The sequence below is a fragment of the Bacillus sp. ok061 genome, assembly GCF_900108285.1.
In the GTDB taxonomy this organism is placed as follows: Bacteria; Bacillota; Bacilli; order Bacillales; family Bacillaceae_G; genus Bacillus_A; species Bacillus_A thuringiensis_S.
This window is the reverse complement of sequence record NZ_FNUW01000011.1, coordinates 57,672-115,342: the sequence shown is the minus strand read 5'-3', so window position 1 is coordinate 115,342 and position 57,671 is coordinate 57,672. Positions and strand designations below refer to the sequence as shown.

The window sequence follows — 57,671 nt, the reverse complement described above, 5'->3', positions numbered from 1 at the left end:
TTATTTTTACTGTCAAATATGATGGCTGTAACTAGTGTTGATGTAAATTATCCATTATTATTTTGTATTCAATTATTTGCGAATGTTTTTATATGTATGATAAGTGCTTTATTGCAATTATTTTTACCTAGTTTACTTGTAATAATATGTATGATCATTGCTGTTTTACTAGATAGATTTATATTACATGGATTTTTATTTACAAATGCTTTTTATATAAATGTCTTTGAAGATGGTACTGGTTTATTTATACGTTTATTTGGATGTTTTTCTATCTTTTTTATAAGTGTATGGATTTTAGCTAAAAAAAGTTATATTGCTATGAATGATGAGACAGAGGTGATCTAGTTTACATTATGATTTTATATTATTTGTTAAAAAGAGATTTACATGTACGGTTTCGAGATTCCATCAAGATAATGGCTTTTTTATTTTTAATTTACGCTATTATAGCAATTACTTTTTTATACAATCAGCCTCTTAGTAATGGTAAAGAATTTGTATTGGTAGATGTTACCTTTTATCGATTTTTTCATGGAGTAGACTTTGTGGATTTATCTTATTTTTATAAGGAGGGGCGATTTTCTATCCCTTTTTATTGGATATTTTTTCAAATCACTCCTTTGTTGCTTGTAGGGAATTTTGCTTTTTCAGATATTCAACAGAATGGTGTTTATTTATTTCCTCGTGTTAAGAAGAAGCATTTTCTGTGGTTAACGAAAATATTATCTTTGTTTTTTTATATAATTAGTATTTGGATTGTTATGTATTTTCTTTGGTTTAGTGCTTACTATGTGCTTTCTTTAGGCGAGTATACTTTTTTAAATTTATATAGTCAATTTCCTTATAAAATATTAGGTACTATGCTAATTCAAATAATTATAAGCTTTTTATTAGCTTTGATTTTTGAGTTTTTAACGCTTTATATACCAATAACTATTGTTTTTGTACTGATGTTGATGTACCTATTTTTGTCTATTTTCTTTCATAGTACTTATTTTTTAGGTTCTTTTGTTATGCCAAATCGTTGGTATTTTGTTGATCACAGTTCAATTCAATTGACTTTAGGTAATAATCAATCTATTCAATGTAATGATTTACTTTTAATAGGAATAGTAATTGTTATTGTAATGATTTTATTAGGTAGTTTTTGTTTTAAAAAACTAGATGTGATAGGTGAATAATTTATGGACAATTATATTAAATGTGAATGTATGACGAAAAGATTAAAGGGAAATATTGTGTTAGATAATATTAGTTTGTCAGTAAAAAAAGGAGAGTTTTTAGTTTTGAAGGGGCATAATGGTTCTGGTAAAACAATGATTTTACGTGCTATATCAGGATTAATGCGTTTAAATTCTGGAGTTGTTTATGTAGATAATGAAATGATTGGAAAACAAAAGCAATTTCCTGATTCTATGGGGATATTGATTGAATATCCAAGTTTTATTCCGGGGTATACTGGTTTTCAGAACTTGAAGTTTTTATCATTGATTAACAATAAAATTTCTGATGAGGAAATTTATAATATTATTCAAAGGGTTGGACTTGATAAAACAGATAAGAGAAAGTATAAAAGATACTCTTTAGGTATGAAGCAACGTTTAGGGATAGCGCAAGCTTTAATGGAACAACCAAAATTATTGTTATTAGACGAGCCAACTAATGCTTTAGATAGTGATGGAATAAAAGATGTTTTGGATATTTTGAAAGTAGAAAAATCTAAAGGAACGACTATTATAGTAGCTAGTCATGATGTGCATGTTCTAGATAATGAAATAGTAGATCGCATTGTACATGTTAATAATGGAAAGTTGGTAGATTAAGAGTGACAAGAAATCATGTCTTAATAATCATTGGATTGTGTCTGTTGCTATGTGTATTTGCTAGTTTCTTTAGATTTAAAACATTAAATCTAAAGAATGAATCTTATAAAGTGGTAAAAGGTGAGTTTTTATCTAATAGAATTTTTGAAGATGGACAAGGAATTACGTTTCATGCACTTGATCCTCTTGATCCTACAAAAGTTTATGATCCTTATGAAGACCGTGAAGTAGTGACGTATGTGTTACCTTTAGATATTACAAATACAACGAATCGGGATATTAATTTGCTTAGTAATAAGTCTATTTCTAATACAATGTTTTATTCTAAAATAGGAGAGTTTTATAATTTAATTCCGTATTCAATGGAATTACCTGAAAAATATCAGTTTGAGCCTGTAATACCTGCTGGTAAAACGGTACGAGGATATATTGGGACAAATTATTTTATAGGAGATGACCCTGGTAAGAATTATAAAAACTTTTCAAATGAATCAACTAAGGTGAAATTCATTTCTTTTATGAAGGATCAGAAAGGGAAATATCATGAATTAGAAATACCAATAAATTAATAAAATTCATGATTGATCCATATATATTTTAAAGGTGTTTTTTTGCTGTGGTTGAGTAGATCTTGCAACATAATAATATCTTTTAAAGTCGGAGTTGTTTCGCAGGTGTAAGTATCTATGGATGCTGCACCTGCGAAATTTCCGGCTTTTTGTAATTTTTGATTTAAAACTAATAGATTTCCTTCGATCATCCTCTTTTAAAAGGGGATATTTAATACAAAATGTGCAATAGAGGGATGGAGAAAAGACATGTTAGTTTGTTGGAACAAATGAAATAAAAACTTTTTTTGAATATAAGGCCTGACATTCGGTCGATTGTTGTCATAGTTATAAGACAAGTGTTACAATTATCATTAGGTATATACATTTTAGTTTTTTTAATTAGGAGAAAAATTGGCATAACATACATTTGATTTTTACAACGACTGATTGTAATAGAGAAAAAGAAAAACAATCGGAAGTTTTATTTTAATAAAAAGAGGAGCGTATTTCCTATGATCGGTATTTTAAAAAAGGTGTTTGATGTAAACCAACGCCAAATTAAACGTATGCAAAAGACAGTTGAGCAAATTGATGCATTAGAGTCATCTATTAAGCCACTAACTGATGAACAATTAAAAGGAAAGACGCTTGAATTTAAAGAACGTCTAACAAAAGGTGAAACAGTAGATGATCTATTACCTGAAGCTTTTGCGGTTGTTCGCGAAGCGGCAACTCGTGTTCTTGGAATGCGTCCATATGGCGTACAGTTAATGGGTGGTATTGCCTTACATGAAGGGAATATTTCTGAGATGAAAACGGGTGAAGGTAAAACGTTAACATCTACATTACCTGTATATTTAAATGCTTTAACAGGAAAAGGTGTTCACGTTGTTACAGTCAATGAATACTTAGCACAACGTGATGCGAATGAAATGGGACAACTTCATGAGTTCCTTGGCTTAACGGTAGGAATTAACTTAAATAGTATGTCACGCGAAGAAAAACAAGAGGCTTATGCTGCTGATATTACGTATAGCACAAATAATGAGCTTGGATTCGATTACTTACGTGACAACATGGTTTTATATAAAGAGCAGTGCGTTCAACGCCCGCTTCACTTTGCTATTATCGATGAAGTCGATTCTATTTTAGTCGATGAAGCGCGTACGCCGCTTATTATTTCAGGACAAGCTCAAAAATCAACAGAGCTATACATGTTTGCAAATGCATTTGTTCGTACGTTAGAAAATGAAAAAGATTATTCATTTGATGTGAAAACGAAAAATGTAATGTTAACAGAAGATGGTATTACGAAAGCAGAAAAAGCTTTCCATATTGAAAACTTATTCGATTTAAAACATGTAGCACTTCTTCACCATATTAATCAGGGGCTTCGTGCACACGTTGTTATGCACCGTGATACAGATTATGTTGTACAAGAAGGCGAAATCGTAATTGTAGACCAATTTACTGGTCGTCTTATGAAAGGTCGTCGTTATAGCGAAGGATTACACCAAGCGATTGAAGCAAAAGAAGGTGTAGAAATTCAAAATGAAAGTATGACGCTTGCAACAATTACATTCCAGAACTACTTCCGTATGTATGAAAAATTATCTGGTATGACTGGTACAGCAAAAACGGAAGAAGAAGAATTCCGTAGTATTTACAATATGAATGTTATCGTAATTCCAACGAACAAAGATATTATTCGTGATGATCGTGCTGATTTAATCTTCAAATCAATGGAAGGCAAATTCAATGCAGTTGTTGAGGATATTGTAAATCGTCATAAACAAGGGCAACCTATTCTTGTTGGTACAGTTGCAATTGAAACGTCAGAGCTTATTTCAAAAATGTTAACACGTAAAGGTGTACGCCATAACATTTTAAACGCGAAAAACCATGCGCGTGAAGCAGATATCATTGCAGAAGCTGGTATGAAAGGTGCTGTAACGATTGCGACGAATATGGCTGGTCGTGGTACGGATATTAAGCTTGGAGACGATATTAAAAACGTGGGTCTAGCAGTTATCGGTACAGAGCGTCACGAAAGCCGTCGTATTGATAATCAGTTACGTGGTCGTGCTGGTCGTCAAGGGGACCCTGGTGTAACGCAGTTCTACTTGTCTATGGAAGATGAATTAATGCGCCGCTTCGGTTCTGACAATATGAAAGCGATGATGGATCGTCTTGGTATGGATGATTCCCAGCCAATTGAAAGTAAAATGGTTTCTCGTGCGGTAGAGTCTGCACAAAAACGTGTTGAAGGAAATAACTATGATGCACGTAAGCAGTTATTACAATACGATGATGTACTTCGTCAGCAACGTGAAGTGATTTATAAGCAGCGTCAAGAAGTAATGGAATCGGAAAACTTACGTGGCATTATTGAAGGTATGATGAAATCTACAGTAGAACGTGCTGTTGCGCTTCATACACAAGAGGAAATTGAAGAAGATTGGAACATTAAAGGTCTTGTTGACTACTTAAATACAAACCTTCTTCAAGAAGGAGACGTAAAAGAAGAAGAATTACGTCGCCTTGCTCCTGAGGAAATGAGCGAACCGATTATCGCGAAATTAATAGAGCGTTACAATGACAAAGAAAAGCTTATGCCAGAAGAGCAAATGCGTGAGTTTGAGAAGGTTGTTGTATTCCGCGTTGTAGATACAAAATGGACAGAGCATATTGATGCGATGGATCATCTTCGTGAAGGTATTCATTTACGTGCTTACGGTCAAATTGATCCACTTCGTGAGTACCAAATGGAAGGATTTGCAATGTTCGAGTCAATGGTTGCTTCTATTGAAGAGGAAATTTCTCGTTACATTATGAAAGCTGAAATTGAACAAAACTTAGAACGTCAAGAAGTTGTTCAAGGTGAAGCTGTTCATCCATCTAGCGATGGCGAAGAAGCGAAGAAAAAGCCAGTTGTAAAAGGTGACCAAGTGGGCCGCAACGATTTATGTAAATGTGGTAGCGGTAAAAAATATAAAAACTGCTGTGGTATTGTTCAGTAATATAGGGCGATAGCTTTGGCTGTTTTGCAAACTTTTATATCAAAAATGTATAATTAAGAAGGGTTAAACTCTCTCCGTAATAAGTGGAGAGAGTTTCCCTTGTTTTCATACGAAAGTAACAGCAATTACATAGAGGTGAAGGAAATGGAATTAGTAGAAATTAGACAGGAATTAGAGAAAATGGCTAAGCGATTAGCGGCTTTTAGGGGGTCTCTTTGACCTTCCTACTAAGGAGAAACAAATTGCAGAATTAGAAGAAAAAATGATGAGCGCAGGATTTTGGGATGACCAACAAGGCGCGCAAGCTGTAATTAATGAAGCGAATGCGTTAAAAGATATGGTTGGAAGTTTCCGTCAATTAGATGAAACGTTCGAAAATTTAGAAGTAACGCATGAGCTTTTAAAAGAAGAATACGATGAAGATTTACATGAGGAATTAGAGTCAGAAGTAAAAGGCTTAATTCAAGAAATGAATGAGTATGAGCTTCAGTTACTATTAAGTGATCCTTATGATAAAAATAATGCAATTTTAGAATTACATCCAGGTGCAGGTGGAACTGAGTCACAAGACTGGGGTTCTATGTTATTACGTATGTATACACGTTGGGCTGAAAAACGTGGATTTAAAGTAGAAACGGTTGACTATTTACCGGGTGATGAAGCTGGTATTAAGAGTGTAACTTTATTAATTAAAGGTCATAACGCTTACGGTTACTTAAAAGCAGAGAAAGGTGTACATCGTCTTGTACGTATTTCACCATTTGATTCTTCAGGTCGTCGTCATACATCGTTCGTATCTTGTGAAGTTGTACCAGAGTTCAATGATGAAGTTGAAATCGAAGTACGTACAGAAGATTTAAAAATTGATACGTATCGCGCAAGTGGAGCGGGTGGGCAGCACGTTAATACGACAGATTCAGCAGTTCGTATTACACATACACCGACAAATACAGTTGTAACGTGTCAGTCGGAACGTTCTCAAATTAAAAACCGTGAGCATGCGATGAAGATGTTAAAAGCGAAATTATATCAAAAGAAACTAGAAGAACAACAGGCACAATTAGATGAAATCCGCGGGGAACAAAAAGAAATCGGATGGGGTAGCCAAATCCGTTCTTACGTATTCCACCCGTATTCTCTTGTAAAAGACCACCGTACAAATACGGAGGTTGGTAACGTACAAGCAGTTATGGATGGAGAGATTGATCCATTTATTGATGCTTACTTACGTTCTCGCATCTAATAAGTGAAAAAAAGCCAACTAAATTGTTGGCCCACGCTGAGGATATAGAGGATATAAAGAATTTGATTTTATTTTTATAGATGAAGTAAAGAGGAAGAGAAGTTGGAAACGACAACTTCTCTTTTTGATGGGATTATATGTAGATTACAATGGTGTATATTGTTTTGTAAAAAGTAGAGAATAGTAAAATAGAGCGATAATAGGGTAAAGATTTATATAGAACATTTCTAATTTTCCTTTTAAAAAGGATTCTTTATAGAAGTTTTTTAAGCTGTTCACAGAATTGAAACAACTTATGAAAGCTTTATTTTATCAAGGTTCTCACTGTATTTTTGAGGAATATGAAATACACCTTAGTTTTTCTATATAAAGATAATGCTTATAATGAAAATGAGTGTGTTAGGAATAAAAAGAATATCAACAATGGGGAGCGATAGAAGTGAAAAAGAAATTGTTGGCTATTGCGCTAGGGACATCGGTTGTTTTTGCTTTAGGAGCATGCGGAAATAAAGAAGAGAGTAAGTCTTCGAAACAGTCTGCAAGCACAGACAGCGCAGAACAAATTTTCCAAAGAAGTTGTGCTGGATGTCACGCGACAGATTTATCAGGGGCAACTGGACCTGATTTAAGAAAAGTAGGCGGTAAGTACGACGCTGCAGATATCGAAGAGATTATTAAAAAAGGCCGCGGTTCAATGTCACCAGGACTTATTCAAGGTGAAGATGCGAAAAAAGTATCTGAATGGTTAGCTGAACATAAATAAAAAAGGTGAACTGGACGAGTTGATAATATAGGTCAACTCGTTTTCCTTTTCATTTATGTAACATAACTGTAACAAAAATGTATCCGAACTGGAAACCGTTTGATGTTACAATGGGGTTTGTAGAATTTTGCTGAAATATATTACATAGAGTGGTATTGCTTATGAGAAAGCATAAGTAAACTACCTTCAACAAGGATGACTAAGTGAAAATGAAGGATGTCTTTTATTTTCAGATGTACAGAAAAGTATTTCGAAAAAAATCATTAAGTATTGGGTGATAAATAATGATAAAAATGACGAATGTTTATAAGGAGTACCCGAATGGTATGAAAGCCATTGCTGGTCTTACAGTTAACATTAAACAAGGTGAGTTCGTATACGTAGTTGGACCAAGTGGAGCCGGAAAATCTACATTTATTAAAATGATGTATCGTGAAGAGAAGCCATCTACAGGATCAATTAATGTAAATGGACTTGTTATTGAAACATTGGCAGAAAGAGATGTTCCATATTTTCGTCGTCAATTAGGCGTAATTTTCCAAGATTTTAAATTACTACCTAAATTAACGGTATATGAGAATGTTTCGTTTGCTTTAGAAGTAATTGAAGAAGAACCAGATGCAATTCGTGAGCGTGTAACAGAAGTTTTAGGTCTTGTAGGTCTTGAAGATCGTGCAGATGCAATTCCAAGTGAACTTTCAGGTGGAGAGCAACAACGTGTTGCGATTGCAAGAGCGATTGTAAATCGACCAAAGGTTGTAATTGCCGATGAGCCAACAGGTAACTTAGATATTGAAACAGCTCTTGATATTATGAAGATTTTTACTCGCATTAATGAGCGTGGTACAACAATTGTTATGGCGACGCATAATGCAGATATCGTAAATACAATCCGTCATCGTGTAATCGCGATTGAAGGCGGAAAAATTGTTCGAGACGAGATTGAGGGAGGATACGGATATGAAGGCTAAGACCCTTAGTCGACATTTGCGAGAAGGTGTAAAGAATCTATCACGTAACGGATGGATGACATTTGCTTCTGTTAGTGCAGTAACAGTTACATTATTACTTGTAGGTGTCTTTTTAACAGCGATTATGAATATGAACCATTTTGCGACGAAAGTAGAGCAAGATGTAGAGATTCGTGTACACATTGATCCAGCTGCAAAAGAAGCTGATCAAAAGAAATTAGAAGAAGATATGAGTAAGATTGCAAAAGTAGATTCTATTAAATATTCTTCTAAAGAAGAAGAGTTAAAACGTTTAATTAAAAGCTTAGGTGATAGCGGAAAAACGTTTGAGTTATTTGAACAAGATAACCCACTTAAAAACGTATTCGTTGTAAAAGCAAAAGAACCAACAGATACAGCGACAATCGCGAAGAAGGTTGAAAAAATGCAGTTTGTCAGTAATGTTCAGTACGGAAAAGGGCAAGTTGAACGATTATTTGATACTGTAAAAACTGGTCGTAACATTGGGATTGCGTTAATTGCTGGTCTTTTATTCACAGCAATGTTCTTAATCTCTAACACAATTAAAATTACAATTTATGCTCGTAGTACAGAAATTGAAATTATGAAACTTGTTGGTGCAACAAACTGGTTCATTCGTTGGCCATTCTTGCTAGAGGGATTATTCTTAGGAGTATTAGGATCAATTATTCCAATTGGCCTAATTCTAGTTACGTATAATTCGTTGCAAGGTGTGTTTAACGAAAAACTTGGCGGAACAATTTTCGAGCTTCTACCATACAGTCCTTTCGTATTCCAATTAGCTGGTTTACTAGTGTTAATCGGTGCGTTAATCGGTATGTGGGGAAGTGTAATGTCAATTCGTCGCTTCTTAAAAGTATAAAAAGTTGCAAACATAATTCGTACAAGCTTATCATATAGTAGAAATAGGTAAAGGCATCACACACTGTGTGATGCCTTTTGCTACACCACCTGTGTGTTTTGGAAAGGGGAATTCCGCATTGAAACGTAGAGTTGCAATTATTGGAATGGTTGTTGCATTTTTAATTGGTGCTGGCGGAATGTTTGCAGGCATGTCTGTATTTGGGGTTAACCCAGCAGAAGTAACGCAAACAATTTCGAGTGGGAATGCTAGCACTGCGCAAGGGAATTTGGCAAAAATTAATGAGGCGTATGCACTAATTGATTCACGTTATGTGGAAGACGTGAAAGATGAAAAGTTAGTTGAAGGTGCAATACAAGGCATGTTGTCTACGCTGAAGGACCCTTATTCCACGTATATGGATAAAGAAACAGCCAAACAGTTTAGTGAATCGCTTGATCCTGAATTAGAGGGGATTGGGGCTGAGGTGAACAAGACGGACGATAAGCTTATTATCGTATCGCCAATTAAAGGTTCACCAGCAGAAAAGATAGGAATTAAACCGAATGACCAAATTTTATCTGTAGATGGAAACAGTGTGAAAGACTTATCACGTGAAGAAGCAGTATTAAAGATCCGTGGTAAAAAAGGAACGACTGTCGCAATTGAAATTAAACGTGCGGGAGTAACTGATCCGATTGTATTTAAAATTAAGCGTGAAAAAATTCCGATTTTCACAGTGTTTAGTTCTGTGAAGCAAGAGAGCGGAAGAGATATCGGTTATATGCAAATCACTTCTTTTGCTGAAAATACAGCGAAGGAATTTAAGGATCAGTTAAAAGAGTTAGAGAAGAAAAATATAAAAGGCTTAGTTATTGACGTGCGTGGTAATCCTGGTGGCTATTTAAATAGTGTAGAAGATATACTAGGAGAAATTATGACGAATAAAAAGCCGATGCTACAAGTAGAGCAGCGAAATGGTGAGAAGAAGAAATTCTCTACGGAACTGAAAGAGAGAAAACCATATCCAATTTCAGTATTAATTGATAATGGAAGTGCTTCTGCTTCAGAGATTTTAGCTGGTGCGCTGAAAGAAGGAGAAGGATACGATTTAATTGGTGAAAAGACATTTGGTAAAGGTACTGTTCAGCAAGCTGTTCCATTTAAAGACGGCAGCAACATTAAATTAACGATGTTTAAATGGTTAACACCGGATGGGAACTGGATTCATAAAAAAGGAATCGCGCCAACAGTAGAAGTGAAGCAACCAAATTATTATCATGCGACACCAATTCAAATTGAAAAAACACTTTCATACAATTCAAATGATGTACAAGTAAAACATGCTCAAGAAATGCTTAAGAGCTTAGGGTATGTACCAGGTCGTGAAGATGGATACTTTAGTAAAGAGACAGAATCGGCGCTGAAAGCATTCCAAAATGCGAATGAAATGGAAGCGACAGGACAGCTTGATAAAAAGACAGCTGAAGCGATTCAAACTAAAATTATCGAAAAAATCCGTTCTGGAGAAAATGATCTACAATTACAGTCAGCATTAAAATTAATGGCAAAATAAGAAGAAATACAGGCAGTTTTCTGCCTGTATTTTTTTGTGTTAAACAAACGTTTGTTTAGTTATGATAATATAAAAAGAAAGAATGATATAAATGGTGGTGAATGAGTTCGTGGAGTCGTGGATTTTTGAAATAATGCGGGCAGTTGGACGTTTTTTCTTACACCCTGCTGTCTATATATTTGTAATAAGTAGTATCTTCGTTGGATACTTACGTATGTTAAGAGAACGAAAAGATTTTTCTTTTAAAGTTTATGATATTTGGTTTGAACTGCGAACCTCTCTATTTGCAGGGATGGGATACGGATTAGTAGTATCTATTATTACGATTGGGCTTGGACTTGTTGTTTCTAAAGCAAGCTTATGGGCCATTTTAATTTGGACATTACTATTTGGATTAACGGCTATGTATCGATATTTATCGGCGGCTTATACATTTAGCATTGCGATTGTATGTGTTCTATTATCTTCTAAGCTACCAATTTCCTTCTTACAGCTTCGAGAAGGTGAAGAGAATACCATTGTATCCCTTGCTATTTTGCTAGGCGTTATGCTTATTGTAGAAGGTTTATTGATTTCTAAAAACGCAGTAGGATACTCTACACCGAAGATTAGGAAGGGGAAGCGTGGATTAAAGATTGGTTTACACGAATCAAAGCGTTTATGGATCGTTCCTATTTTTATTCTTGTACCGGGTGATGCGGTAACGCAGTTTATTTCATGGTGGCCTGTCGTTTCAATAGGTTCAAATACATATTCTCTATTCCTTGTTCCATTTTTAATTGGATTTATGAGAAAGATTAAAAGTTATGAGCCGACGGAAGCTTTATTATTTACAGGAAGACGTGTTTATGGGTTAGCAGGACTTGTGCTCGTTTTAGGAATCGCAAGTTACTGGTGGCATGTACTTGCAATTATCGCGATGGGAGTCGCAATGCTTGGGCGTTTCACAATTTCGATGCAAGAGAAAATTACTGATGAAACAAGACCAGCGTATTTTGCTGCACGCAATGATGGGCTCGTTGTACTAGATACAATCCCAAATACAATTGGAGCAGAGCTAAAATTACTGCCTGGAGAAATTATTACGAAAGTAAATGGAGTCATTCCAAAAAGCGCCGAGGAATTTTATGATGCGCTTCAAACGAAGACGACAGGAGCATTTTGTAAATTAGAAGTATTAGATACAAATGGTGAGCTTCGTCTTGCGCAAACTGCATTATATGCTGGTGGACATCACGAATTAGGTATTGTATTTGTTGAGCAGGAGCATGAGTGGGATTCGGAAGCGATGTAATAGAAGGAAAGGTATCATCTTGTGGTGGTACCTTTTTTGTTTTTTGGAGGGAGGGTAGTTAGTAAATGAAATTTATATCGGCGATTATTCGAATATATCGACTTCCTGGAAAAAACGACAACTATCAAAAATCTTATTTTTAGTTTCATAGACGGATAACTTGAATAATTATTTGATAATGGTTATCATTTAGAGAGTCTTTTTAATTTTGGAAAATGGAGGTAAGATATGCTGCGTAAATTTTTTTCTTACTATAAACCGTATAAAGGTTTATTTATACTCGACTTTTCTTGTGCGGTTGTCGCAGGATTACTAGAACTTGGCTTCCCGCTTATCGTAAATCAATTTATTGATAAGTTATTGCCAGGACAAAACTGGACGCTTATTTTATGGGCTTGTTTCGGTTTACTTGCAGTGTATATATTAAATGCAGGCTTACAATATGTTGTTACATATTGGGGACATATGCTTGGTGTTAACATTGAAACGGATATGAGGCAGAAATTATTTGATCATATTCAAAAGCTATCATTTAGATTTTTTGACAATAATAAAACAGGTCATTTAATTTCACGTCTTACAAACGACTTAATGGAAATTGGGGAAATTGCTCACCATGGACCGGAAGATTTATTTATCGCTATTATGACTTTAGTTGGGGCATTCTCATTTATGATGATGATCAACTGGAAGTTAGCGCTATTAACGTTCTTCGTCATTCCATTCTTATTATGGTTAGCACTTTACTTCAACAAAAAAATGACAGGTACATTTAGACGTTTATTCTCAGACGTTGCTGATTTCAATGCATGTATTGAGAACAATGTTGGTGGTATTCGCGTAGTACAAGCATTCGGAAATGAAAAGTTTGAGAAAGAGCAATTTGCTGTTAACAACGCTCGTTTCCGTACAACGAAATTAATGGCGTATAAAATTATGGCATTAAATTCATCGATTAGTTATATGCTCATGCGTCTCGTAACACTCTTTGTGTTAATATGCGGTACATGGTTTGTTCTGCAAGGTGAATTAACGTACGGTGGATTTATTGGATTCGTTCTATTAACGAATATTTTCTTCCGCCCAATTGAAAAAATTAATGCGGTAATCGAAAGCTATCCGAAAGGGATCGCTGGTTTTAAGAGATATGTAGAGCTTCTGGAAACAGAGCCAGATATTGTAGACTCTAAAGGTGCGATGGAAGTTAAACATGTACATGGTGATATTCAATATAGCAACATTACGTTCGGATATGAAAATAAAGAACCGATTTTAAATGACATTAGTTTGAACATACATGCAGGTGAAACGGTTGCGTTCGTTGGACCATCAGGAGCTGGAAAAACAACGTTATGTAGTTTACTCCCACGTTTTTATGAACAATCGTCTGGTTCAATCCAAATTGATGGTATTGATACGAAAGATATGACATTATCTTCACTTCGTAAACAAATTGGAATTGTGCAGCAAGATGTGTTCTTATTCTCAGGAACGATTCGTGAAAATATTGCTTACGGAAATTTAAAAGCGTCAGAAGCTGAAATTTGGCAGGCGGTAAAACGTGCGCAGTTAGAAGACTTAATTTACTCACAACCAGACGGTTTAGATACCGTTATCGGTGAGCGTGGTGTGAAACTTTCTGGTGGACAGAAACAGCGTCTAGCGATTGCTCGTATGTTCTTGAAAAACCCACCAATTTTAATATTAGATGAAGCGACTTCTGCATTAGATACAGAGACGGAACTAGCGATTCAAAAATCGCTTGCAGAACTATCTGTCGGCCGTACAACATTAGTTATCGCTCACAGGCTTGCAACGATTAAAAATGCAGATCGTATCGTCGTTGTAAATAAAGATGGTATTGCAGAACAAGGTTCGCATGAGGAACTAATTGAGCAAGGCGGAGGATACAGCCGATTATACGAAGCTCAGTTCAGTTCATAAATATAATTTCTACTGAATTAGTGCACCATAAGTAAGTGAAAATCTTATATGGGAGGCTATAAAGCATGATTGTAACAACAACGTCTACAATTCAAGGAAAAGAAATTATTGAGTACATCGATATCGTCAATGGAGAAGCGATTATGGGCGCGAATATCGTTCGTGACCTTTTCGCTTCTGTTCGTGACGTTGTCGGCGGTCGCGCGGGTGCTTATGAAAGTAAATTAAAAGAAGCGCGCGACATCGCAATGGAGGAAATGAAAACTTTCGCAAGACAAAAAAATGCAAATGCTATTGTTGGTATCGACGTGGATTACGAAGTAGTTCGCGAAGGAATGCTAATGGTTGCAGTGAGCGGGACTGCTGTCCGTATATAAAAGTAAAAAGCCGTGCATCAGCACGGCTTTTTACTTTTATATGTCGAAGTTTCAATATTTCTTGGGAAATGCGGAAGGTCCCGTCGATATATAGGGAAGACATTAGAGTACTTCTTTACATTTTTGAATTTGAGTTAATAATTTTGCGTATTCTTGTTCGAGAGATGGGATGTTATCGTGATGATTTGGCATGGAAATTCGGCCGATGATTTCCGTTAATTTTGTTTGTAATCGTAACAATTCCTGTTCAGTAACATTGACAGAATCCCCGGTTGTTCTTTTTGTGTATTGCTCGTAATTACCGTGGAAGATTCTTGGTTCACTCTCATCTACTTGTAGAATATGGTCTGCAACAGAGCGAATAAAGGCACGGTCATGGCTAATGAAAAGTATTGTGCCAGGATATTCTTGTAACATGGTTTCTAATTCTTCTTGCGTTGCTAAGTCTAAATAGTTTGTCAAACTTATTTCTATTTGCTATTTTTGAATTCATTATTATACAATTGTGCTTTTGCCAGCGCCTCAGCATCGTTTTTAATTTCATCCAGTCCATTCGCATCCCCAATGATATATCCTTCAAATGATGAACCAACAAAATCGAAGATGTATTGAAACTGAGCGATAAGCGGCAATGCTTTCAGTTTAGGATTGTCTCCGCCAACGATGACAACATACATTTTTTTGCCTTTCATTTTTTCTTTGAAATGAAGAGATGTATCGCGCAAGCTTTGTGACCAACGATCGACGAAGTTTTTCATATGTCCGCTCATTCCGTACCAGTATAGCGGTGTAGCAAAGATAATTGTGTCGTGCTCTAACATGCGTTTGGTTAACTGCTCATAATCATCATTTACAGGTTGGAATCCTTCTGCATCATGACGTTGGTCTGTAATAGGATGGACTGTATGGTCTCGCAAGTAAATTTGTTCTGTTTCAATGCCCTCTATCATCATATGTGTTAAAGCTTCTGTATTTCCGTTTTGTCTTGAACTGCCATGTATAACGAACATGTAATCATCCCTTTTCTTTTGCTTGTTTTAGGAGTGAAACGTGTTTTTGCAAATTTGTTTGAATGTTGGAAAGCAATGAGATTTGCTTTGTTACTTCATTGAGTTTATCTTCATAAAGCATAAGGATACTACTGCACGGATTGTCGTACAGGTGCGGTTCAATTTCAAGGCAGCGTAGCATCCTTGCCGTCTCTTCTAAATTTAAGCCAATTTGTAAGTACATTTGAATAAGTTCTACTTTTTCGATGGCACTTTCATCAAAATCACGGTAGCCATTTGCGAGGCGCTTAGAAGGGAGTAGTCCCTTTTCTTCGTAATGTCTTAGTGATCTTTCACTAACGCCAGTTTCTTTTGATAATTCTCCAATTCGCAATGTGTTTCACTCCTTTTACATGTATTGTAAACCTTCACACTAATGTGAAGGTCAATGCTGTTTTTTCGCAAAAGAATCTAGATGATTTAAGAACACTTGAATGGCTTTAGATGGAATGAAATATTTGCCGCGCACGATGGAGAACGGACGGATTAGTTGTTCATTTGGAACTTCGACGTGGAATAGTTCTTTTGCTAGTAACTCTTTCCGTACCGTCCAATCAGAAAGTATAGCGATGCCAAGACCGGCACTAACAGCTTCCTTTACGCTTTGGATACTACTGAATGTAAAGAATCGTTTCATTTTTAAATGGTGTTGATGAATAAAGCGGTCACTATAAGCTCGTGTACCAGAACCACTTTCTCTTAGTACCCATACTTGATCTTGGAGTGTGCTTTCATTTATTTCATTTGTGCGGAGCAATGGATGATTTGGCGGAACGACGAGCTTCATTTCATCTTGCATAAACGTTTCAACGTCAACGTCAGCGTATACGACTTGCCCTTCCACTAAGCCGATATCAATTTGATTAGAGCGAAGACTTTGCAAAACTTCTTCTGTATTTGAGATAAAGGTATGCACTTCGACGCGTGGATTTTCATTCGCATAGTTAGCGAGTATTTTTGGAAGTAAGTATTCGCCAATTGTAAAACTAGCACCGATGCGAAGTGTTCCTGTTACAACGTTATGTAGTTCATTAATTTCTTGCTTAGCATCTTCGTAAAGAGAGAGCATTTGCTTAGCATGTATATATAATATGTTTCCAGCTTCCGTAACTTGGACGTGCTTCGGGGAGCGTTGAATAAGTGTAGTGCCAAATTCGTTTTCTAAGTTGCGTATATGCATACTTACTCCGGGCTGTGAAAGGTTTAATAATTCTGCTGCACGGGAGAAGTGTTTCTGTTCAACGACAGTAACAAAAATTTTTAAAATGTCTACGTTCATATAATGGGCTCCTTTCTTTTCTATCATCTTATCATAAGTATTTCTGATGATAGAGATTCGGTATTGGTATTAAACTTATTATAGAAACTCTCTTATAATGTAAGTAGAAAGAACATGCATGTTCCAATACGATTATTGGGGTGGTACAAGGTGGAACAAACACTTGTTATACAAAAGAAGAAGGGCTTTGGATTTTCGCAAGGAATTGGGATTACATTATTAATCGCAATTGCCGCGAAATATTTAGCAGAGCTTCCATTTTTAAATATTATGGGACAATTAGTAATTGCTATTCTAATTGGGATGGTTTGGCGCGCTGCAATTGGAGTTCCTCATGATGCGATTGCAGGAACGAACTTTGCGAGTAAGAAGTTACTGCGCTTTGGGATTATCTTACTTGGAATGCGATTAAATCTTGTTGATATTGCGAAGGCGGGGCCGAAAGTATTGGTCATCGCGGCGGTTGTTATTACATTTACTATTTTTGTTGTGTACGGACTAACGAAAGTATTTAAAGTAGAAAAGAAACTTGGGATTTTAACAGCATGCGGTACGGCAATTTGCGGCGCGGCCGCGGTTGTGGCAATTGCACCGCAAGTGAAAGCAAAAGATGACGAAACAGCAGTTGGAGCAGCGATCATCGCAATTTTAGGTACAATATTTACGCTTATTTATACGTTATTATATCCAGTGCTTGGTTTATCTCCGTACGGTTACGGTGTATTCTCAGGTGCGACGCTGCATGAAATCGCTCATGTCATCGCAGCTGCGGCACCAGGAGGAAGTACGGCTGTAGACATCGCAGTTATCGTGAAATTAACGCGCGTTGCAATGCTTGTGCCAGTAGCGATTTTAATTGGATTATGGTTTGGTAAGAGTGAAGGTAGCGAGGAAAAAAAATCGTGGCGCGACCTTCCAATTCCGTGGTTCATCTTCGGATTTTTAGCGATGAGTGCAGTACATTCGCTCGGGGTTATACCAGAAGTTGTTGCCGGCTACATTGTTGTCATTGCTTACATGCTTATTGCAATGGCGATGGCGGGGCTTGGTTTAAATGTAGAGTTTAAAACGTTCCGTAAGTTAGGAAGTAAGGCATTCGTGGCGGGGCTGATCGGTTCGGTTTGCCTTTCTATTCTTGGCTATGTTCTTGTATATGTATTAGGATTTATGTAGTAGGACGAAGAAGCTGTTCCAAAAGATATTTTGGGACAGCTTTTTTTCTTATGATTATAGTGCTACGGATGTCGATATATTTAAAAAATCGCTGATATAAATTGAATTACTCTTGTACTTAGTTAGAGAAGATGTTCAGTGAAATGTTTTACTAAAATTTGTAAAGATATCTTTACTTGTAACTGGAAAATATTTATAATTAAAGTAAAGATATCTTTACTTTCGAAGGTGGAGCCTATGGGTGTGAAAAATAAAATAAAAGAGTTAAGAAAGCAACATCATATAACGCAAGTTGAAATGGCAAAGGCGATGCAGGTGACGCGGCAGACGATTGTGGCGATTGAAAATCATCACTATAACCCGAGTCTAGAGTTATCCCTAAAAATCGCCAAATATTTTGGAGTGAAGGTGGAGGAAATCTTTACGCTGGAGTAAGGGGAGGAAAAATGAACGATACTAAAAAGTTATTAATCGGTGCGACTTTTGGATTGTTTTTGGGAGACATTATAGTTCATATTATGAATCCGGCTATACCAATTTTACCGCTCGTAGTGAGTAACGTTTTAGCAATTGTATTTTTGATAGTGTATGTGTATTACAAAAAACGTAAGTACAAAAAAGAAGAACTTCCCGATATAGATGAGCGAGTAAATGAAAATATAAAAAAGCATGTAAACGTCTCATTTGTATTCGCATTTCTGTTGCTTATTGTTTATATTGTTGCGAGTAAAGCAATAGGCAGGGCTGTTATACCAGTGCAAGAGATATTTATAATATGTAGTTCCTTATTTGCAGGTAGTCTCATTATAGGAGTTATGGTAGGAAAACGAGCATAGCGATAGGGGGAATAAAAAATGCAGGATGAGTTTGAGAGATTTCAGTCAGATAAAGCGTTTAAATATGTAGGGTTATTTTTTACGATTAGTTTAGCGATATGGAGTTTATATAATTTAATTGTTGATGGAAATGCTGGTATGCCGTTTGTTTTATTTGTACTAGGGCAGTGGGTGTATTTTCTTGTGAACTATTGGCCGAAGTGGAAATATAGAAATCGAAAAGAGGCTGATCATGTATGAGTAAGAGAGAGGTCATGAGATTCGTAGGGAGTTTGCTTGTAGCAGGAATTCTTTTAAATACGAGTTTAATGATTTTAAGTATTTCGTGGGGAACTATTTTTATATCGAATGTAGCGCTAGTCATTTTATATGGAATTTCGGAATATAAAGAGCAGAAGCGTTTGAAAGAAGAGGGAGTACCATCGATTGATGAGCGAGTTGTGAACAAGATGAAGTCATATTTTACGATTTGTATTACAAGCTTCGTTTTCTTGTTTATTATGTATCTTTGTGTAAATAAGTATTTAGATAGGCAAGCAGTACATGTAACTGAGCTATTATATATTGCTATTTTTGGTGTATTAATAAGTATCGCATCAACGAGCGTGTTAGCAACAAAGAATAATAGATAGAAAAAGGGGAACTGGGATGGAATTACCGGTGTTATGTGTCGCTACAGCTATATTTGCGCTTCTTTGGGGAATGCAAAACTTTTCTCGTAATCCAGTGCCAAGCATTTGTATTATGATTGGCACTGTAGGTTTATCATATTATTTATTAGTTTCAGCTCATTATCATAAAACAGCAACGAGTGTTGTCGTTGGGGCACTTATTTTATTTTGTGGGCGTGCTGTACAAAAAGGATTATTTCCGTAAAAGCTGTTTATACAAAGAGTATAAACAGCTTTTTGTATTTTTTTTACAAAAGACTTGAAAGTTACGTAACGTCATCTTTTATAATGAAGGGGAAGAGGTGATGGTAGTGATTTCAATACAAGAATTGACGAGAGAAACAGGGGTTACAGTACGTACATTACGTTATTATGATCAAATAGATTTATTAAAGCCGAGCGGGAAAACAGAAGGTGGGCATCGTTTATATAGTGAAGTTGACGTAATAAGGCTGCAACAAATTTTATTTTTAAAGGAAATGGGATTTTCATTAAAAGAGGCTGCGAATATGTTAGTAATAGGTGAGCTTAACTTAAAGGATTCTCTTGAAAAACAACTTCGGTTTGTACAGGAAGAACAAAAGAAATTTAATCGAATGGAGCGTGTTTTACAAGCTGTTGTTTATTCGGTAGATGTGGAGGGAGAACTTGATTGGAAAGTTATGTTTGAACTTATTCAGCTTTCTAAACAGTCTCCTCGTATACGTGAAATATTCCAAAATGAAGTGTTTTCAAAGGAAGAACAAAAGTTGCTTCACAATTTGCCGAATATGAGTGAAGAAGATCCGAATGTTTTAGAATGGGTAGATTTATTAAAGCAATTCCATACTTTTATGAAGGAAGGTAAAGAAGCTGCTAGTGATGAGGTACAAGGGGCAACGAAAAAATTAATGCAGAAGTGTTTAGAAATGACTAATGGTGACGAAGCGTTTTTAGATAAGTTATGGGAAGTTAGAAAATCGAAGGAAGATTCACAGAAAATGAGCATGTATCCAATTGAAGAAGAACTTTTAATATATATGGATGAAGCTTTTCGTATTTATGATGAAAAGGAGAAGGATAAATGAGTATACTCGCAGAATATCGTTGGTATTTTTTAATTGGGGCAGAAATTGTATTTTGGTTATCAGCTATCGGTTTCTTTTTACTCCGTTACGGATTCCGTTTGAAAAAGGCGAGCTTTATTATGGGAATTGTACTCCTCATAAATGAAGTGTTTATTTTAACTTTAGGGGTAGTGGACTATTATCAAACAGGAAAGTTCTCTAACTTTCAGATCATTACTGTAATTATTTTATTGTATGCAGTTTTCTACGGGAAAAAGGATTTGAAGAAGCTTGATATATTTGCGCAAAAGCTAGTTGCGAAATGGCGGAATGAACCAGCGCCAATTATGGAAGAGCACGTAGAATTAACAGGTATGGCCTATGCGAAGCAGGAAATAAAAAATTGGGTATTACATCTTGTTTTATTCGTTGGTGTGCACATATTCTTTTTCTTCGCGTATGGATTTATTCCATTTGAACAATGGGGTAATTGGTTAGAATCGGGAATCGTTTTAAATAAAGCTGCAAGCCGTGTGAGCCAAGTGTGGGCAATTATATTTTTAGTTGATACAGCGATTTCATTTTCATATGTGATTTTTCCGAAGAAGGAGAAAAGAAAAGAAAAGAAAAGCTACTTTCATAGTTGAAAGTAGCTTTTGGGTATACAAATAATTTTTATAGGAGAGGATGACAATAGGAAAAAGAACCAGTTTTATATGTCTATTTCTCTTTAGTTTAGTAGCATGTTCACCATCTAACACTACAATTAATAAGAAGAATGATGTCATCGTAAAGGGAACCAGGATTTCCAATCTAGATAAATTCGAGCAGTTCGTTTTGAATGTGGAACAAGGGAAAGTTGATGAAATAAGAATTGTACAGTATACCGATGAAGGTGACCCGGTTTTTCAAACGTTAGAACATAGTGGGAAAGATATACTTTATGTATTAGATAGTAGACAAGACAAATTTGCTGGTGAGGATAAAGGCTTATATAAAGATAGCTGTAAAAGGATTGTTAAAGAGCAGTGTGAATTGCAAACGGCTTATAGGTTAATAGACTGTGTGAATGAAAATGGGCGCAATGGATATGATTTATTATATGTCCCTGAAAAATAGAGTTAGTAGAGGAAGGAAGTTTTGACTCCTTCCTTTTTCTATGTATATATTGTCGAAAATTTTACCGAATATCTGTTCGTTTTTTTAGGTTTTTTATGGGTGTTCGTGGTAAAATAATAATACAGATTTTTATGAGGAGGTCGGATTTTACTTGGAACATCAATTTGAAATTATATCAGCGTATTCCCCGCAAGGTGATCAGCCGGTAGCTATAGAGAAGCTTGTAGAGGGAATTAATAGTGGAAAGAAAAAGCAAGTGTTACTTGGAGCAACAGGAACGGGTAAGACATTTACGATTTCAAATGTCATTAAAGAAGTGCAAAAGCCAACACTTGTCATGGCTCACAATAAAACGTTAGCAGGACAGCTATATAGTGAGTTGAAAGACTTTTTTCCGAATAATGCAGTTGAATATTTTGTTAGTTATTATGATTATTATCAGCCAGAAGCGTATGTGCCGCAAACAGATACGTTTATTGAAAAAGACGCGCAGATTAATGATGAAATCGATAAATTGCGTCACTCAGCAACGTCTGCATTATTTGAACGGGACGATGTAATTATCGTTGCGAGTGTTTCGTGTATATATGGTTTAGGTTCTCCTGAAGAGTACCGTGAGTTAGTTGTTTCACTTCGAGTTGGTATGGAAAAGGACCGCAATCAATTGCTTCGTGAACTTGTTGATGTGCAGTATGGACGTAATGATATTGATTTCAAGCGTGGTACATTCCGTGTGCGCGGAGATGTAGTTGAAATCTTCCCGGCATCACTTGATGAGCATTGTATCCGAATTGAGTTTTTCGGTGATGAAATCGATCGTATTCGCGAAGTAAATGCGTTAACAGGTGAAGTATTAGCAGAACGTGATCATGTAGCAATCTTCCCGGCATCTCACTTCGTTACACGTGAAGAGAAAATGAAGGTCGCTATTGAAAATATCGAAAAAGAATTAGAAGAGCGTTTAAAGGAGTTAAATGATAACGGTAAGTTGTTAGAAGCGCAGCGTATAGAGCAACGTACACGTTATGATTTAGAAATGATGCGCGAGATGGGCTTTTGTTCAGGGATTGAAAACTATTCCCGTCATTTAACACTTCGTCCAGCAGGTGCAACGCCGTATACGTTATTAGATTATTTCCCGAAAGATTTCTTAATCGTTATGGATGAATCGCACGTATCAGTGCCACAAGTAAGAGCGATGTATAACGGTGACCAAGCACGTAAACAAGTGCTTGTGGATCATGGATTCCGTCTGCCATCGGCTCTAGATAATAGACCGCTCATGTTTGATGAGTTTGAAGAGAAAACAAATCAAGTTATTTACGTTTCAGCAACGCCGGGACCGTATGAGTTAGAGCAGTCACCAGAAGTAATAGAACAAATTATTCGTCCAACAGGGCTTTTAGATCCACCAATCGATATACGACCTATTGAAGGTCAAATTGACGATCTATTAGGAGAAATTCAAGATCGTATTGCAAAAAATGAACGTGTACTAATTACGACTTTAACGAAGAAAATGTCAGAGGATTTAACGGATTACTTAAAAGATGTAGGAATTAAAGTGAACTATCTTCACTCTGAAATTAAAACGTTAGAACGTATTGAAATTATCCGTGACCTTCGCCTTGGTAAGTTTGATGTACTTGTCGGTATTAACTTATTACGAGAAGGATTAGATATTCCAGAAGTATCACTTGTAGCTATTTTAGATGCAGATAAGGAAGGGTTTTTGCGTTCAGAACGTTCGTTAATTCAAACGATTGGTCGTGCGGCGCGTAATGAAAACGGCCGCGTTATTATGTACGCAGATCGCATAACGAGATCGATGGGAATTGCAATTGAAGAAACGCAGCGTCGTCGTACTATACAAGAAGCTTACAATGAAGAGCATGGTATCACGCCGAAAACGATTCAAAAAGGTGTTCGTGATGTAATCCGTGCAACGACAGCGGCTGAAGAGACAGAAACATACGAAGCAACTCCTGCTAAGAAAATGACGAAAAAAGAGCGCGAAAAGACAATTGCGAAGATGGAAGCAGAGATGAAAGAAGCAGCAAAAGCGTTAGACTTCGAGCGTGCAGCTGAACTAAGAGATTTACTATTAGAATTAAAAGCGGAAGGGTGAAAAGAGTGAGTAAGAGCAAGGATTTTATCGTTGTAAAAGGTGCTAGAGCACATAACTTAAAAAATATTGATGTAACCATTCCGAGAAATCAGCTTGTCGTTGTAACGGGATTGTCTGGTTCGGGGAAATCATCATTAGCATTTGATACGATTTATGCAGAAGGACAGCGCAGATATGTAGAATCGTTATCTGCGTATGCGCGTCAATTTTTAGGACAAATGGATAAGCCGGATGTGGATACGATTGAAGGGTTGTCACCAGCGATTTCGATTGATCAAAAAACGACGAGTCGTAATCCACGTTCAACTGTCGGAACAGTGACGGAGATTTATGATTATTTACGTTTATTATTTGCACGAATTGGTACGCCAATTTGTCCGAATCATGGGATTGAAATTACATCACAAACAGTCGAGCAGATGGTAGACCGTGTTCTTGAATATCCTGAGCGTACGAAATTGCAAGTGTTAGCGCCTATCGTGTCTGGGCGTAAAGGAGCGCATGTGAAAGTACTTGAAGATATTAAGAAGCAAGGGTATGTTCGTGTACGTGTTGATGGTGAAATGCTTGATGTGTCTGAAGAGATTACGTTAGATAAAAATAAGAAGCATTCCATTGAAGTTGTAATTGACCGTATTGTTGTAAAAGAAGGAATCGCAAGCCGTCTTGCTGATTCACTTGAAAGTGCATTAAAGCTTGGCGGAGGCCGAGTGTTAATTGATGTAATGGGAGAAGAGGAACTTCTATTTAGTGAACATCATGCTTGTCCACATTGTGGTTTTTCAATCGGAGAATTAGAGCCGCGTATGTTCTCATTCAACAGTCCGTTCGGAGCGTGTCCTTCTTGTGATGGACTTGGTTCAAAGCTAGAGGTAGATTTAGAGCTTGTTATCCCAAACTGGGATTTATCATTAAATGAACATGCGATTGCACCTTGGGAACCGACAAGTTCACAATACTATCCACAACTTTTACAATCTGTATGTAATCACTACGGCGTTGATATGGATATGCCTGTGAAACATATACCGAAAGATTTATTTGATAAAGTGTTGTACGGAAGCGGGGAAGAGAAGGTTTATTTCCGCTATGTAAATGAATTTGGTCAAGTAAAGGAAAATGAGATTTTATTTGAAGGTGTTATTCCAAATATTGAACGTCGTTATCGTGAAACGAGTTCCGATTACATTCGTGAGCAAATGGAGAAATATATGGCAGAGCAAGCTTGTCCGAAGTGCAAAGGCGGACGCTTAAAGCCTGAGAGTTTAGCTGTTTTTGTTGGTGATAAAACGATTGCTGATGTAACGAAGTATTCTGTTCAAGAAGTACAGGAATTCTTCTCAAATGTGGAGCTAACGGAGAAGCAACAAAAAATTGCTCATTTAATTTTAAGAGAAATTCAGGAGCGCGTTGGGTTCTTAGTGAACGTTGGTTTAGATTATTTAACGTTAAGTCGTGCCGCAGGAACTTTATCAGGTGGTGAGGCACAACGTATTCGTTTAGCGACGCAAATTGGTTCTCGTCTAACGGGTGTACTTTATATTCTTGATGAGCCTTCAATTGGTTTACACCAGCGCGATAACGATCGTCTTATTCGTACATTGCAAGAAATGCGCGATTTAGGTAATACATTAATCGTTGTTGAGCATGATGAAGATACGATGATGGCTGCTGATTATTTACTTGATATCGGACCAGGTGCAGGTATTCACGGTGGGCAAGTTGTATCAGCAGGGACACCAGCTGAAGTGATGCAAGATGAGAATTCATTAACAGGGAAGTATTTAAGTGGTAAAGAGTTTATTCCAGTTCCACTTGAAAGACGTAAAGGTGATGGACGTAAAGTAGAGATTGTCGGCGCAAAAGAGAATAACTTAAAGAATGCGAAAATGTCATTCCCACTCGGTACGTTTGTAGCGGTAACAGGGGTATCTGGTTCTGGTAAAAGTACGATGATTAATGAAGTGCTATATAAATCGTTAGCGCAAAAGTTATATAAAGCGAAAGCGAAGCCAGGTACTCATAAAGAGATTAAAGGTCTTGAACATTTAGATAAAGTAATTGATATTGATCAATCGCCAATTGGTCGTACACCACGTTCTAATCCAGCGACGTACACAGGTGTATTCGATGATATTCGTGATGTGTTTGCACAAACGAATGAAGCGAAAGTGCGCGGATATCAAAAAGGACGTTTCAGCTTTAATGTAAAAGGTGGACGTTGTGAAGCGTGCCGTGGTGATGGAATTATTAAAATTGAAATGCACTTCTTACCAGATGTATACGTTCCGTGTGAAGTTTGTCACGGTAAACGTTACAACCGTGAAACGTTAGAAGTGAAGTATAAAGATAAGAACATTTCTGAAGTGTTAGGAATGACAATTGAAGATGGGGTAGAATTCTTCGCTAATATCCCAAAAATTAAGCGTAAACTTCAAACGCTTGTAGATGTAGGGCTTGGTTATATGAAATTAGGACAGCCAGCTACGACGTTATCTGGTGGTGAAGCGCAGCGTGTGAAGCTAGCTTCTGAATTACACCGTCGTTCTACAGGGCGTACGTTATATATTTTAGATGAGCCAACGACTGGTTTACATGCACATGATATCGCGCGTCTTCTAGAAGTGCTGCAGCGTCTTGTTGAGAGCGGTGAGACGGTACTTGTAATTGAACATAATTTAGATGTGATAAAAACAGCTGATTATATCGTTGACCTTGGACCAGAGGGCGGAGATAAAGGTGGACAAATCGTTGCTTCTGGCACGCCAGAGCAAGTAGTGAAAGAAGAGCGCTCGTACACAGGTAAGTATTTAAAAGAGATTTTAAATCGTGATAAAGCAAGAATGAAAGAGAAAATAAAAGAAGTAGAGTTATCGCAATAAGTGTATGAATAAAACCGGGTGGAAATGACACTCGGTTTTTATTGTATAGGGGGAGATGATGGAGTTTTTAGATGTGTTGCGAAAGAAGAATATGAAGGTAAGAAAGTTCCAAAAGTGGGGTGTATATTTTCGGAAGCGCTGGGAGAATAACTTTGCAAACCATTTAAGTGATGAAGAAAAAGAAGACATTTTCCTTTACGGAGATAAGTATGTATGTGGATATCTTTGGCACATATTTAGTTATGAGAAAAAGAAGTGCTTAGAAGGAACAGAAGCAGAGAGAGCGTTTCATAATGAAGTGAAAAAGGAGTGCTACATTTTCTACCAACACTGTGATGAGATACTATTAATAAAGGATGCGAGTTTATTACATATGGATGATATATTGTGTGAGACAGATGATGCGTATAAAGGTGATATCTATATTGTAGATAAAGATTTCACTTGGACTTTTGTAAAAACTCATGAACATAGATGGTGTGGTCCCTATTTCACAAAGAAATGTTGGTAGGTATACAAGCGTGAAGAGTAGAATAAGTTGATATAAGTGTTTGTATGATACTTGCGTTTCTTATCTATTAGCGTATGATGAAATATATATGTTTAAAAGGATGTGTAAGAAAATGAGATGGATTGTATCACTTCTTGTAAATAGCGTTGTGTTAATCGCTGTATCGGGACTTTTAAAAGGGATTGCACCAGACGCGTTTTACGTAGCAAATATACAAACTGCAATTATTGCGAGTATTATTTTGGCTGTTTTAAATGTGTTCGTAAAGCCGTTTTTAATTTTAATTACGCTACCAATTACTGTTGTAACTTTCGGCTTCTTCTTAATTGTTATTAATGCGATTACGTTAAAAATAGCAGATTCATTATTAGGAGATGCTTTTAATATATCAGGATTTGGTGTAGCGATTGTTGCGGCAATTTGTATTTCAATTTTTAATATGATTATTGAGAAGGCAATTGTGGAACCTCTATATGAAAAAAAGAGAAAATGACAAAAAGAAAAACATTTCATTATTCGTATGAAATGTTTTTTTCTATTTATTAGAAACCGTATTTCTTGTTTCCAGAAAAAAATGGTACAATATCCGGTAGAATGGAATTTTACATCAAACGAGACTGAACCCGCAGCGGAGTGGAGGTTTATACATATGCCAAAAGTAAGGACAAAAGATTTAATTGAACAATTTCAATTGGAGTTAATAAGTGGTGAGGAAGGAATTCATCGTCCGATTGATACAAGTGATTTATCACGACCTGGAATTGAAATGGCAGGATTCTTTACATATTATCCAGCTGATCGCGTGCAGCTTCTTGGAAAAACGGAGCTTACGTTCTTTGATACGTTAACGACAGAACAAAAACAAGAGAGAATGAAAGCGCTTTGTACCGAGGAGACGCCATGTATTATTATAACTCGTAATCAAGATGTACCAGATGAGTTATTACAAGCATCACGTGAATCAGGCATGCCTTTATTACGTTCTTCTCAAACGACAACGAGATTATCAAGTCGTTTAACCAATTATTTAGAAGGTAAGCTAGCACCAACAACTGCTGTTCATGGTGTGTTAGTGGATATTTACGGTGTTGGTGTTTTAATTACAGGTCAAAGTGGTGTTGGTAAAAGTGAGACAGCTCTTGAACTTGTGAAGCGTGGCCATCGCCTTGTTGCGGATGATAGTGTAGAAATTCGCCAAGAAGATGAAGACACATTAGTAGGAAGCTCACCAGATTTAATTGAGCATTTATTAGAAATTCGTGGTCTAGGTATCATTAACGTTATGACGTTATTCGGTGCAGGGGCAGTGCGAAATTATAAGCGTATTACACTTGTTATTAATCTTGAAATTTGGGATCAAAAGAAAAATTATGATCGCTTAGGTCTTGATGAAGAGAAGATGAAAATTATTGATACAGAACTTACGAAGATTACACTTCCAGTTCGTCCTGGTCGAAACTTGGCTGTTATTATTGAAGTAGCAGCGATGAACTTCCGTTTAAAACGTATGGGAGTCAATGCAGCACAGCAGTTCTCAGAACGATTAATGAGTGCGATTGAGTTAGGGAATCAGGAGTAAACATTGGAGAGGGAGGTCATACATATGCTGTTAGGTTCTGTACCGCAGCTTGACCGCGTAGCTGTCCAACTTGGGCCGTTTCCTGTTTATTGGTACGGGATTATTATCGGTACAGGTGTGCTATTAGGTCTTTGGCTAGCAACTCGCGAGGGAGAAAGGCTAGGTATTCCAAAAGATACATTTGTTGACCTTGTATTAATTGCAGTACCGATCGCTATTCTATTTGCGAGAATGTATTATGTTATTTTTGAATGGGAATATTACGCGCAAAACCCGAGTCAAATTATTAATATTCGTCAAGGTGGCTTGGCGATTCATGGTGGTTTAATCGGAGCGGTTATTACCGGAATTCTTTTTGCAAAGCGACGCGGGGTTTCATTCTGGAAGTTGGCGGATATTGCTGCGCCAAGTATTTTACTAGGACAAGCAATTGGCCGATGGGGAAACTTTATGAACCAAGAGGCGCATGGTGATGAAGTAACGAGACAGTTTTTAGAAGGTCTTCATTTACCAGATTTCATTATTAATCAAATGTATATTGAGGGTGTTTACTATCATCCGACGTTTTTATATGAATCATTATGGAATTTTGTAGGTGTAATTTTACTACTTGCATTAAGAAAAGTGAATTTACGCCGTGGGGAATTATTCTTCACATATTTAATTTGGTATTCAGTAGGACGCTTCTTCGTAGAAGGCTTACGTACAGATAGTTTAATGCTAGGACCACTTCGTATTGCACAAGTAATGTCAATTGGACTTGTTGTTATTTCTATTATTTTCATTATTGTGAGACGAAAAATGGGGCAAGCTGATAAAAGATATTCGGAAAATTAGAGAAAAGTAGCATCTTATTGTAAGATGCTGCTTCTTTCATATTCAGGAAAGCGAAAGGACTAAGGCAATGAGAATAAATACAGTGTTATTTGATTTAGATGGAACTTTAATTAATACAAACGAACTTATTATTTCTTCTTTTTTACATACTTTAAATACATATTATCCAAATCAATATAAGCGTGAAGATGTGTTGCCATTTATCGGTCCATCTTTGCATGATACTTTCAGCAAGATTGATGAAAGTAAGGTTGAAGAGATGATTACAAGCTATCGCGAATTTAACCATGATCATCATGATGAATTAGTAGAAGAATATGAAACTGTATATGAAACAGTTCGAGAGTTGAAGAAGCAAGGTTATAAAGTTGGTATTGTTACAACGAAAGCGAGACAAACCGTTGAGATGGGATTACAGTTGTCAAAGCTTGATGGATTTTTTGATGTTGTCGTGACAATTGATGATGTAGAGCATGTGAAACCACATCCAGAGCCACTTCAAAAAGCGCTTGAATTATTAGATGCAAAACCAGAAGAGGCATTGATGGTTGGGGATAATCATCATGATATTGTCGGTGGTCAAAATGCGGGGACGAAAACAGCTGCGGTTTCATGGACGTTGAAAGGTAGAGCATATTTAGAAGCTTACAAGCCGGACTTTATGCTAGATAAAATGAGTGATTTGCTACCGATTTTGTCTAATATGAACCGTTCATAAAGGTCCAAGTAAGTTAGTAGAGGAGCGAGCTAAGTGCGACGGACAACGCGCTATCCTGTTTCAGGAGGAAATTCATTATGGAATGTGTATAAAACAGTGTCTTTTTGGAAGGTAATGAAAAACTTTATTATTATCCAAATTGCGCGTTACACGCCATTTTTATCTGTGAAGAATTGGTTGTACCGTACTTTTTTACGGATGAAAGTAGGAAAGAAAACATCATTTGCACTTATGGTAATGCCGGATATTATGTTCCCAGAAAAGATAACTGTGGGAGAGAATTCGATTATTGGCTATAACACAACGCTTTTAGCGCATGAATATTTAATTCGTGAATATCGACTTGGGGAAATCATCATTGGAAATGAAGTGATGATTGGAGCGAATGTAACAATATTACCAGGTGTGAAAATTGGAGATGGTTCGACTGTCTCAGCTGGCACACTTGTTCATAGAGATGTACCGAGCGGAGCTTTCGTAGGTGGAAATCCAATGCGTATTATTTATACGAAAGAGCAAATGACCGCAAGAGAAGGTTCATGGTGAAAATGTAACATTTCTCTTCTTTTTTTATGAATAAAAAGGAAATAATTGAGTAGAATATACTGTTTTGTTTTTTACGGAATCGTTTATACTTATAGATAGAAGAATGTGTGAACGAAGAAAACAAAAAACTGGAGGATATATGGGGAAAAATCAAAGAATATATAAGGAGAACGGACAAGTTATCTCTTTTAATCAGCTGGCGGACTTCTTTTATAAAAAAGGGATGAGAGCTTACAAAGGGCAAAAATTGCAAGATGCAATTAAATATTTTCGAAGAGCGGCACAAAGTGAGAAGGAGCCGTTTATTTTATGTCAATTAGCATCAGTATTATCTGAGGCTGGTGAATATCAAGAATCGAATCAAATCTTCTTAAAGTTAGTTAGATCTAATCCAGAACTTGAACAGTGCTATTATTTTATTGCAAATAATTATGCATATATGGGGTTATTTCAACAGGCGAAGAAATATGCGGATCGCTATTTAGAAGTTGCAAAAGAGAAGGAATTCGTAGAAGATACATTAGAACTTCTTGAGATTATGGAAGAAGAAGCAATGGGTGCGGAAGAGATTGAAGATGAAGATGATTTAATTGTTATGCAGGAAGAAGCGAATCGTTATATTCGCAATGGACAATTGGAAGAAGCAATTGCTACATTAGAAATTGTTACGAAAGATTATCCGGAATTTTGGTCAGGTCATAATAATTTAGCCATTGCACATTTTCAATCTGGCAATGTAGACAAGGCACTGAAGTTAACAGAAATGATTTTAGAAAAAAATCCTGGTAATATACATGCGCTTTGTAATACGCTTATTTTTCTATATTCAATTGGAGAGCATAAACAAGTAGAAGCGTTAGCGGGACAGCTAGTTTCAGTATATCCGATTTCATTTGAACATCGTTTGAAACTGGGAACCACACTTGCAACGATTGGTTATTTCGAGCATGCATATAAATGGTTCAAACTATTAAAGCGTCAAGGATACGAGGGAGACGTTAGTTTTTATTATTGGTTTGCATATTCTGCTTATATGGTGAAAGATCAGCAACTAGCTGAAAAAATGTGGCAACATGTCGTGGAATTGCACCCTGATAAAAAAGGAAAAGAACCGTGGAATGCGCTGAATTTAGCAGATGAAGGACAAAGTTTGCTATTTGAAGAATTACGAAAATCATTTCAGCAAAGTGCGACGTTAGAAGAACAAATGCTGGCTTTATATTTAATGAATGAATTATCAACGCCAGAGAAGGTTGGATTCTTCTTTGATATAACGCAAGCGAAGAACGGTGTTCCCATCGTATCACAACTTGCAAATTACTTCTTTTTACTTAATAGTCATAAGAGTATTCCAGCTGATTTACAACAATTTGAGCAGTGCGTACGAATCGCGGATGCATTATACAATTATACGAAAAAAGATGATGAATTAATTGAAGAGTGTTTACACTTTTGGTTTTGTACGTTCATACGTTTATATACATCTGGAGATATATTTACAAATGTGTACGGCTGGTCAGCTGCGATTGAATACATTGTACGCGGCGAACAAGGAAATAAAATGACACAGTCGGAGCTTGGAGATGTATATAATGTATCTGTAGCGACTGTCCGAAAGTATGTGCAAGCTGTTAAGCGTACGCACACATAAGATAAGCAAATCATTGGGAAAAAAATGATGCTAACAGTATAATGAGGGTAACTTAATTGTGTAGGAATGGATAGGAGTGAATAGTGTGTCAGAAGAAAAAATTTATGATGTCGTTATTATTGGTGCAGGACCAGCTGGTATGACAGCTGCAGTATATACATCTCGTGCAAATTTAAGCACATTAATGCTTGAACGTGGTATTCCAGGTGGCCAAATGGCGAACACAGAAGATGTAGAAAACTACCCAGGTTATGAGTCTATTTTAGGGCCAGACTTATCAAATAAAATGTTTGAGCATGCGAAGAAATTTGGTGCTGAATATGCATACGGTGATGTGAAAGAAGTCATCGATGGTAAAGAATACAAAACAATTATTGCTGGTAAAAAAGAATATAAAGCACGTGCAATTATCGTTGCAAGCGGTGCAGAGTATAAAAAAATTGGTGTACCGGGTGAAACAGAACTTGGCGGCCGCGGTGTATCATATTGTGCAGTATGTGACGGGGCATTCTTTAAAGAAAAAGAACTTATCGTAATTGGCGGCGGAGATTCTGCTGTTGAAGAGGGTGTATTCTTAACGCGCTTTGCATCAAAAGTAACGATTGTTCACCGTCGTGACACGCTTCGTGCACAGAAAATTTTACAAGACCGTGCTTTCCAAAATGAAAAAGTAGATTTCATTTGGAACCATACTATAAAAGAAATCAACGAAGCAAGTGGTAAAGTAGGAAGTGTAACACTTGTAGACGTAAACAGTGGAGAAGAGAAAGAAGTCAAAACTGACGGCGTATTCGTATACATCGGTATGTTACCATTATCAAAACCATTTGCTGAACTAGGTATTACAAATGAAAATGGTTACCTTGAAACGAACGAACGTATGGAAACGAAAATTCCTGGTATTTTTGCAGCTGGTGATGTTCGTGAAAAAATGCTTCGTCAAATTGTAACTGCAACAGGTGACGGTAGTATTGCAGCACAAAGTGCTCAACATTACGTAGAAGAATTATTAGAGGAATTAAAAACTGTATCAGAAAAATAAGGGATAATATACCTTGTGAGAAGAAAGCTACCGACAGGAGCTTTCTTCTTTTTTTGTGTGAAAATGTCAAAGTTTTGTCAAAAAATATTAGGATTATAAGCTTTCTTATTGATATACTGGACTTTACGGAAAAAATCACTATAAGAAATGAGGAATTTATTCAGTATGGAATGGCGTAATATATATCGTGGATTTTGTATGGGCGTTAGTGATTTAATTCCTGGTGTGAGCGGCGGTACAATCGCTGTTGTGTTAGGGATTTATGAACAACTGCTTGCGGCAATTAGTGGATTCTTTAGTCGTGAATGGAAAAAACATTTAGGATTTTTAATTCCCCTTGCAGCTGGTGTGGCAGCAGCATTTTTAACGTTAAGTCACGTTATTAAATATTTACTTGCAAATCATTATGAACCGACTCAATTTTTCTTCCTCGGTTTAATTATTAGTATATTACCGATGTTAATGAGAGAAGCTGATGCAAAGTCATCGTTTAAAGGTAAGCACATTGTTTTATTAATAGTTGCGGCAATTCTTGTTGCGATTACAGCTTTCTTTAAACCAGATAAGGCAGCAGATCCAATTACGACGTTAACAATTTTAAATGCAATTGGTTTATTTTTCGCAGGATGGATGGCGAGTATGGCCATGTTGCTTCCTGGAATTAGTGGATCGTTTATTTTACTAATTATTGGTGTGTATCCAACAGCAATTAACGCTTTAACTACACTTAACTTACCTTTAATCGTGGTTATCGGTGCTGGTGTTATGGTTGGGTTTGTTGTAAGTAGTAAAGGCATTAGTTTTTTATTAGATCGTTATAAAAGTATGACATTTGCGGCAATTATTGGACTTGTAATCGGTTCGATTGTAATTGTGTTCCCTGGGATTCCGACTGGCGGATTTTCAATTATAAGTTCGATTATTACCTTTATTTTAGGATTTGCGATTGTTACTTATTTCGGTAAGAAATAAGGGCTTTAATCCCCTTGGCGATAAAAATCGTTAAGGGGATTTTTTATGCTATTCATTGAATAAGCATTTACATTGCTTGTTATAGAAAGCTTTTTTAAAATTGTTGAGTTAACGAAAGAGGACTGGCTCCTTCGTTGTAGCAAACTGTTTTTGATAGTATAATGAAAGAAGTATGCAGTGAGGAATTTTACTGCAAGTAGCTGAGGTGAAGAAACATGCAAAGAGTGACAAACTGTGTGTTAATTAGAGATAATGAAGTACTCTTACTCCAAAAACCTCGCCGAAATTGGTGGGTTGCACCAGGCGGGAAAATGGAGCGTGGTGAGACTGTAAGAGATTCCGTTGTTCGCGAGTATCGTGAAGAAACAGGTATTTATTTGAAAAACCCAGCGTTAAAGGGGGTCTTCACCTTTGTCATCCAAGAAGGTGATAAAGTTGTTTCTGAATGGATGATGTTCTCCTTTTTAGCGACAGATTTTGCAGGAGAAAACAAACTAGAGAGCGAAGAAGGCATCATTGGTTGGCATACATTTGACAAAATTGATGATTTAGCAATGGCGCCAGGAGATTATCACATTATTGATTACTTAATTAAAGGAAATGGCATAATCTACGGTACATTTGTATATACCCCAGATTTTGAGTTGCTTTCATATCGATTAGATCCGAGTTAAACCGTCAAGGAGAGGATACGATGACAGAGAATAATGATATAAAAATGGTAATTATTACAGGGATGTCTGGAGCTGGAAAAACAGTAGCTTTACAAAGTTTTGAAGATTTAGGATATTTTTGTGTAGATAATTTGCCACCGATGTTATTGCCAAAGTTTATTGAACTTATGGCGGATTCAAAAGGGAAAATGAATAAAGTGGCACTTGGTATTGATTTACGTGGCCGCGAGTTTTTCGAACATTTATGGGGAGCGCTTGATGATTTATCAGAACGTACATGGATTATTCCTCATATTTTATTTTTAGATGCGAAAGATAGTACGCTTGTAACTCGTTATAAAGAAACGAGACGTTCGCATCCACTTGCACCAACTGGTTTGCCATTAAAGGGAATCGAAGCAGAGCGCGATTTATTAACAGATATGAAGGCACGAGCGAATATTGTGCTTGATACATCGGATTTAAAACCGAAAGAATTACGTGAAAAAATTGTTCACTTGTTCTCAACAGAAACTGAGCAAGCATTTCGTGTAAATGTTATGTCATTTGGATTTAAGTACGGTATTCCAATTGATGCAGATTTAGTATTTGATGTTCGTTTTTTACCAAATCCATATTACATTCCACATATGAAGCCATTAACAGGACTAGATGAAGAAGTTTCTTCGTATGTACTGAAATTTAATGAGACACATAAGTTTTTAGAGAAGTTGACGGATCTGATTACTTTCATGTTGCCTCATTATAAAAGAGAAGGCAAAAGTCAACTTGTAATTGCAATTGGATGTACAGGTGGACAGCATCGTTCTGTTACGCTTACAGAATACCTTGGGAAACATTTGAAACCAGAGTATAGTGTTCATGTATCTCATCGTGATGTGGAGAAGAGAAAGGGCCATTAAGGGATGAAAAAAGAGAGAAAGCCTAAAATTGTTATCATGGGAGGCGGAACTGGACTCTCTGTTTTATTAAGAGGATTAAAGCAATATCCTGTTGATATTACAGCAGTTGTTACAATCGCTGATGATGGTGGCAGTTCAGGTAGATTACGTGATGAGCTAGAAATTCCACCTCCAGGTGACATCCGTAACGTACTTGTTGCGTTATCGGATGTAGAGCCACTGGTGGAAGCTTTATTTCAGCACCGTTTCACAACAGGGGACGGACTGAAAGGTCATGCGTTAGGAAATCTATTGTTGGCAGGTATGACCTCAATTACAGGAGACTTTTTCCATGCAATTACGGAAACAAGTAAAGTATTAAATGTCAGAGGACGTGTATTACCAGCAGCGAATCAAAGTGCGGTACTTCATGCGGAACTTGAAGATGGAGAAATTGTAACAGGCGAATCGAAGATTCCTTATTACGGAAAGAAGATTAATCGTGTCTTTTTAACTCCAGAAGATGTAGAGCCATTGCATGAAACCTTGGCTGAGATTAAACGAGCTGATTTACTTGTTTTTGGTCCAGGAAGTTTGTATACAAGTATATTACCCAACTTAGTTGTTAATAAAATTGGGGATGCTGTTCTTGCTGCAAAGGCGAAGAAGGTGTATGTATGTAACGTTATGACACAAGCGGGTGAAACGATGGGATATACTGCTTTTGATCATGTGCAGGCATTACACGATCATTTAGGGCAACCATTTATCAATACTGCAATTGTAAATAACCGTGATATTCCTTGTGAATTACGTAAGTTATATGAGGAAGAAATGTCTACACCAGTTGTAGTGGATGAAGAACGTTTTGCTGAAAATAATATTGATGTCATTCAAGGTGGATTAGCGAAGTATGATGATCGTGTTGTAAGGCATGATACGTTAAAGTTAGCTTCGATTTTATATTCATTGTTATAAATATGCGTTGCCTCGTTTGAGGTAGCGCTCCTCATTCATATAGGACAAGAATTTTGTTCCATAATAATCGTATAAGGAGGTGTTGACTGTGTCATTTGCATCAGAAACAAAGAAAGAGCTGACGAACCTTGAAATGAAGGAATGCTGTGAAAAAGCTGAATTATCAGCGTTACTTCGAATGAATGGATCGCTTTCTTTTTCAAACCGTCGTCTATCTATTGATATTCAAACAGAAAATGCGGCAATTGCAAGAAGGATTTATACGCTTTTGAAAAAGGGATATGACGTAACGGTAGAATTACTTGTTCGTAAAAAAATGCGATTGAAGAAAAATAATGTATATATCGTAAGGCTTGTTGAGAAGTCTCGCGAAATATTAGCCGATCTTCATATCGTTCGAGATGACTTTTCATTTATTCGAAATATATCACAAGAATTGATTGAGAAGAAGTGTTGTAAACGATCGTATTTACGCGGTGCATTTTTAGCAGGTGGTTCAGTAAATAACCCAGAAACATCATCTTATCATTTAGAGATCTTTTCGTTATATAAGGAACATAATGATGCTATATGTGAACTGATGAACGGATTTGATTTAAATAGTAAGACGCTGGAAAGAAGAAAAGGGTACATTACGTATTTGAAAGAAGCGGAGAAAATTACGGAATTTTTAAATATTATTGGTGCTCATAATGCGCTTTTAAGATTTGAAGATATTAGAATCGTACGTGATATGCGTAATTCCGTAAATCGTTTAGTGAACTGCGAAACAGCTAATTTAAATAAAACAATTGGTGCAGCGCTAAGGCAGATTGAAAATATCCGCTATATTGATGAGACGGTTGGTCTTGATATATTGCCAGATAAACTACGAGAAATTGCGCAGCTACGAAGAGATTATCAAGATGTAACATTGAAAGAGTTAGGTGAGATGGTATCCGGGGGGAAAATTAGTAAATCGGGTATTAATCATCGTTTGCGTAAAATCGATGAAATTGCAGAGAAATTACGCGCGGGGGAAACGGTAGCAAAAAAATAAGAGGTTAAAGGGGAAATGGAGCTGTGGTTCAAAAACGAGTTCAGGTTTCATTAAAAAACGGTTTACAAGCACGTCCGGCTGCGTTGTTTGTACAAGAGGCAAATCGCTTTCATGCAGATATCTTCATCGAGAAAGACGGAAAGACAGTAAATGCAAAGAGCATAATGGGGATTATGAGCTTAGCAATTGGAACTGGTAGTATGATAACAATTACAACAGAAGGTTCAGATGCAGAAGAGGCTTTAGAAGCATTAGCTGCATATGTACAATAAGAAGCTATCGCGTATATGCGATAGTTTTTTTGTTTTTGCTGTTTACTTAAAGGGAGTTTTCGGGATAGGGGGTATGTAGGTGGTTTGTCCTTGTCGTAGATTGTCGGTAAATCGATATGTTGTGTCGAACCGTTGATATATTAAAAAAATCGTTGATATAATTTAAGTTTTGTTCGATATAATTGAAAAATCGTTGATATATTTATGGGGATACTGGATGGGGTATATTCATGCGGAGGCTTAACTATAAAAAAGCACCCTGTAATAGGGCGCTTTTTTATGTATCCAGCTTCAGCGGCTAGAATCTCCGGTCGTTTCGCCCCTTCATTCGAGGCAAAAAGCGCCTCGGAATCAGGGGCTCCATCGCCCTGCTATTCTGAACGAGCCGCTTCCGCTTTTAAGTATTAACGATTTGTAAAGATCTTATCGATTAAACCGTATTCTAAAGCTTTTTCTGCTGTCATGAAGTTGTCGCGGTCTGTGTCGCGTTGTAGTACTTCAAGTGGTTGACCAGTACGGTCAGCAAGAATTTGGTTTAGTTTTTCACGTAAGAATAGGATACGTTTTGCAGCGATTTCGATTTCAGTCGCTTGACCTTGTGCTCCACCAAGTGGTTGGTGAATCATTACTTCACTATTTGGAAGTGCATAACGTTTTCCTTTTTCACCTGCTGCAAGTAAGAATGCACCCATAGATGCAGCCATACCGATACAGATTGTTGATACTTGTGGTTTAATGAACTGCATTGTATCATAGATTGCCATACCCGCTGTGATAGAACCACCAGGGCTGTTGATGTAGATGTGAATATCTTTTTCTGGATCTTGAGATTCCAAGAATAAAAGCTGGGAAACGATTGAGTTAGCTACGTTGTCATCAATTGCACTACCAAGCATAATGATGCGGTCTTTTAGTAGTCGAGAGTAAATATCGTAAGCGCGTTCTCCACGATTTGTTTGTTCAATTACTGTAGGAATTAAATTCATCTGTTATTTCCTCCTTCTAAAGCTTTCTTAGTCTTATAATACAATTATGGTCAATAAAGGTCAAACAAAACCACTTTAAATCAAAAAAATATGTAGTTGTACCATGAAATATTCGCTATGTTTTCGAAATTCCCTGCTTATGTATCTTAAACATCATAACCGAATTACATAAATTTAAACGTTATGGAAACTGGAGAAAAAAGAAAAGAACGCCTTTTAACTGAAGCGTTCTTTCGATAATTAGTCTTTTAAAAGATAGGTTACTTTATTTAAAATGTTTTCGATTTGTTTCGCGTTTTTACTATACATTTCGCTTGCTGATTTCGACTTTGTTTCTAGGGAAAATAGTTCAAGATCAGCATGACATTTTTTTAAAGATGCTAATAATAAAGGTTTGTTTTGAGGAGAAGGCATTTGGAGTTTGTCATTGTAAATGTCGATAGTAAGTTGTCCGTATGAATCCACTTGACCGAGAAAGACATTTTCAATAACAACACCGAGTTTTTCTAGTTCAGCATGTAACCAAGCGCGGTTATGTCCACTGGAGGATAGAGGTTCATCTAGTACATTTCCATCCATAATAACAGTTTGCGGTTCTTTCTCGTTTGGTACTTTTAAACCAATGTCTTTTGCTGTAAGTGGCTGAGAATCTTTCTTTAATAGTACATTTAATTCTCCGCTGGGTTCTAAGACAGCAAATTCGACTTCAGCTACGCTGAACGCACTTTTTCCTCGGAGTAGTTCAAGTAATTCGTCACTCGTATATTTTTCTTTCTTTAAGTTATCTTCGAGTATCTTTCCATCTTTTATTAATACGGTAGATTTCCCTTCAAAGAAATCCCGAGCTGTTTTGTTCTTTAAGGAGAGGATTCCTGTGAAAAAAGGTACCGCAGCGAAAATGAGTATTGCAAAGACGCCATGGAAAAATTTCGAATCGAGCCCTGTAGATACTTGGGCAGCGATGTCACCGATTGTCATTCCGGCAATGTATTCAAAAAAGGAGAGCTGAGAGATTTGTCTTTTCCCTAACCATTTCGTAATAGCGAATAAAATAATTAATATGAATACAGAGCGAAGAATGACAAGTGTCCATTCCGGCAGGTGAGACATAGTCATTTCCTCCAGTCTACTTAAAACCCTTTATATTGAGGTTCTTCACGTTCTAATACTGAAACTCTATTCTGTAAATCAGCGATGATGCTGTCCATTTCTAACATACATTCATGAAATACGCGTTTGGATTCGTCGTCTTGTGAATTTAATGAAAGCGAGCTTAAACTCGCTTGAGCTCCTCTTACACTAGCAAGGCAAGTTTTTACGCTAGCGATAACAGTCATACAAACACTCCTTATCCTTTCGGTTTAAATAATAATGCTCCTATGAAACCAAAAATAATAGCTGCGGATACGCCGGCGCTCGTTACTTTAAACATTCCGGTAATGACGCCAACGATACCATGTTTTGCAGCTTCTTCCATCGCACCATGAACGAGGGCGTTACCAAAACTTGTAATAGGTACAGTTGCACCGGCTCCAGCGAAGTCAATTAATGGTTCATACAAATTGAATCCATCTAATATTGCTCCGGCAACAACGAGTGTTGCCATTGTATGAGCTGGTGTTAGCTTGCCAACATCAAACATGAGTTGTCCGATTACACATATGAGTCCACCAATGACGAAAGCCCAGAAAAAAATCATTGCGTTGCACCTCCAAATTCAATCGAAACGGCGTGAGCGATACACGGAATCGTTTCTTCTTGTTGGAATGTAAGTGGAGATAGTAAAGCGCCTGTCGCAACGACAAGTATTTTTTTGAACTCTCCTCTTTTCATTCGATTTAATAAGTGACCGTACACTACGGTTGCAGAACATCCAGGGCCACTAGCACCGGCTATGACAGGTTGTCCTTCTCTATAAATGATAATCCCGCAATCTTGAAACTGCTCGCTCGTTACTTTTGTTCCATGCTTATGTAGTAAATCGTAAGCAATTTCGCGACCGACATGACCAAGATCACCGGTCACGATTAGGTCATAGTAAGAGGCATCGATTTGTCGTTCGCGTAAATGGGCTTCGATTGTATCGACTGCAGCTGGAGCCATCGCACCTCCCATATTAAAAGGATCTGTTAATCCCATATCAATAACTCGCCCAATCGTTGCAGAGGTTACTCTTGGACCATGTCCAGTATCGCTTAAAATAGCTGCGCCAGCGCCAGTTACTGTCCACTGTGCAGTAGGTGGTTTTTGTCCACCATATTCGGTAGGGTAGCGGAACTGTTTTTCTACAGCGGTGTTATGACTTGATGCACCAGTTAATAAATATTTTGCACCTTTTGCATTTACGATACTTGCTCCAAGTGCTAAACCTTCCATAGAAGTAGAACAAGCCCCGAATAACCCGAGATAAGGAGTGCCCAGTGTGCGGCAAGCAAAGCTTGTTGGAGTAATTTGATTAATTAAATCTCCTGCAAGTACAAATTGAATATCATCTTTACGAAGTTCTGCTTTTTCAGTAGCACGACTACAAGCTTCTTCGAATAAAATTTTATGTGCTTTTTCATAGGAATCTTGTCCAAGCCATAAATCTTCATGAAGGATATCGAAGTCTTCTGGGATGTTCCCCTTTGCCTCAAAAGGTCCACCAACGACTCCTGTTGAAATAATAACGGGTTTGTTTTCAAATACCCACGTTCGGTGTCCTTGTAACATTTATAGCCCTCCCCATTGAACAAGAATCGTTTTAATAAGTGCGATGACGAAAGCGGAAAATACACCAAATAAAATAACAGAGCCAGCTAATTTAAACATGTTACCGCCAACACCAAGAACAAATCCTTCCGTTCGGTGTTCGATACAAGCTGCAATAACGGAGTTTCCAAATCCAGTAACAGGTACAGCTGTACCAGCACCAGCAAACTGCCCAAAACGATCGTATATACCAAATCCAGTTAGTAACATAGAAATGAAAATAAGAGTTGCGACGGTTGGATTTCCTGCTGAACGTTCAGTGAAATCAAAATATGTGATGTAAAAAGTAGAAATGAGTTGTCCGATGAAGCAAATAAAACCACCAACGAAAAAGGCTTTTATACAATTTTTTAAGACAGGTCGTTTCGGTTCGCGTTCTTGCTCGAATTTTTTATACTCCTGTTGTACAGGTGTTAAGTTTTTATCTTTACTAGACATTGCAATCCTTCCTTTTCTTTTAAAAAGCGTTAAGTGTTAGACTCCATTTTTTTACCAATGAGTTTTAATTGCTTATTAATCTCATCTTTAGATACTTTTTTTTCTTTAATCTTTCTTTCGAGCTTTTCGAGTAACATAAAGATTTTTTTATCTGTACTTACACGAACATCGAAAGTAGGGTGCTCATCACTTAGCTGCTTTTGAAGCTTTTTACGAAGCGGTTTTAATCCAAACCTTTCGTGATGCTCAGGTGTAACTGCTATGTAGAGATCTAAATTTGAATTCACTGCTGTGCTTTTTATAATTTCATCCATAGCGAGAGCTCTTTTCTTCGCTCCTTGTGATATAGATTGATTAAAGGATTCCGTACTCGTCTTTGTTAACTTTGGACCTTTTTCTTTCTCCGTTTGTTTTGCTTCTTCTTTCACTTTTTTATCTAAAGGACTATTATCACATCCGGTAAAAGAGCTAAATAGAAGTGCAAATAATGCGGTTATGAGGCCGAGTTTTCGCATAATTATCATTCCATTTCTATTGCAATATGTAATGTGATAGAAAAAGGATGATTGCATATCATCCTTTTTCTATTTCACAGCAAGACGGATTCGTTATTGCTGTGAGTATTGTGGTTCTTCTTGTTGGACTTCTTCAACGCGTGGGTTTAAAGAATCGATAATCGTTTGTGTTTGCTGCGCAGCTGTTTGGAAAAGTTGCTTAGCTTGTTGGTTATCCGTATCAAGAGCGAATCCCTCTAAGCTAGCTTGTGCACTTTTTAATCCAGAAACAGTTTGCTTTAATTTTGTAATTACAGTCATTGAATGAAGCCCCCTTTGGAATATCAATTCAAAGATTATAATTTGTGAGTTGGGGTGAATTTATGATTGGAAAATTTAGGGGTGGAATATATTTTATATGTTTTTAGCTAAGGTGCATAAGGGAATGCGGGGATATTTTTATTGATTTAGATGGATTTTATTGCTATTATTATGAGAAGAAAATGAAGTGTTTTCTATAATCATGCGCCCATAGCTCAGTCGGATAGAGCGGTGGTTTCCGGTACCACGTCTGGTATGAAAAAGGAAGCTAAAGAGGTTTTAAGGCGCGATATAAAGCCGTTTGGTAGCGTTTTTAACGCTTAACTTGAGCGAGAACAAACCGCAAGTGTCCTACGAAGGTATTAGCGGGTTAGTGTCGCATAGTTAAGACGTACTACGGACTTTTAAATAAGGATAACGATAATATATTTACGAAGAGCTTCCGTCTGAAAAATTTCAGATAGGGGGCTCTTTTTTATTATGTTAAAAAATAGACGAGTTGTAAAAAGAAGAAGGGAAGTAGTTGATTTTATTGATGCTACCGAAGAATTGAACACAGAAATGGTGATAAAAATCGTTACGCAGGCATTTCAAGCAGAAGGGTTCAGAAAGCGTACTATCGATGATTATACAAAGCTCTTTCGTTATTTTATGCGAGAGTTGAACATCGATAAAGTTGAGATTATTACAGTGAAGCACGTGCAAATGTATATTAATAAATTGATTAGTCGGGAGTTAGCGCCTGCTACTGTAAATATTCGTATATCGGCATTAAAATCGATTTTTAAGCGACTACATGAACAAGGGTATATAAAAAGTAATCCTGCGGTGGACTTCGTGAAATTACGTACTGATGAAGCGCCAATATTTACGCTAAATAATAATCAAATCAAGCGTCTCTTTTGTGTTGTAGATAAGACTACCTACGCAGGATATAGAGATTATTGCGCTATGTTGCTTATGTTACACTGCGGACTACGTGTGAATGAAGTTAATCAGTTAGAGGCTAACGATTTAGATTTTGATAACCTTACGATTATGTTGTCGGGTGCTAAGAATAAGAATCGCAAAACTAGAGCAGTACCTATGACGAAGAAAATAGGGGAAGAGTTACGAATGCTTATCGATGAAAGTCGGGAGTATTTTGAAGGCACGACAAACGTCTTTCTAACGCAAGATGGAAATTCGATAGATAATGATTTGTTGCGTAAGCGTATGTATCGCTATGGACAATTAGCGGGGCTTTCAAAAGAATGTCGTCCATCACCGCATAGTTTGCGCCATACTTTTGCTACGAACTTTTTAAGAAATGGCGGAAGTGTTAACGCGTTAATGCGAATTATGGGACATGCAGACATCACGACAACTATGCGATATGTCCGTCTAAATGATGAAGCAGTAAAAGAACAATATGAAAAAGTAGCCGCTAAGAACGACTACGGGGTTTAAAGCAAATAAAAGAGCCGTACGCTGCAACGTACGACCCAAAACAATTCAGCTTAGAACTAAATAGCGGAAATCACCGCATATTCAGTAACAATTAAATAACGGACATTACCGTCATTCAGTACCCCCATTATAAATTTTTCAAAAATATAATGCAAGGGGTTTAGTTTCTTATTGTCTTTTTTAGGTGATCGGGAGCGTTGGTGTGCGGTAATTCCGAACGTGGAATTGCCTGTAAACCACGCTAAAAACTGATTGGCTTGCTATCGGTCGTGCGGAAAGTACTTAGTATACTTTTACAAGGATAGCGCTCCGTAGTGTATTCCTATTCATATGCTGCGGGAAGGTGAGAACTTACCTAGACGATCAGTCTTAAAAGGTTCGGGAGGTTATCGTTGTAGTTACGGCTACAGGGAGCGCATTCAGTTTGTCGTGTAGGGACGATATTACACGGACAAGCCTACGTAAAAGGGTGCGTGCGGTGAAATTCGCTAAGTGAATAGGGCTTACATATACGTATACGGCATAACGCAAGCCATGTATAGCACTTATCCTTCTAGCTTTCTTAGTTATTTTTAACTTTGAAATCTAGGGGATAACTATGCTTCCACCGTGCCAACAACTTCCGCTTCACCATGTCAAAAGGCGTTCAAAACCGTCAAGAGATTTAAAAGAATTTTGACCACTAACCGCGAGATGATGAAAACGGGATTTAAACGATACGTAGAGTAAAAACTATAAGATAGAAGAGAAAAAAGAAATAAGAGAATACTACTTAATTAGATGTTAGGGGAGACGTGCCCATAGCGGGAGGCGACAAGGTTCTTCGATTTTCCCTTTAAGATAAACGCAGATATGCGATAATGGAAGAACGATAGAAGGAGGATTCGCGAAGATGAGGAACAGAAAGAACGATAACAACGGCGATAATAATAAACTAACTGAGCGCAATAAAAGGAGATTCGTATTAATTGGTACATTTGTTATGCTTTACGTGACTAAGGCGATTACGATCGCTACAGGTAACGTTTATATCGGCGGGCTAGGCGTGGTTTTAGCTCTAGCGGTGGCGGCTGCGTTTATAACTGAAATGATAGGCAAACGTATTCGTAAACGGAAGGAATCGGAATAGAATCGAATTTGATATCGCAGACTTGTCATGTTAACGGGATTTCTATATACTGCTAACGATATCATGACGCGAAAGGTTGAGATCATGGCGAAGATTAAAGTAGAGTATATCGAAGTTGATGGCGACATAACTGCGGCTAAAATGTGCCGAGGGTGTTCAAAGCTATTACCGTTAGATTTATATTATAAAAATGTGCGTGGGATAGGCGGTGCTGCCAGTAAATGCCGAATATGTTCGTCACGCAGCGAAGGAAGCGCACCACCAGTCGAAGTTGAGCTAATTCGTGTAGAAGGATTGGAAGGTGGATCGGTAAGATCGTTCGTAAGAGGTCGGAAATGTAAGGCGTGCCATATATTAAAATCTTTTAGCGAGTATCACGTAGACACCCACGCGAAAACGGGATATATGGCGGTATGTAAGGCGTGTAGATCAATACATCGAAGTGATACAAACAAGGATGATAAAGAATAGTTGTATGTACATATTTTCTGTTATAGAGTGGTGTGTCTGACTTATACTAATTAGTGTAAGTCTTTTTTATTAGAAGTTAGCGCCAAAATGAAAAAGCTATTCTTTTATATAAAATTGTTGCAATACGAAACAAATGATGGTAATATAATAAGTGTAGTAAATAAAAGACGCGTCAGTTACTAGTAATTACACGAAACAGTGGAGATCCACAATACTCGCAAGATACCATTCACCACAACGATATTAATGCGGATCACCACACGTGAAACCACACGTAATTCCGCACAAAACGAAGGCACAAGAGTATGGAATTTAATACAAAGATATTACGAAGAAATACGCGGCAAAGAGCGGTATATAAACGAACGGAAACCGATCTTCACCATTTGCCACATTGGATGCACGAACATATGGCGGACACCACTCGCCTATATAACGAGGTTACACTATAACTGAATACTGAATCGCTCACCATATTAAATAGACGGCGCTAGGAATCGGATTAACCACCCGAAATCTAGCGTCTTTTTAATTTGGTTCTATTTATGATGAGGTACGTACATTCATAAGAAGCGTACCGTTTTGATGTTCTTTCATGCTCTCCCAAAATTCTTTCATGGCATTACTGTATTTTTCAAAAGATATTTTATCAACATCTAACACTCGTTCCAAATTTGTTGTACGATATAAATCCATTAAACGAGTGCTATTTACTTTTTTAAAGTATTGAGGATATGCCTCATATAGGTTGGTAGAGGAGTAGCCACTTCCATGCTTATAAGTATTGGAGAGTAGATTGCATTCTCGAATCATTTTCCAAATGTCAGTTTCTACTATAAGCTCTTCATCGCCAAAAGGATTAGTAAATGTTAATTTTAATGCGGTGAATAAGTCAGTTAATTTACCGAAATTATTGAAAAAGTTATCATATGCATTCTTATTCTTATTGTCAATATGGGTAAATTTAACTTGATTAATATATTCATTAAAATGATGAGTCATCGCTTCATACAACCATTTCCTTAGTTGTTGTTCGAAAACTTGATATAAATTGCTTAGAGACATTAATTCGAATTGATAATGCATTAGAAATTGTTCATCAAGCCGTTCATATACATATTCACGAATTGAGTCTGCATAATCACCGTAATCAAAGTAATCTGGGTCAATGTAATTAAAATCGATTAGTACATTTTCAGCTTCTTTCACCAATTCAGCTTCTACTTCATCTGTACGAGTATTTAATCGTTCGTATACTGCTTTAAATGTATAGTCATGTGTGTCTTTCAATACGTCATAAATCCGCACGTATTGATCTTTTGCAAAACTATTAAGATAGAATTTAAAGTTTAAGTTTCTTTTTTCAGTAACAGAATCTTTAGGGTTGTTACTACGCTTTCCCAAACTCCTCACAACCTTTTTGTAATTTATTTCAATTTTATCATTTATATAGTGGATAAAGAAGATTGTTTTTATCATCTTTTAACAGAATATACTTTAACCTTCTGTACCCGCGTAACCTTTCGTCTCTCTTCATTCCTAGACTTAGCTAATCTATCAATTATCTACGTTTACTAACTATGTATAAACGGTGATATGACAGTGCCATGACTGCGGTACGTTCGCTTGAAGCGAATTTTTTAGCTTAACTCGCTTGTAACTGGACTCTCAGTTAAGTTATAATGTTGCTATAAGGATACAAAAAGTATCACTTTTGATAAAAAGGTTCGCATATGATCCTAGTGGTGGAATGATGAAAGTCGCTTTCGGGGGTACATGAGTTCACTTAAAGTTCACCTACTAGATTATTTTTTTATATGCATGTTGCCTAAGGGGCAACAATGAGCTAAATGTTCTCAAAATGAAGACTTCGCATACCTAATTAGCAAACTACAGGTTTATAAGTAATATTCTACATTAGATGTGGAATACTATATAAAGAAAAAAGTCTCTCAAGTGCTACCAACACTGAAAGACTTTAGATAAAAATATTACTTCTTTCCTTTGCTCATGTTAATCATTCCCATAACAACCATGAGTAAAGAGCAAACCGCAGTAACGGTGATTGCATCCATATGTATTCACCACCTTACGAAGCTTGTCGTACTACCAATACGACGGGCTTTTTTCGTATATTCGTATTATAACCTATCTTGGTTATAGATTCCAAAAGTTATTTTCTATACAAAAAAAATATGCCTATCCTATGTGTTGTGTTTTGTTTTGAAACTATTAGGGATAAATCTAAAGTAATCACGTTGGATATATCGCAGCGCCTTTTTATTTATATAATATATCGTATAAATAGAATGTGGTTGTTAATGTAAATTATCTGATAATTAAAGGTCAAGTAATCGAATCCCCTTGCGAGAGTAGACGTCACACGCACATGATTAAGCATAAATACGTTTACGTGCGTATACATATATACGAAACTCGTAGGGCGGTACATTTCACTACATTTCGGTAGTAATTCGTGTATATCGCTAGTGATTTGTGATAGATTGCGTATAGCGGGCGATGCACATCGATACATATGTGTAGTATTTCGTGGAGATCGGTAGGATTATCTTCGCATTTCTCTTCGCTACATCAGCACGGCGGTGTATGGAGAGAGCTACTTTGAACTCAGGGGGTTGCGATTTCCTGCGCAGAAACTTATTTAATTTATTTTACGATATGCATACAACTCATGGCGTCATAGAGGTCTAAGGATTCGATCTCAGCGCAACAAAAAAGACACCGACGTTATTTCGCTGATGCCTCGTACTCTTTTACTTTCTTATAGAATGTCGCCTTCTTCATATTAACTGCCGCCATAAATTCGACTGCCATGATCTTCTTCGCTTTCCATTCGCCGTATAGTCGATCCCAGTCTGCGGGAAGTTCCATAACAGGGCGACCGATATGTTTTCCCTTTTCCTTTGCTGCGTCGATTCCTTCTCGTTGGCGCTCCTTTATTGTTCTGCGTTCTTGCTCGGCTATTGACGTATAAACCTCGATAATAATGTTATTGATCATATCGATAACCCAGTCTTGCCCCGCAGGAACGTCCGCCATTGTCGTAGGAAGGTCGATGATCTTGACGCGGATCTTTTCTCGTTTGAAGTATTCTAGATACTCTTTGATCTGCTGCTTATTCCGCCCTAGTCGATCAATCGATTTAATATAGAGCGTATCGCCTGCGCGCATTGCTTTAAGCATATTCTGAAAGCCCTCACGATCCATATCCTTTCCGCTTGCCTTATCGGTATAGATATATTTCTCATCTGTTACATACGGCTGCACCGCTTTATATTGTCGGTCAAGATTCTGATCGTTCGATGATACTCTCAGATATGCGAAATTAATTGTCATAATGAAAACCCCGTTTCTTTTTATCGTTAACCTAAATATACACCGATAGTCTATAAAGGTCAATTGTTTAAAAGACGTCCATAAAGGTTTATTACTAATGATTAATAGACTGGTATATGATCGTTTTTTTAGCGTCTACAAACGTGTACCTTTTTAGACTACTACCCACGAGACGCATAGTATATCAAATAGGGCGCACCATGTACCGTGTTTTCTAGCGAACACACCGCAGTATGTATATTTCACAAGGGCGGTGTATGTTTCCACAATAGCCCGCACTATGTATCGAATACCCCACTATATGACACCCCGATATAACAAGCCCGCTATATGTCCGTACAAATGCCTCTTATATATTGCCGCACCTGCTCGATATATTCCCGCTGCTATTCTCTTCGCTGCGCTAACGTCACGAGACTACACGCTAATAGATTGATACGTCTACACGAATACACCGCACGTCACCACGTCACTATACTGCACCATTACACGGTCATAGCGCTGCGTGTAACGGCTGCTGCGTCTATCGTATGCAATTGTATTCGAATCATTTTAAAGCTGCGTTAAAAGAATCGTGAGAAGAATTATAAAACGTTGTCTTCGGAATGATTCGAGAATCTTCGTTCTTCTTTCTTCGAATAAAAAAGAATAAAAGAATTTAATTAAAACATCTTCGTTTGATCTTCGATTAACAATTAAAGTAACAAAGTTATTAACGAAGTCTTCTAACAAGCGAATGAACGAGTGGAAGCGATCACCGTCAACATTCCGCAGCAAGTCGAAGCGAATCGAGAAGCGAGCACACCACACCGCCGACCCCGAGAGAAAAATCTCGTGACCCCCAACCGCCCCGCCGAAGCACCCGCATCAACGGTATTCACAAAGCGCGCACCATTTTTAACTCGAAGGGTTTATACGCAGCAGCTAACGATTTCACCAACGTCACCCAAAACCCAGCGGTCACACTTCGTAAAAAATTCGCCCAATATATCTAGTCATTGCGCCAATGTTTTCAAGAATAGTATCGCAGCCTTCACCAATATTAGAAAAGTTCGCGTTTATATACGTGTAAGGGAAAACGAGCGAGATAATAAAAAATATTATCGATGTTAACCCAAATCAAAATAGTACGAGCGTTTATGTACGTGTAAGGCAAAGAAGAGAGATGGCGGATATTACTTAAATGTCTTGTACGCTCTTATTTATATCCTTATCTTATGCGTAATAGAAGAACAAAAAAGAACGTAGTTATATTTTTTAGTTATAGTTCTTTAGTTCTTGTAAATCTAGTTGACCTGTAGTGGGCTGCATATTAGAAACGCAGTGTACTTCCTATGAGAAACGCAGTTTACCGCCAACTCATACGCAGTTCATTGCCTCATACGCAGTTTACCGCTAAATAGAAAAGGAGCGATCAGGTAATGAAAACAGAAAATCTAGTCCAACAAGTAGAAGAAACGTTACAAGAAATCAAGAATCACCAGAATTATGCTAAGTCAGCAGTGGAGATCCAAAAGGATATGATCGATCAGCCGATGTTCGATAAATCTATCAATCCTAAAGAAAAAGATCATACGCTAGACTTTATTAAAATGCCGACCAATCTGCGTTATTACTCATACATGCAGGACTACGGCGTAACAGAAAGCGCGTTGATCCTATATCAAATCATTATCGATTTTTTCAATGCGAAGGAAAAGAAAGCATTCCCGTCACAATATCGCCTAGCGATGGAAACGGGCAAAAGTATACGAACGATTAACCATAATATAAAAATTCTGCAAAGCGTCGGTCTAGTTACGGTTAAGCGTCGTGGGATCGGACGTAGCAACGAATATATTCCATTATTACCGCTAACATTAGATGAATTACTCAAACGATTCCCAAAAACCGAGGAACGTTACTATAAACACGCGCTAGCAGTCGAGAAGATTCGCAAGAATGATGAAGAAAAGAAACATGAGATCATGCAGCGCATTGAACGACGCAAGGTGAAGGTAGAAGTGGCATCAGACGATCTAAAAAATATGAGTTTCTAACGAAAAAGGAGAAATGAAAAATGACAAATAAAAAACAATGTACATATTGTAGAGAAGTTAAATATCTAGAGGATTTCCACAAACAAACGAAGGCACACGACGGCTTGCAGCGACGTTGTAAGCCGTGTAATGTCGCTTCAAAAACAACAAATAAATGGACGCCAATTATTCAGATCGAAGTTAACGGAGAAATTATAGATCACCGCGAATGTAAAGACTGCGGCGAAACACTACCGCTAGATATTTTTCATAGGAACGGTCGTGGCGGTCACATCCCGCGATGCAGAATGTGCTATAACGCGAGAATCCATAGAGGTAAGGCGATTTTAAAGGCGCTAAAAGGAAATTAAATAATAAAAAATTAGATTGCTAGTACAATATTAGGTCGATTAGGGGTACAGATAGTATGAAGGAAGAAAGACAATGATCGTTCTAAGCGCAATAATTCTTCCGATTCCCGAATTAGAAGTAGTAAAGACATGTGAAGTTATTAGGTGACAGGATTTCCCCCTGTTACCCCTCTTTTGGGCGTTTGCCAGACGCCACCTTATGATAGTAATTCTTCGAAGATCTACCGACACGTATTCGCCTTCCTGCACGATAGCGTGTCGGTAGATTTATTTTTAAAGTAAAACTAATCAATGACAAGGAGCTAAAAGAATGAATCCTAAAGTATTGTCGTTATTCCTACAATTATCAGGAATCTCACAACATCAATTAGCGAAGATGTTAAACGTATCGCAAGCGACCGTTTTTAATTGGACAATAGGAAAACATGAAATGAAGTATACGCATTACGAATCACTCGTTGATCTCATAGGCGAGCATAACGTTTTCCTACTCGAAGCACAAGCGGGATCAAATGAAGTGATTGCAGCGGATCTCAAAAAACGATTAAAGGAGCGGTTATAATGAGCAATCACGAAAAACTTCTAGTGTCTAACTGCCACGAACTACATGGAAAGAAGTTCTTCCTAACAGTCTTATACGTCGATGGTCAACGCGTTAATGAGTACCTACAAGCCGAAGAGGATATCACGAACCTTAACGAAAGATATCGTGAGTATGTTACAGAAAGCGGCTATGAATGCGATAAAGTTATTGACGTTATGACATCTACGGAATACGTATATATATCGACATTGGGCGATAGTAGGTTATCAGGTCATATCACATCTGCCGAAGAAACATGCGAAACTAAGCGCTTATTCGAGACAAAGATGGTACGTGATACGTTAATCGACCTATATAACTTGGTAGATCCTGCGACACTACCAAAAAAGATTAAAGATCCGAACAGAGTGGAAAAGATATTAATAGCAGTTCTACTAAAGATCGCGAGCGGACTAAATAACTTATCGATGAAATTACAAACGAAACTAGGGGGGCGCAAAATATGAAATGGGAACTATACAATAAATTCAGGGTTCAAGACAAGGAAGCGAACGAATTTATCGCAACATATCAAGAAAAGGTACAAGCTGCAAAAGAAAAAGTAACGGTTGCTACAAAGGCATACGAGACAATTCTACAACGAGAATTCTCGGGCGAGGACGTGGCAGCAGAGAAGCAGAAAGCACTAGATAATATCGAAAAGGCACAAGCTGCGGTAAAAGTTGCCGAAGGGGAACACAGTAAGGCACATGAATACGCCATCGCGAATCTATCGGGAACAATTACCCTCGACGATCTCGTGGATGACTGGCGTAACAATGTTGTACCAACGGTGCGTAGGGAGAAAGTGGATCCCCTTAGACAAAAAGCGCAACAAGGATTAGCGGATTACTATGCTGCGATCCAAGAAATACTTCGTATAGAAGACGATCATACGTGGGTGCGTGAGCATCTGAATGAAAAACTTAGAAAACGCAAGGGCGCAACACAGATCCTACTAGGCGTCACAGGTATTGGGGATATTCCCGAACACCCATCGGATCAAGATTGGTACAACATTGTAAAATACAGACAAGTACCCGCAAGATTTAAAAAATAAATAGTTTAAAATGTCAAGTCACCTATTAATCAGGTGGCTTTTTCTAATTATAAGGAGGAAATAAAATGACAAATACATATTCTAATAATCTTATCGGTGTAAAAGAATCCGTAACAGACGAGTTTTTATTATTAAATCCACTTCAAACACCTATGTTAAACCTGTTAGGTTTCGGAGATCCAGTTACTAGCGTAGAACACGTTTGGTTCGAAGATGAAATGTTCGCACAAGAAAGCACGTTAACGAAGGAATTAACGGTTGGCGCGGCGTTTATTGATGTGGAAGAAACAGACGCATTCCGACCTAAACAAGTGATTCGAGTCGGAGAAGAGTTAATCTTAGTAGTTAAAGTAGAAGGAGAAAAGTTAACAGTAGTTCGTGGATACGCAGGAACAGAAGCGGAAACACACGAAGCAGGTTCAAATATCGAAGTAATGTTCGTAGAAGGTCACGAAGGCGCGGACGCTCGCGACTCCCGTTACAAGCCACGTAAGCGTGTTTCTAATATCACGCAAATCTTCGACGATTCTGTAGAGTTGACGGGTACGGCGCAAGCGATCGCTCAATACGGTATCAATGATGCATACGAAATGGAGAAGCAAAAGAAGCAGCTAGAGTTAGCGTTACAACTAGAAAAAGCAGTCATTAACGGTGTTCGTTACGAGAGAGGCAATACACGTATGATGCGTGGTGTTCGTTCATTCATTCAAACAAACGTAATTAAAGCCGACGGTGCGGCAATTTCAGACGAGCATTTAGTCGAAGCATTCCGTGCTATCTTCGAGAAAAGCGGTTCTACTGCTAGCGGTAACTATAAGATTATCGTAGGAGCTACGCAAAAGATCGCAATCTCAGCGTTTGACAATGCTCTAATTAGATTATCTCGCGAAGATAACGGACGCGGAAACGTAGTAGATCACTTCGTATCTGACTTCGGTAATGCGGAAATCGTTCTTAACAACAACTTACGAAGCGACGAGATCTTCGTGATCGATGCGAATCGCTTATCTATCCGCCCACTACAAACGCGTGAATTCGCTCACACGTTCTTAGGCAAGACAGGCGATTACATGCGTGGAATGTTAGTCGGTGAGTACACGCTAGAATTACTACAAGAAGCAGCACACGCTAAAATCGTAGGACTTGCTTCCTAATGTACCAATTAAGTTTATAAATAAATATAAAGAAACGGCGAAGGCGCTGCTCATTATGAGTGGTGTCTTTTTGTCTTACATAAAAACGAAAAAAGGGCGTGATGAAAAGATGGCAACTGCGGGTGAAATAAAAGCAAAATTAACCCTCGACAATGCGCAATTTAGACGAGGGATGCAGGAAGCACAAACCGAAATGCAAAACACGGCGAATAAGTCGAAACAAACTTCGGAAGGCGTATCGATGTTAGGAAAGGCGTCAGCAGTAGCGGGTGTTGCTATCGTGGCGTCGATCGGGGCTTCCGTAAAGGCTGCGGCGAACTTCGAGCAAAGTATGGCGAAGGTTAAAGCAATCAGCGGTGCGACAGATTCCGAATTCAAACAACTAGAAGCAACGGCGAAGCATTTAGGAGCGACGACGCAGTTCAGCGCCTCACAAGCGGCGGACGGTTTGGCGTTTCTATCACTAGCAGGATTTAAGGCACAAGATAGTATCGACGCAATGCCCGCAGTATTAAACCTAGCGGCAGCAGGGGCGATCGATTTAGGATCGGCGGCAGATATCGCATCAAACATCATGACAGGTTTTGGACTAGAGGCGAAGGATACGAGCAAAGCAGCGGATATCCTAGCGAAGACATTCACTACGGCAAATACTGATATGAATCAATTAGGTATGGCGATGAAATACGTTGCACCAGTAGCGAACGCGTTAGGTTGGGATATGACCGACGCAGCGACGGCAGTAGCGAAAATGTCGGACGCAGGTATACAGGGATCGCAAGCAGGTACGTCATTACGTGCGATGTTACTATCATTAGCGAATCCGACGGGACAAACTGCGAAAGCCTTCGATAAGCTAGGGATCAGCGTAGTAAATTCAAACGGACAGTTCAAACCACTTCCCGAATTGATCGGTCACATTAGTTCTAAGATGGACGGAATGACGGACGCACAAAAAACTGTTACTGCGGCACAATTAGTCGGAACGGAAGCAAGTGCGGGTTTCCTCGCATTACTAGAGCAGGGACAAGGGTCGTTACAGGACTATAAAACAGAATTAGAATTATCGGGCGGAACTGCGGAACGAGTAGCGAAGATCCAACAAGAAACGCTCGTCGGCGCATGGAACGCAGCTAAATCAGCGATGGAAGGTCTAGCGATCGGATTAGGTACAACGTTATTACCTGCATTTACGGCGGTAGTTAATGGAGCGACGGCGCTTGTATCAGGATTAGCGAGCATCGATCCCGCATTTTTATCGGCAGGATTATCAGCAGCGGCAGCAGCTACGGGATTAATGGTAGTCTCGACGAATATCGGAAAGGTAGTCGGTGCGCTAAAGATATTACAAGGCGCGATGAAGGCGAATCCATACGTCGCAGCTATATCGCTAGTTGGTGCAGCTATCGCAGGGTTAACGACTTATGTAAAGAGTGCGAAGAAAGAAACACAAGAGCTACAAGACGTTAATTTAGACACATATAAAAAATTAGGTGAAGATGCTAAAAATCTAGACGAGTTAGCGAATACGCACGACGAGTTAAAAGGTAAAATTAAATTAAGTACCGACGAGTTACTGCGTTACAAAGATATACAAAACGAGATCAAGCGAACCGAAGAAGGTGATTCTAAGAAAAAATTAATCGAAGAGTACGAAGCGTTAGGTAAGAAAGCGGGCGTTACAAAAGAGGAGATGGACAAGTATCTCAAAGCTAACGACGAGATTATTTCTAAAGCACCTGCGACGGCTACGGCATTCGACGGGAAGGGAAATGCAATCGCTAAAACTGCGGACGAAGCGCGTAAACTATCGGATCAATATCGACAAATGCAGCGAGAAGAATTAATTTTAGCACAATCTAAATTAATGATGAGCCAAGCGAAGGATCTAGAGAACTATACGAAGGCATTAGAAAAGGCGCGTGAAGTTAAAAAGGAATTACCGAAGTTAGAAAAAGAGTATAACACGCAGCAAAAGGAATCCGAGCGATTACAGGCGGCTTATAATTCTACATTAGCGGATTCAAACGGAAAAATGACGGAGAAAGCGAAGTTCGCGGGCGAGCAGCTAGAGAAACAAAACAAGATCACGGAAAAAGCGCGTGAAGAATATCGCGAAGCACAATCGGCAACGCAGGAATTTAATGCGCAGACTTTAGCGTTAAACGGTAAATCGATGCAGTACGATAAAATTACAAAAGCCGTTATCGAGGAACAAATGGCAGCGGCGGGCGTTAGCGGTGAAATGTCGAACGCGGTTAGTATGATTAACGATAAATTAAAGGGTGAAATAAAGAACGTCGAAGCGCTAGAAAAGCAGAAAGAAGCAGCGGGCGGACTTACTAAGGAGCAGCAGCAATCGTTAGACGCATCGAACAAAATGGTCGATAAGTTACAAGATGCGAAGGGCAGCATTCAGCAAGCGGAAAATCAAGCGAAGATGTTTAAAGATGGCGTTAAGGCAGTGCAGGATCAGGCTATCGATATGAATAACGAACTAGAAAAGCCGATCAACAAGAAAACGAAGGGAGATACTTCGGACTTTGATGCGAAGAATGCCGAAGCGGATAAAAAAGGATCTAAGGAAAACGTTAAAAAGACGAAGGGTGATACGTCGGATCACGAGAAGAAGAACGCCGAAGCCGATAAGAAAGGGTCAAAAGAGAACACGAAGAAGACGAAAGGCGATACGTCGGATTTCGATTCCAAAAATGCAAAAGCCGATAAGGATGCGCAGAAAGAAAATACGAAGAAGACGAAAGGTGACATCGCGGACGTC

The 57,671-nt window shown here is 37.7% G+C and carries 64 protein-coding genes (2 of these 64 cut by a window edge); 48 read left to right on the top strand and 16 right to left on the bottom strand.

The window, feature by feature from the left end; translation table 11 throughout:
* The 4 genes from C4S65_RS16395 to C4S65_RS16380 all read left to right on the top strand — a co-directional run.
* Positions 1-348 carry the end of a hypothetical protein gene (locus C4S65_RS16395; protein ID WP_000466502.1) on the top strand. It extends 348 nt beyond the left edge of the window, so only the last 348 of its 696 coding nucleotides appear in the window; its start codon lies off the left edge, out of view; the stop codon is at positions 346-348.
* A gap of 71 nt (positions 349-419) precedes the next feature.
* On the top strand, positions 420-1,184 hold the full coding sequence (locus tag C4S65_RS16390) for a hypothetical protein (RefSeq protein WP_061667820.1): 765 nt from the start codon (positions 420-422) through the stop codon (positions 1,182-1,184).
* A 3-nt stretch (positions 1,185-1,187) separates the two neighbouring features.
* Positions 1,188-1,826: an ATP-binding cassette domain-containing protein gene (locus tag C4S65_RS16385; protein WP_086407189.1), complete on the top strand. Its 639-nt coding sequence runs from the start codon at positions 1,188-1,190 to the stop codon at positions 1,824-1,826.
* 41 nt (positions 1,827-1,867) lie between these two features.
* Complete coding sequence (locus C4S65_RS16380) at positions 1,868-2,395, top strand: hypothetical protein (protein WP_042973457.1); 528 nt, start codon at positions 1,868-1,870, stop codon at positions 2,393-2,395.
* On the opposite strand, the gene C4S65_RS16375 is transcribed toward C4S65_RS16380, so the two are convergent.
* Entirely contained in the window at positions 2,392-2,586 is a 195-nt protein-coding gene (locus C4S65_RS16375) for a hypothetical protein (RefSeq protein ID WP_042972814.1), read from the bottom strand. The two genes, C4S65_RS16380 and C4S65_RS16375, sit on opposite strands and share 4 nt — an antisense overlap.
* A 303-nt stretch (positions 2,587-2,889) precedes the next feature.
* Between C4S65_RS16375 and secA the strand changes: the two genes are divergently transcribed.
* The 9 genes from secA to C4S65_RS16325 all read left to right on the top strand — a co-directional run bounded on the left by secA (position 2,890) and on the right by C4S65_RS16325 (position 14,427).
* Positions 2,890-5,397, top strand: coding sequence for a preprotein translocase subunit SecA (secA, locus tag C4S65_RS16370; RefSeq protein ID WP_000579371.1), 2,508 nt, complete (start codon positions 2,890-2,892; stop codon positions 5,395-5,397).
* A gap of 144 nt (positions 5,398-5,541) precedes the next feature.
* Positions 5,542-6,640, top strand: a protein-coding gene (prfB, locus tag C4S65_RS16365; protein ID WP_097807990.1) for a peptide chain release factor 2 whose coding sequence is annotated in 2 segments (ribosomal slippage) — positions 5,542-5,613 and positions 5,615-6,640 — 1,098 coding nt in all. Because the reading frame shifts where the segments join, the coding sequence is not laid out codon by codon here.
* Positions 6,641-7,079: 439 nt separating this feature from the next.
* Complete coding sequence (cccB, locus tag C4S65_RS16355; protein ID WP_000727971.1) at positions 7,080-7,403, top strand: cytochrome c551; 324 nt, start codon at positions 7,080-7,082, stop codon at positions 7,401-7,403.
* Between the two features lie 284 nt (positions 7,404-7,687).
* The gene (gene ftsE, locus C4S65_RS16350) at positions 7,688-8,374 is read left to right on the top strand and encodes a cell division ATP-binding protein FtsE (RefSeq protein ID WP_000594331.1); all 687 of its coding nucleotides are present in this window, start codon (positions 7,688-7,690) and stop codon (positions 8,372-8,374) included.
* The gene (gene ftsX / locus C4S65_RS16345) at positions 8,364-9,257 is read left to right on the top strand and encodes a permease-like cell division protein FtsX (RefSeq protein WP_000645028.1); all 894 of its coding nucleotides are present in this window, start codon (positions 8,364-8,366) and stop codon (positions 9,255-9,257) included. The genes ftsE and ftsX overlap by 11 nt, the downstream gene beginning before the upstream one ends.
* A gap of 70 nt (positions 9,258-9,327) precedes the next feature.
* A complete protein-coding gene (locus C4S65_RS16340) occupies positions 9,328-10,812 on the top strand; it encodes a S41 family peptidase (RefSeq protein ID WP_002083587.1) in 1,485 nt (494 codons plus the stop codon).
* A gap of 91 nt (positions 10,813-10,903) precedes the next feature.
* Positions 10,904-12,106: a PDZ domain-containing protein gene (locus tag C4S65_RS16335; RefSeq protein WP_050427763.1), complete on the top strand. Its 1,203-nt coding sequence runs from the start codon at positions 10,904-10,906 to the stop codon at positions 12,104-12,106.
* Between the two features lie 228 nt (positions 12,107-12,334).
* Positions 12,335-14,050 (top strand): ABC transporter ATP-binding protein, encoded by a 1,716-nt coding sequence (locus C4S65_RS16330; RefSeq protein ID WP_000944608.1) that lies wholly within the window; start codon positions 12,335-12,337, stop codon positions 14,048-14,050.
* 65 nt (positions 14,051-14,115) lie between these two features.
* Positions 14,116-14,427 (top strand): heavy metal-binding domain-containing protein, encoded by a 312-nt coding sequence (locus C4S65_RS16325; protein WP_000637523.1) that lies wholly within the window; start codon positions 14,116-14,118, stop codon positions 14,425-14,427.
* A gap of 102 nt (positions 14,428-14,529) precedes the next feature.
* Here C4S65_RS16325 and C4S65_RS16320 read toward each other — a convergent pair whose 3' ends face one another.
* The 4 genes from C4S65_RS16320 to C4S65_RS16305 are packed head-to-tail and all read right to left on the bottom strand — an operon-like array spanning position 14,530 to position 16,755.
* The gene (locus C4S65_RS16320) at positions 14,530-14,889 is read right to left on the bottom strand and encodes a macrolide transporter (RefSeq protein WP_086407190.1); all 360 of its coding nucleotides are present in this window, start codon (positions 14,887-14,889) and stop codon (positions 14,530-14,532) included.
* Between the two features lie 8 nt (positions 14,890-14,897).
* Positions 14,898-15,437, bottom strand: coding sequence for a flavodoxin family protein (locus C4S65_RS16315; RefSeq protein WP_086407191.1), 540 nt, complete (start codon positions 15,435-15,437; stop codon positions 14,898-14,900).
* 4 nt (positions 15,438-15,441) lie between these two features.
* Positions 15,442-15,810 carry a MerR family transcriptional regulator gene (locus C4S65_RS16310; RefSeq protein WP_001219194.1) on the bottom strand — a complete coding sequence of 123 codons (369 nt, stop codon included), beginning with the start codon at positions 15,808-15,810 and terminating at the stop codon, positions 15,442-15,444.
* Between the two features lie 51 nt (positions 15,811-15,861).
* On the bottom strand, positions 15,862-16,755 hold the full coding sequence (locus tag C4S65_RS16305) for a LysR family transcriptional regulator (RefSeq protein ID WP_086407192.1): 894 nt from the start codon (positions 16,753-16,755) through the stop codon (positions 15,862-15,864).
* Between the two features lie 150 nt (positions 16,756-16,905).
* On the opposite strand from C4S65_RS16305, the gene C4S65_RS16300 reads away from it, so the two are divergent.
* The 25 genes from C4S65_RS16300 to C4S65_RS16180 all read left to right on the top strand — a co-directional run bounded on the left by C4S65_RS16300 (position 16,906) and on the right by C4S65_RS16180 (position 38,310).
* Complete coding sequence (locus tag C4S65_RS16300) at positions 16,906-17,928, top strand: YeiH family protein (RefSeq protein WP_116365928.1); 1,023 nt, start codon at positions 16,906-16,908, stop codon at positions 17,926-17,928.
* Positions 17,929-18,165: 237 nt separating this feature from the next.
* Positions 18,166-18,363, top strand: a complete 198-nt coding sequence (locus tag C4S65_RS16295) for a helix-turn-helix transcriptional regulator (RefSeq protein ID WP_000538359.1) — start codon at positions 18,166-18,168, stop codon at positions 18,361-18,363.
* Positions 18,364-18,374: 11 nt separating this feature from the next.
* Positions 18,375-18,764, top strand: a complete 390-nt coding sequence (locus C4S65_RS16290) for a hypothetical protein (protein WP_086407194.1) — start codon at positions 18,375-18,377, stop codon at positions 18,762-18,764.
* A gap of 18 nt (positions 18,765-18,782) precedes the next feature.
* Entirely contained in the window at positions 18,783-19,004 is a 222-nt protein-coding gene (locus C4S65_RS16285; protein WP_001150199.1) for a hypothetical protein, read from the top strand.
* Positions 19,001-19,396, top strand: coding sequence for a hypothetical protein (locus tag C4S65_RS16280; protein ID WP_061667785.1), 396 nt, complete (start codon positions 19,001-19,003; stop codon positions 19,394-19,396). Before C4S65_RS16285 ends, C4S65_RS16280 begins: the two co-directional genes overlap by 4 nt.
* A 16-nt stretch (positions 19,397-19,412) precedes the next feature.
* On the top strand, positions 19,413-19,640 hold the full coding sequence (locus tag C4S65_RS16275) for a hypothetical protein (protein WP_061667784.1): 228 nt from the start codon (positions 19,413-19,415) through the stop codon (positions 19,638-19,640).
* A gap of 100 nt (positions 19,641-19,740) precedes the next feature.
* Positions 19,741-20,502: a MerR family transcriptional regulator gene (locus C4S65_RS16270; RefSeq protein WP_000260347.1), complete on the top strand. Its 762-nt coding sequence runs from the start codon at positions 19,741-19,743 to the stop codon at positions 20,500-20,502.
* Positions 20,499-21,128, top strand: coding sequence for a hypothetical protein (locus C4S65_RS16265; protein ID WP_098515776.1), 630 nt, complete (start codon positions 20,499-20,501; stop codon positions 21,126-21,128). The genes C4S65_RS16270 and C4S65_RS16265 overlap by 4 nt, the downstream gene beginning before the upstream one ends.
* 40 nt (positions 21,129-21,168) lie before the next feature.
* Complete coding sequence (locus C4S65_RS16260) at positions 21,169-21,600, top strand: DUF4362 domain-containing protein (protein WP_000151998.1); 432 nt, start codon at positions 21,169-21,171, stop codon at positions 21,598-21,600.
* A gap of 151 nt (positions 21,601-21,751) precedes the next feature.
* Positions 21,752-23,728 carry an excinuclease ABC subunit B gene (uvrB, locus tag C4S65_RS16255; protein ID WP_000400993.1) on the top strand — a complete coding sequence of 659 codons (1,977 nt, stop codon included), beginning with the start codon at positions 21,752-21,754 and terminating at the stop codon, positions 23,726-23,728.
* A 5-nt stretch (positions 23,729-23,733) separates the two neighbouring features.
* Positions 23,734-26,610 (top strand): excinuclease ABC subunit UvrA, encoded by a 2,877-nt coding sequence (uvrA, locus tag C4S65_RS16250; RefSeq protein ID WP_000045588.1) that lies wholly within the window; start codon positions 23,734-23,736, stop codon positions 26,608-26,610.
* Positions 26,611-26,668: 58 nt separating this feature from the next.
* Positions 26,669-27,121, top strand: a complete 453-nt coding sequence (locus C4S65_RS16245; protein ID WP_061667782.1) for a DUF4275 family protein — start codon at positions 26,669-26,671, stop codon at positions 27,119-27,121.
* A gap of 112 nt (positions 27,122-27,233) precedes the next feature.
* Positions 27,234-27,614 (top strand): phage holin family protein, encoded by a 381-nt coding sequence (locus tag C4S65_RS16240; RefSeq protein ID WP_001267308.1) that lies wholly within the window; start codon positions 27,234-27,236, stop codon positions 27,612-27,614.
* 156 nt (positions 27,615-27,770) lie between these two features.
* Positions 27,771-28,700: an HPr(Ser) kinase/phosphatase gene (hprK, locus tag C4S65_RS16235; protein WP_001127251.1), complete on the top strand. Its 930-nt coding sequence runs from the start codon at positions 27,771-27,773 to the stop codon at positions 28,698-28,700.
* A gap of 24 nt (positions 28,701-28,724) precedes the next feature.
* A complete protein-coding gene (gene lgt, locus C4S65_RS16230; protein WP_000924241.1) occupies positions 28,725-29,537 on the top strand; it encodes a prolipoprotein diacylglyceryl transferase in 813 nt (270 codons plus the stop codon).
* A gap of 67 nt (positions 29,538-29,604) precedes the next feature.
* The gene (gene ppaX, locus C4S65_RS16225) at positions 29,605-30,255 is read left to right on the top strand and encodes a pyrophosphatase PpaX (protein WP_003308171.1); all 651 of its coding nucleotides are present in this window, start codon (positions 29,605-29,607) and stop codon (positions 30,253-30,255) included.
* Positions 30,256-30,288: 33 nt separating this feature from the next.
* Positions 30,289-30,801 carry a DapH/DapD/GlmU-related protein gene (locus tag C4S65_RS16220; protein WP_001255087.1) on the top strand — a complete coding sequence of 171 codons (513 nt, stop codon included), beginning with the start codon at positions 30,289-30,291 and terminating at the stop codon, positions 30,799-30,801.
* Positions 30,802-30,940: 139 nt separating this feature from the next.
* Positions 30,941-32,452 (top strand): tetratricopeptide repeat protein, encoded by a 1,512-nt coding sequence (locus tag C4S65_RS16215; RefSeq protein ID WP_000517719.1) that lies wholly within the window; start codon positions 30,941-30,943, stop codon positions 32,450-32,452.
* An 85-nt stretch (positions 32,453-32,537) separates the two neighbouring features.
* Positions 32,538-33,494: a thioredoxin-disulfide reductase gene (trxB, locus tag C4S65_RS16210; protein ID WP_140337933.1), complete on the top strand. Its 957-nt coding sequence runs from the start codon at positions 32,538-32,540 to the stop codon at positions 33,492-33,494.
* A gap of 165 nt (positions 33,495-33,659) precedes the next feature.
* Positions 33,660-34,466, top strand: a complete 807-nt coding sequence (locus C4S65_RS16205) for a DUF368 domain-containing protein (protein ID WP_000455196.1) — start codon at positions 33,660-33,662, stop codon at positions 34,464-34,466.
* A gap of 215 nt (positions 34,467-34,681) precedes the next feature.
* The gene (locus C4S65_RS16200; RefSeq protein ID WP_001190080.1) at positions 34,682-35,140 is read left to right on the top strand and encodes an 8-oxo-dGTP diphosphatase; all 459 of its coding nucleotides are present in this window, start codon (positions 34,682-34,684) and stop codon (positions 35,138-35,140) included.
* Between the two features lie 20 nt (positions 35,141-35,160).
* Positions 35,161-36,042 (top strand): RNase adapter RapZ, encoded by an 882-nt coding sequence (gene rapZ / locus C4S65_RS16195; protein WP_000138458.1) that lies wholly within the window; start codon positions 35,161-35,163, stop codon positions 36,040-36,042.
* A gap of 3 nt (positions 36,043-36,045) precedes the next feature.
* Positions 36,046-36,999, top strand: a complete 954-nt coding sequence (locus C4S65_RS16190) for a YvcK family protein (RefSeq protein ID WP_000712185.1) — start codon at positions 36,046-36,048, stop codon at positions 36,997-36,999.
* Positions 37,000-37,087: 88 nt separating this feature from the next.
* Positions 37,088-38,038, top strand: a complete 951-nt coding sequence (gene whiA, locus C4S65_RS16185; RefSeq protein WP_000006563.1) for a DNA-binding protein WhiA — start codon at positions 37,088-37,090, stop codon at positions 38,036-38,038.
* A gap of 23 nt (positions 38,039-38,061) precedes the next feature.
* Positions 38,062-38,310: an HPr family phosphocarrier protein gene (locus tag C4S65_RS16180; RefSeq protein WP_000250307.1), complete on the top strand. Its 249-nt coding sequence runs from the start codon at positions 38,062-38,064 to the stop codon at positions 38,308-38,310.
* 404 nt (positions 38,311-38,714) lie between these two features.
* Here the strand turns inward: C4S65_RS16180 and clpP are convergent, their stop codons facing one another.
* The 8 genes from clpP to C4S65_RS16140 all read right to left on the bottom strand — a co-directional run bounded on the left by clpP (position 38,715) and on the right by C4S65_RS16140 (position 43,300).
* Positions 38,715-39,296, bottom strand: a complete 582-nt coding sequence (gene clpP / locus C4S65_RS16175; protein ID WP_001049162.1) for an ATP-dependent Clp endopeptidase proteolytic subunit ClpP — start codon at positions 39,294-39,296, stop codon at positions 38,715-38,717.
* Between the two features lie 240 nt (positions 39,297-39,536).
* Positions 39,537-40,406 (bottom strand): DUF421 domain-containing protein, encoded by an 870-nt coding sequence (locus C4S65_RS16170; RefSeq protein ID WP_000018899.1) that lies wholly within the window; start codon positions 40,404-40,406, stop codon positions 39,537-39,539.
* Between the two features lie 20 nt (positions 40,407-40,426).
* Complete coding sequence (locus tag C4S65_RS16165; RefSeq protein WP_000215905.1) at positions 40,427-40,633, bottom strand: DUF1657 domain-containing protein; 207 nt, start codon at positions 40,631-40,633, stop codon at positions 40,427-40,429.
* An 11-nt stretch (positions 40,634-40,644) separates the two neighbouring features.
* Positions 40,645-40,995: a stage V sporulation protein AE gene (gene spoVAE, locus C4S65_RS16160; RefSeq protein WP_000575919.1), complete on the bottom strand. Its 351-nt coding sequence runs from the start codon at positions 40,993-40,995 to the stop codon at positions 40,645-40,647.
* Positions 40,992-42,008: a stage V sporulation protein AD gene (spoVAD, locus tag C4S65_RS16155; protein WP_000938970.1), complete on the bottom strand. Its 1,017-nt coding sequence runs from the start codon at positions 42,006-42,008 to the stop codon at positions 40,992-40,994. The genes spoVAE and spoVAD overlap by 4 nt, the downstream gene beginning before the upstream one ends.
* The gene (gene spoVAC, locus C4S65_RS16150) at positions 42,009-42,485 is read right to left on the bottom strand and encodes a stage V sporulation protein AC (RefSeq protein WP_000095399.1); all 477 of its coding nucleotides are present in this window, start codon (positions 42,483-42,485) and stop codon (positions 42,009-42,011) included. It lies immediately after the preceding gene.
* Between the two features lie 29 nt (positions 42,486-42,514).
* Positions 42,515-43,000, bottom strand: coding sequence for a YhcN/YlaJ family sporulation lipoprotein (locus C4S65_RS16145; protein WP_001228537.1), 486 nt, complete (start codon positions 42,998-43,000; stop codon positions 42,515-42,517).
* Between the two features lie 93 nt (positions 43,001-43,093).
* Positions 43,094-43,300, bottom strand: coding sequence for a DUF1657 domain-containing protein (locus C4S65_RS16140; RefSeq protein WP_000216166.1), 207 nt, complete (start codon positions 43,298-43,300; stop codon positions 43,094-43,096).
* Between the two features lie 480 nt (positions 43,301-43,780).
* Here C4S65_RS16140 and C4S65_RS16135 point away from each other — a divergent pair, with 480 nt between their 5' ends.
* From C4S65_RS16135 to C4S65_RS16125, 3 genes are all read left to right on the top strand, one after another.
* Positions 43,781-44,749: a tyrosine-type recombinase/integrase gene (locus C4S65_RS16135; protein ID WP_103945294.1), complete on the top strand. Its 969-nt coding sequence runs from the start codon at positions 43,781-43,783 to the stop codon at positions 44,747-44,749.
* Between the two features lie 892 nt (positions 44,750-45,641).
* Positions 45,642-45,878, top strand: a complete 237-nt coding sequence (locus tag C4S65_RS16130) for a hypothetical protein (protein ID WP_103945293.1) — start codon at positions 45,642-45,644, stop codon at positions 45,876-45,878.
* Between the two features lie 84 nt (positions 45,879-45,962).
* Positions 45,963-46,349 (top strand): hypothetical protein, encoded by a 387-nt coding sequence (locus C4S65_RS16125; RefSeq protein WP_142391541.1) that lies wholly within the window; start codon positions 45,963-45,965, stop codon positions 46,347-46,349.
* A 543-nt stretch (positions 46,350-46,892) separates the two neighbouring features.
* Here C4S65_RS16125 and C4S65_RS16120 read toward each other — a convergent pair.
* The 3 genes from C4S65_RS16120 to C4S65_RS33995 all read right to left on the bottom strand — a co-directional run bounded on the left by C4S65_RS16120 (position 46,893) and on the right by C4S65_RS33995 (position 50,516).
* Positions 46,893-47,753: a hypothetical protein gene (locus C4S65_RS16120; RefSeq protein WP_142391540.1), complete on the bottom strand. Its 861-nt coding sequence runs from the start codon at positions 47,751-47,753 to the stop codon at positions 46,893-46,895.
* Positions 47,754-49,097: 1,344 nt separating this feature from the next.
* Entirely contained in the window at positions 49,098-49,706 is a 609-nt protein-coding gene (locus C4S65_RS16115) for a recombinase family protein (protein ID WP_103945290.1), read from the bottom strand.
* 552 nt (positions 49,707-50,258) lie between these two features.
* Entirely contained in the window at positions 50,259-50,516 is a 258-nt protein-coding gene (locus tag C4S65_RS33995) for a hypothetical protein (protein WP_142391539.1), read from the bottom strand.
* 611 nt (positions 50,517-51,127) lie between these two features.
* On the opposite strand from C4S65_RS33995, the gene C4S65_RS16110 reads away from it, so the two are divergent.
* From C4S65_RS16110 to C4S65_RS16080, 7 genes are all read left to right on the top strand, one after another.
* Positions 51,128-51,745: a helix-turn-helix domain-containing protein gene (locus C4S65_RS16110; protein ID WP_103945289.1), complete on the top strand. Its 618-nt coding sequence runs from the start codon at positions 51,128-51,130 to the stop codon at positions 51,743-51,745.
* A 104-nt stretch (positions 51,746-51,849) separates the two neighbouring features.
* Positions 51,850-52,095 (top strand): hypothetical protein, encoded by a 246-nt coding sequence (locus C4S65_RS16105; protein ID WP_141526999.1) that lies wholly within the window; start codon positions 51,850-51,852, stop codon positions 52,093-52,095.
* A 310-nt stretch (positions 52,096-52,405) separates the two neighbouring features.
* On the top strand, positions 52,406-52,657 hold the full coding sequence (locus tag C4S65_RS16100) for a helix-turn-helix transcriptional regulator (protein WP_098285630.1): 252 nt from the start codon (positions 52,406-52,408) through the stop codon (positions 52,655-52,657).
* Positions 52,658-52,680: 23 nt separating this feature from the next.
* Complete coding sequence (locus C4S65_RS16095; RefSeq protein WP_258043871.1) at positions 52,681-53,145, top strand: hypothetical protein; 465 nt, start codon at positions 52,681-52,683, stop codon at positions 53,143-53,145.
* Complete coding sequence (locus C4S65_RS16090) at positions 53,142-53,738, top strand: hypothetical protein (RefSeq protein WP_098285628.1); 597 nt, start codon at positions 53,142-53,144, stop codon at positions 53,736-53,738. Before C4S65_RS16095 ends, C4S65_RS16090 begins: the two co-directional genes overlap by 4 nt.
* A gap of 65 nt (positions 53,739-53,803) precedes the next feature.
* A complete protein-coding gene (locus C4S65_RS16085; RefSeq protein WP_098285627.1) occupies positions 53,804-54,892 on the top strand; it encodes a DUF5309 family protein in 1,089 nt (362 codons plus the stop codon).
* A gap of 55 nt (positions 54,893-54,947) precedes the next feature.
* A protein-coding gene (locus tag C4S65_RS16080) for a phage tail tape measure protein (protein ID WP_258043870.1) crosses the window boundary here: on the top strand, positions 54,948-57,671 show its 5' portion. Its footprint extends 564 nt past the window's final position; 2,724 of the gene's 3,288 nt are visible here — the first part of the coding sequence; its start codon is at positions 54,948-54,950; its stop codon lies beyond the right edge, outside the window.

What these genes read in the sequence shown, in the direction of transcription:
- lgt (WP_000924241.1), top strand. Translation starts at nt 28,725, where the DNA reads ATGCTGTTAGGTTCTGTACCGCAGCTTGACCGCGTAGCTGTCCAACTT.
- C4S65_RS16200 (WP_001190080.1), top strand. Translation starts at nt 34,682, where the DNA reads ATGCAAAGAGTGACAAACTGTGTGTTAATTAGAGATAATGAAGTACTC.
- C4S65_RS16330 (WP_000944608.1), top strand. Translation starts at nt 12,335, where the DNA reads ATGCTGCGTAAATTTTTTTCTTACTATAAACCGTATAAAGGTTTATTT.
- C4S65_RS16390 (WP_061667820.1), top strand. Translation starts at nt 420, where the DNA reads ATGGCTTTTTTATTTTTAATTTACGCTATTATAGCAATTACTTTTTTA.
- C4S65_RS16205 (WP_000455196.1), top strand. Translation starts at nt 33,660, where the DNA reads ATGGAATGGCGTAATATATATCGTGGATTTTGTATGGGCGTTAGTGAT.
- ftsE (WP_000594331.1), top strand. Translation starts at nt 7,688, where the DNA reads ATGATAAAAATGACGAATGTTTATAAGGAGTACCCGAATGGTATGAAA.
- hprK (WP_001127251.1), top strand. Translation starts at nt 27,771, where the DNA reads ATGCCAAAAGTAAGGACAAAAGATTTAATTGAACAATTTCAATTGGAG.
- spoVAE (WP_000575919.1), bottom strand. Translation starts at nt 40,995, where the DNA reads ATGATTTTTTTCTGGGCTTTCGTCATTGGTGGACTCATATGTGTAATC.
- C4S65_RS16290 (WP_086407194.1), top strand. Translation starts at nt 18,375, where the DNA reads ATGAACGATACTAAAAAGTTATTAATCGGTGCGACTTTTGGATTGTTT.
- ppaX (WP_003308171.1), top strand. Translation starts at nt 29,605, where the DNA reads ATGAGAATAAATACAGTGTTATTTGATTTAGATGGAACTTTAATTAAT.
- C4S65_RS16270 (WP_000260347.1), top strand. Translation starts at nt 19,741, where the DNA reads ATGGTAGTGATTTCAATACAAGAATTGACGAGAGAAACAGGGGTTACA.
- C4S65_RS16170 (WP_000018899.1), bottom strand. Translation starts at nt 40,406, where the DNA reads ATGTCTCACCTGCCGGAATGGACACTTGTCATTCTTCGCTCTGTATTC.
- C4S65_RS16385 (WP_086407189.1), top strand. Translation starts at nt 1,188, where the DNA reads ATGGACAATTATATTAAATGTGAATGTATGACGAAAAGATTAAAGGGA.
- C4S65_RS16100 (WP_098285630.1), top strand. Translation starts at nt 52,406, where the DNA reads ATGAATCCTAAAGTATTGTCGTTATTCCTACAATTATCAGGAATCTCA.
- C4S65_RS16325 (WP_000637523.1), top strand. Translation starts at nt 14,116, where the DNA reads ATGATTGTAACAACAACGTCTACAATTCAAGGAAAAGAAATTATTGAG.
- C4S65_RS16135 (WP_103945294.1), top strand. Translation starts at nt 43,781, where the DNA reads ATGTTAAAAAATAGACGAGTTGTAAAAAGAAGAAGGGAAGTAGTTGAT.
- C4S65_RS16240 (WP_001267308.1), top strand. Translation starts at nt 27,234, where the DNA reads ATGAGATGGATTGTATCACTTCTTGTAAATAGCGTTGTGTTAATCGCT.
- C4S65_RS16125 (WP_142391541.1), top strand. Translation starts at nt 45,963, where the DNA reads ATGGCGAAGATTAAAGTAGAGTATATCGAAGTTGATGGCGACATAACT.
- secA (WP_000579371.1), top strand. Translation starts at nt 2,890, where the DNA reads ATGATCGGTATTTTAAAAAAGGTGTTTGATGTAAACCAACGCCAAATT.
- C4S65_RS16140 (WP_000216166.1), bottom strand. Translation starts at nt 43,300, where the DNA reads ATGACTGTAATTACAAAATTAAAGCAAACTGTTTCTGGATTAAAAAGT.
- spoVAD (WP_000938970.1), bottom strand. Translation starts at nt 42,008, where the DNA reads ATGTTACAAGGACACCGAACGTGGGTATTTGAAAACAAACCCGTTATT.
- C4S65_RS16315 (WP_086407191.1), bottom strand. Translation starts at nt 15,437, where the DNA reads ATGTTCGTTATACATGGCAGTTCAAGACAAAACGGAAATACAGAAGCT.
- C4S65_RS16260 (WP_000151998.1), top strand. Translation starts at nt 21,169, where the DNA reads ATGACAATAGGAAAAAGAACCAGTTTTATATGTCTATTTCTCTTTAGT.
- C4S65_RS16190 (WP_000712185.1), top strand. Translation starts at nt 36,046, where the DNA reads ATGAAAAAAGAGAGAAAGCCTAAAATTGTTATCATGGGAGGCGGAACT.
- rapZ (WP_000138458.1), top strand. Translation starts at nt 35,161, where the DNA reads ATGACAGAGAATAATGATATAAAAATGGTAATTATTACAGGGATGTCT.
- C4S65_RS16265 (WP_098515776.1), top strand. Translation starts at nt 20,499, where the DNA reads ATGAGTATACTCGCAGAATATCGTTGGTATTTTTTAATTGGGGCAGAA.
- clpP (WP_001049162.1), bottom strand. Translation starts at nt 39,296, where the DNA reads ATGAATTTAATTCCTACAGTAATTGAACAAACAAATCGTGGAGAACGC.
- C4S65_RS16285 (WP_001150199.1), top strand. Translation starts at nt 18,783, where the DNA reads ATGCAGGATGAGTTTGAGAGATTTCAGTCAGATAAAGCGTTTAAATAT.
- spoVAC (WP_000095399.1), bottom strand. Translation starts at nt 42,485, where the DNA reads ATGTCTAGTAAAGATAAAAACTTAACACCTGTACAACAGGAGTATAAA.
- ftsX (WP_000645028.1), top strand. Translation starts at nt 8,364, where the DNA reads ATGAAGGCTAAGACCCTTAGTCGACATTTGCGAGAAGGTGTAAAGAAT.
- C4S65_RS16110 (WP_103945289.1), top strand. Translation starts at nt 51,128, where the DNA reads ATGAAAACAGAAAATCTAGTCCAACAAGTAGAAGAAACGTTACAAGAA.
- C4S65_RS16295 (WP_000538359.1), top strand. Translation starts at nt 18,166, where the DNA reads ATGGGTGTGAAAAATAAAATAAAAGAGTTAAGAAAGCAACATCATATA.
- C4S65_RS16275 (WP_061667784.1), top strand. Translation starts at nt 19,413, where the DNA reads ATGGAATTACCGGTGTTATGTGTCGCTACAGCTATATTTGCGCTTCTT.
- C4S65_RS16340 (WP_002083587.1), top strand. Translation starts at nt 9,328, where the DNA reads ATGCCTTTTGCTACACCACCTGTGTGTTTTGGAAAGGGGAATTCCGCA.
- C4S65_RS16335 (WP_050427763.1), top strand. Translation starts at nt 10,904, where the DNA reads ATGGTGGTGAATGAGTTCGTGGAGTCGTGGATTTTTGAAATAATGCGG.
- C4S65_RS16215 (WP_000517719.1), top strand. Translation starts at nt 30,941, where the DNA reads ATGGGGAAAAATCAAAGAATATATAAGGAGAACGGACAAGTTATCTCT.
- C4S65_RS16145 (WP_001228537.1), bottom strand. Translation starts at nt 43,000, where the DNA reads ATGCGAAAACTCGGCCTCATAACCGCATTATTTGCACTTCTATTTAGC.
- C4S65_RS16375 (WP_042972814.1), bottom strand. Translation starts at nt 2,586, where the DNA reads ATGATCGAAGGAAATCTATTAGTTTTAAATCAAAAATTACAAAAAGCC.
- C4S65_RS16305 (WP_086407192.1), bottom strand. Translation starts at nt 16,755, where the DNA reads ATGAACGTAGACATTTTAAAAATTTTTGTTACTGTCGTTGAACAGAAA.
- C4S65_RS16280 (WP_061667785.1), top strand. Translation starts at nt 19,001, where the DNA reads ATGAGTAAGAGAGAGGTCATGAGATTCGTAGGGAGTTTGCTTGTAGCA.
- C4S65_RS16130 (WP_103945293.1), top strand. Translation starts at nt 45,642, where the DNA reads ATGAGGAACAGAAAGAACGATAACAACGGCGATAATAATAAACTAACT.
- C4S65_RS16115 (WP_103945290.1), bottom strand. Translation starts at nt 49,706, where the DNA reads ATGACAATTAATTTCGCATATCTGAGAGTATCATCGAACGATCAGAAT.
- C4S65_RS16085 (WP_098285627.1), top strand. Translation starts at nt 53,804, where the DNA reads ATGACAAATACATATTCTAATAATCTTATCGGTGTAAAAGAATCCGTA.
- C4S65_RS16245 (WP_061667782.1), top strand. Translation starts at nt 26,669, where the DNA reads ATGGAGTTTTTAGATGTGTTGCGAAAGAAGAATATGAAGGTAAGAAAG.
- C4S65_RS16165 (WP_000215905.1), bottom strand. Translation starts at nt 40,633, where the DNA reads ATGACTGTTATCGCTAGCGTAAAAACTTGCCTTGCTAGTGTAAGAGGA.
- C4S65_RS16090 (WP_098285628.1), top strand. Translation starts at nt 53,142, where the DNA reads ATGAAATGGGAACTATACAATAAATTCAGGGTTCAAGACAAGGAAGCG.